The organism is Streptomyces aureus, from assembly GCF_000725495.1.
Classification (GTDB): domain Bacteria; phylum Actinomycetota; class Actinomycetes; order Streptomycetales; family Streptomycetaceae; genus Streptomyces; species Streptomyces aureus_B.
Window position 1 is genome coordinate 1 of sequence record NZ_JNZD01000023.1, and the last position, 56,489, is coordinate 56,489.

52 protein-coding genes, 1 pseudogene and 1 riboswitch (1 of these 54 running past the window's edge) are annotated in these 56,489 nt (G+C 72.7%); of the genes and pseudogenes, 30 read left to right on the top strand and 23 right to left on the bottom strand.

Features of this window, described 5'->3' with window-relative positions; translation table 11 throughout:
* From IO36_RS25320 to IO36_RS25330, 3 genes are all read left to right on the top strand, one after another.
* Positions 1 to 511: C40 family peptidase (locus tag IO36_RS25320; protein WP_037623248.1), on the top strand; the 511-nt coding region annotated here is incomplete at its 5' end.
* Between the two features lie 240 nt (positions 512 to 751).
* Entirely contained in the window at positions 752 to 1,774 is a 1,023-nt protein-coding gene (locus IO36_RS25325) for a C40 family peptidase (protein WP_037623249.1), read from the top strand.
* A 77-nt stretch (positions 1,775 to 1,851) separates the two neighbouring features.
* On the top strand, positions 1,852 to 3,048 hold the full coding sequence (locus IO36_RS25330; protein ID WP_051900945.1) for a hypothetical protein: 1,197 nt from the start codon (positions 1,852 to 1,854) through the stop codon (positions 3,046 to 3,048).
* 13 nt (positions 3,049 to 3,061) lie between these two features.
* On the opposite strand, the gene IO36_RS25335 is transcribed toward IO36_RS25330, so the two are convergent.
* Positions 3,062 to 3,586: a PadR family transcriptional regulator gene (locus IO36_RS25335; RefSeq protein WP_037623253.1), complete on the bottom strand. Its 525-nt coding sequence runs from the start codon at positions 3,584 to 3,586 to the stop codon at positions 3,062 to 3,064.
* A 158-nt stretch (positions 3,587 to 3,744) separates the two neighbouring features.
* On the opposite strand from IO36_RS25335, the gene IO36_RS25340 reads away from it, so the two are divergent.
* Positions 3,745 to 5,073 (top strand): MATE family efflux transporter, encoded by a 1,329-nt coding sequence (locus IO36_RS25340; RefSeq protein WP_037623367.1) that lies wholly within the window; start codon positions 3,745 to 3,747, stop codon positions 5,071 to 5,073.
* On the opposite strand, the gene IO36_RS25345 is transcribed toward IO36_RS25340, so the two are convergent.
* Positions 5,034 to 6,239, bottom strand: coding sequence for a glycosyltransferase 87 family protein (locus IO36_RS25345; RefSeq protein WP_245173487.1), 1,206 nt, complete (start codon positions 6,237 to 6,239; stop codon positions 5,034 to 5,036). The two genes, IO36_RS25340 and IO36_RS25345, sit on opposite strands and share 40 nt — an antisense overlap.
* 178 nt (positions 6,240 to 6,417) lie before the next feature.
* On the opposite strand from IO36_RS25345, the gene IO36_RS25350 reads away from it, so the two are divergent.
* The gene (locus IO36_RS25350) at positions 6,418 to 7,560 is read left to right on the top strand and encodes a glycosyltransferase family 4 protein (protein WP_037623369.1); all 1,143 of its coding nucleotides are present in this window, start codon (positions 6,418 to 6,420) and stop codon (positions 7,558 to 7,560) included.
* A 702-nt stretch (positions 7,561 to 8,262) separates the two neighbouring features.
* Here the strand turns inward: IO36_RS25350 and IO36_RS25355 are convergent.
* Entirely contained in the window at positions 8,263 to 10,059 is a 1,797-nt protein-coding gene (locus IO36_RS25355) for an AMP-dependent synthetase/ligase (protein ID WP_037623255.1), read from the bottom strand.
* 338 nt (positions 10,060 to 10,397) lie between these two features.
* Here IO36_RS25355 and IO36_RS25360 point away from each other — a divergent pair, with 338 nt between their 5' ends.
* From IO36_RS25360 to IO36_RS25385, 6 genes are all read left to right on the top strand, one after another.
* Positions 10,398 to 11,153: a metallophosphoesterase family protein gene (locus tag IO36_RS25360; protein WP_037623257.1), complete on the top strand. Its 756-nt coding sequence runs from the start codon at positions 10,398 to 10,400 to the stop codon at positions 11,151 to 11,153.
* A gap of 124 nt (positions 11,154 to 11,277) precedes the next feature.
* Complete coding sequence (locus IO36_RS25365; RefSeq protein WP_037623259.1) at positions 11,278 to 11,718, top strand: SRPBCC family protein; 441 nt, start codon at positions 11,278 to 11,280, stop codon at positions 11,716 to 11,718.
* 459 nt (positions 11,719 to 12,177) lie between these two features.
* Complete coding sequence (locus tag IO36_RS25370; protein ID WP_037623261.1) at positions 12,178 to 13,347, top strand: ArsA family ATPase; 1,170 nt, start codon at positions 12,178 to 12,180, stop codon at positions 13,345 to 13,347.
* 227 nt (positions 13,348 to 13,574) lie between these two features.
* Positions 13,575 to 14,060, top strand: coding sequence for a DUF5304 domain-containing protein (locus IO36_RS25375; protein ID WP_037623262.1), 486 nt, complete (start codon positions 13,575 to 13,577; stop codon positions 14,058 to 14,060).
* A gap of 54 nt (positions 14,061 to 14,114) precedes the next feature.
* Entirely contained in the window at positions 14,115 to 15,068 is a 954-nt protein-coding gene (locus IO36_RS25380; RefSeq protein ID WP_037623263.1) for an ROK family glucokinase, read from the top strand.
* Between the two features lie 330 nt (positions 15,069 to 15,398).
* Positions 15,399 to 16,163, top strand: a complete 765-nt coding sequence (locus tag IO36_RS25385; RefSeq protein WP_037623264.1) for an endonuclease/exonuclease/phosphatase family protein — start codon at positions 15,399 to 15,401, stop codon at positions 16,161 to 16,163.
* A gap of 149 nt (positions 16,164 to 16,312) precedes the next feature.
* Here the strand turns inward: IO36_RS25385 and IO36_RS25390 are convergent, their stop codons facing one another.
* Together IO36_RS25390 and IO36_RS25395 are read right to left on the bottom strand one after the other, a co-directional pair.
* Positions 16,313 to 17,074 (bottom strand): hypothetical protein, encoded by a 762-nt coding sequence (locus IO36_RS25390; protein ID WP_037623265.1) that lies wholly within the window; start codon positions 17,072 to 17,074, stop codon positions 16,313 to 16,315.
* On the bottom strand, positions 17,067 to 17,876 hold the full coding sequence (locus tag IO36_RS25395) for an alpha/beta hydrolase (RefSeq protein WP_037623266.1): 810 nt from the start codon (positions 17,874 to 17,876) through the stop codon (positions 17,067 to 17,069). The genes IO36_RS25390 and IO36_RS25395 overlap by 8 nt, the downstream gene beginning before the upstream one ends.
* 159 nt (positions 17,877 to 18,035) lie before the next feature.
* On the opposite strand from IO36_RS25395, the pseudogene IO36_RS25400 reads away from it, so the two are divergent.
* The 5 genes and pseudogenes from IO36_RS25400 to IO36_RS25420 all read left to right on the top strand — a co-directional run.
* Positions 18,036 to 18,806 (top strand): annotated as a pseudogene (locus tag IO36_RS25400) (lysophospholipid acyltransferase family protein); the annotation flags it as partial.
* 283 nt (positions 18,807 to 19,089) lie between these two features.
* Positions 19,090 to 20,319 (top strand): MacS family sensor histidine kinase, encoded by a 1,230-nt coding sequence (macS, locus tag IO36_RS25405; RefSeq protein WP_037623267.1) that lies wholly within the window; start codon positions 19,090 to 19,092, stop codon positions 20,317 to 20,319.
* Between the two features lie 19 nt (positions 20,320 to 20,338).
* Entirely contained in the window at positions 20,339 to 21,040 is a 702-nt protein-coding gene (locus IO36_RS25410) for a response regulator (protein WP_078943431.1), read from the top strand.
* A 143-nt stretch (positions 21,041 to 21,183) separates the two neighbouring features.
* Complete coding sequence (locus IO36_RS25415; protein WP_037623268.1) at positions 21,184 to 22,212, top strand: 6-phosphofructokinase; 1,029 nt, start codon at positions 21,184 to 21,186, stop codon at positions 22,210 to 22,212.
* 142 nt (positions 22,213 to 22,354) lie between these two features.
* Positions 22,355 to 23,350, top strand: coding sequence for a 2-hydroxyacid dehydrogenase (locus IO36_RS25420; protein ID WP_037623269.1), 996 nt, complete (start codon positions 22,355 to 22,357; stop codon positions 23,348 to 23,350).
* On the opposite strand, the gene IO36_RS25425 is transcribed toward IO36_RS25420, so the two are convergent.
* Together IO36_RS25425 and IO36_RS49390 are read right to left on the bottom strand one after the other, a co-directional pair.
* Positions 23,302 to 25,203 carry an anthranilate synthase family protein gene (locus IO36_RS25425; protein WP_037623270.1) on the bottom strand — a complete coding sequence of 634 codons (1,902 nt, stop codon included), beginning with the start codon at positions 25,201 to 25,203 and terminating at the stop codon, positions 23,302 to 23,304. The genes IO36_RS25420 and IO36_RS25425 overlap by 49 nt on opposite strands.
* Positions 25,204 to 25,314: 111 nt before the next feature.
* On the bottom strand, positions 25,315 to 25,371 hold the full coding sequence (locus IO36_RS49390; protein ID WP_351867684.1) for a trp operon leader peptide: 57 nt from the start codon (positions 25,369 to 25,371) through the stop codon (positions 25,315 to 25,317).
* A gap of 125 nt (positions 25,372 to 25,496) precedes the next feature.
* Here IO36_RS49390 and IO36_RS25430 point away from each other — a divergent pair, with 125 nt between their 5' ends.
* The 3 genes from IO36_RS25430 (at position 25,497) to IO36_RS25440 (ending at position 28,602) form a co-directional block, all read left to right on the top strand.
* The gene (locus IO36_RS25430) at positions 25,497 to 26,714 is read left to right on the top strand and encodes a glycoside hydrolase domain-containing protein (protein ID WP_078943432.1); all 1,218 of its coding nucleotides are present in this window, start codon (positions 25,497 to 25,499) and stop codon (positions 26,712 to 26,714) included.
* 126 nt (positions 26,715 to 26,840) lie between these two features.
* The gene (locus IO36_RS25435) at positions 26,841 to 28,193 is read left to right on the top strand and encodes a class II 3-deoxy-7-phosphoheptulonate synthase (protein WP_037623271.1); all 1,353 of its coding nucleotides are present in this window, start codon (positions 26,841 to 26,843) and stop codon (positions 28,191 to 28,193) included.
* 160 nt (positions 28,194 to 28,353) lie between these two features.
* On the top strand, positions 28,354 to 28,602 hold the full coding sequence (locus IO36_RS25440; protein WP_078943433.1) for a (2Fe-2S)-binding protein: 249 nt from the start codon (positions 28,354 to 28,356) through the stop codon (positions 28,600 to 28,602).
* Here the strand turns inward: IO36_RS25440 and bfr are convergent.
* Positions 28,599 to 29,078 carry a bacterioferritin gene (gene bfr / locus IO36_RS25445; RefSeq protein ID WP_037623273.1) on the bottom strand — a complete coding sequence of 160 codons (480 nt, stop codon included), beginning with the start codon at positions 29,076 to 29,078 and terminating at the stop codon, positions 28,599 to 28,601. The genes IO36_RS25440 and bfr overlap by 4 nt on opposite strands.
* A gap of 155 nt (positions 29,079 to 29,233) precedes the next feature.
* On the opposite strand from bfr, the gene IO36_RS25450 reads away from it, so the two are divergent.
* Entirely contained in the window at positions 29,234 to 29,866 is a 633-nt protein-coding gene (locus tag IO36_RS25450) for a sulfite oxidase-like oxidoreductase (RefSeq protein WP_037623274.1), read from the top strand.
* A gap of 53 nt (positions 29,867 to 29,919) precedes the next feature.
* On the opposite strand, the gene IO36_RS25455 is transcribed toward IO36_RS25450, so the two are convergent.
* The 6 genes from IO36_RS25455 to thiO form a co-directional block, all read right to left on the bottom strand.
* Positions 29,920 to 30,438 (bottom strand): DUF4396 domain-containing protein, encoded by a 519-nt coding sequence (locus IO36_RS25455; protein ID WP_037623275.1) that lies wholly within the window; start codon positions 30,436 to 30,438, stop codon positions 29,920 to 29,922.
* Between the two features lie 93 nt (positions 30,439 to 30,531).
* Positions 30,532 to 31,401, bottom strand: coding sequence for a deoxyribonuclease IV (locus tag IO36_RS25460; protein WP_051900946.1), 870 nt, complete (start codon positions 31,399 to 31,401; stop codon positions 30,532 to 30,534).
* Positions 31,402 to 31,477: 76 nt separating this feature from the next.
* Positions 31,478 to 33,418 carry a Stk1 family PASTA domain-containing Ser/Thr kinase gene (gene pknB / locus IO36_RS25465; protein WP_037623277.1) on the bottom strand — a complete coding sequence of 647 codons (1,941 nt, stop codon included), beginning with the start codon at positions 33,416 to 33,418 and terminating at the stop codon, positions 31,478 to 31,480.
* 218 nt (positions 33,419 to 33,636) lie between these two features.
* Positions 33,637 to 34,431 carry a thiazole synthase gene (locus tag IO36_RS25470; RefSeq protein WP_037623278.1) on the bottom strand — a complete coding sequence of 265 codons (795 nt, stop codon included), beginning with the start codon at positions 34,429 to 34,431 and terminating at the stop codon, positions 33,637 to 33,639.
* A gap of 3 nt (positions 34,432 to 34,434) precedes the next feature.
* Positions 34,435 to 34,635, bottom strand: a complete 201-nt coding sequence (gene thiS / locus IO36_RS25475; RefSeq protein WP_037623279.1) for a sulfur carrier protein ThiS — start codon at positions 34,633 to 34,635, stop codon at positions 34,435 to 34,437.
* Positions 34,632 to 35,798: a glycine oxidase ThiO gene (gene thiO / locus IO36_RS25480; RefSeq protein ID WP_037623280.1), complete on the bottom strand. Its 1,167-nt coding sequence runs from the start codon at positions 35,796 to 35,798 to the stop codon at positions 34,632 to 34,634. Before thiO ends, thiS begins: the two co-directional genes overlap by 4 nt.
* Positions 35,795 to 35,907: riboswitch (TPP riboswitch) on the bottom strand. (Overlaps the previous gene by 4 nt.)
* Before the next feature lie 52 nt (positions 35,908 to 35,959).
* Between thiO and IO36_RS25485 the strand changes: the two genes are divergently transcribed.
* The 6 genes from IO36_RS25485 to IO36_RS25510 all read left to right on the top strand — a co-directional run bounded on the left by IO36_RS25485 (position 35,960) and on the right by IO36_RS25510 (position 41,089).
* Positions 35,960 to 36,337, top strand: a complete 378-nt coding sequence (locus tag IO36_RS25485; RefSeq protein ID WP_037623281.1) for an avidin-fold protein — start codon at positions 35,960 to 35,962, stop codon at positions 36,335 to 36,337.
* Positions 36,338 to 36,369: 32 nt separating this feature from the next.
* Positions 36,370 to 37,608: an NAD(P)/FAD-dependent oxidoreductase gene (locus IO36_RS25490; RefSeq protein ID WP_037623282.1), complete on the top strand. Its 1,239-nt coding sequence runs from the start codon at positions 36,370 to 36,372 to the stop codon at positions 37,606 to 37,608.
* A gap of 64 nt (positions 37,609 to 37,672) precedes the next feature.
* Positions 37,673 to 38,044 carry an Rv2175c family DNA-binding protein gene (locus IO36_RS25495; RefSeq protein ID WP_037623283.1) on the top strand — a complete coding sequence of 124 codons (372 nt, stop codon included), beginning with the start codon at positions 37,673 to 37,675 and terminating at the stop codon, positions 38,042 to 38,044.
* Between the two features lie 90 nt (positions 38,045 to 38,134).
* Positions 38,135 to 38,794: a thiamine phosphate synthase gene (gene thiE, locus IO36_RS25500; RefSeq protein ID WP_037623284.1), complete on the top strand. Its 660-nt coding sequence runs from the start codon at positions 38,135 to 38,137 to the stop codon at positions 38,792 to 38,794.
* A gap of 289 nt (positions 38,795 to 39,083) precedes the next feature.
* The gene (gene metF, locus IO36_RS25505) at positions 39,084 to 40,007 is read left to right on the top strand and encodes a methylenetetrahydrofolate reductase [NAD(P)H] (protein WP_037623285.1); all 924 of its coding nucleotides are present in this window, start codon (positions 39,084 to 39,086) and stop codon (positions 40,005 to 40,007) included.
* Positions 40,008 to 40,063: 56 nt separating this feature from the next.
* Complete coding sequence (locus IO36_RS25510; protein ID WP_037623286.1) at positions 40,064 to 41,089, top strand: SCO2102 family sporulation regulator; 1,026 nt, start codon at positions 40,064 to 40,066, stop codon at positions 41,087 to 41,089.
* 49 nt (positions 41,090 to 41,138) lie between these two features.
* Here IO36_RS25510 and IO36_RS25515 read toward each other — a convergent pair whose 3' ends face one another.
* The 5 genes from IO36_RS25515 to IO36_RS25535 form a co-directional block, all read right to left on the bottom strand.
* Positions 41,139 to 42,668, bottom strand: a complete 1,530-nt coding sequence (locus tag IO36_RS25515) for a phytoene desaturase family protein (RefSeq protein ID WP_037623287.1) — start codon at positions 42,666 to 42,668, stop codon at positions 41,139 to 41,141.
* A 35-nt stretch (positions 42,669 to 42,703) separates the two neighbouring features.
* The gene (locus IO36_RS25520; RefSeq protein ID WP_051900947.1) at positions 42,704 to 43,345 is read right to left on the bottom strand and encodes a DUF4126 domain-containing protein; all 642 of its coding nucleotides are present in this window, start codon (positions 43,343 to 43,345) and stop codon (positions 42,704 to 42,706) included.
* A 385-nt stretch (positions 43,346 to 43,730) separates the two neighbouring features.
* A complete protein-coding gene (locus IO36_RS25525; protein WP_037623288.1) occupies positions 43,731 to 44,360 on the bottom strand; it encodes a TetR/AcrR family transcriptional regulator in 630 nt (209 codons plus the stop codon).
* A 35-nt stretch (positions 44,361 to 44,395) separates the two neighbouring features.
* Positions 44,396 to 46,480 carry a YhgE/Pip domain-containing protein gene (locus IO36_RS25530; protein ID WP_037623289.1) on the bottom strand — a complete coding sequence of 695 codons (2,085 nt, stop codon included), beginning with the start codon at positions 46,478 to 46,480 and terminating at the stop codon, positions 44,396 to 44,398.
* Entirely contained in the window at positions 46,467 to 47,420 is a 954-nt protein-coding gene (locus tag IO36_RS25535) for an ATP-binding cassette domain-containing protein (RefSeq protein ID WP_037623290.1), read from the bottom strand. Before IO36_RS25535 ends, IO36_RS25530 begins: the two co-directional genes overlap by 14 nt.
* 175 nt (positions 47,421 to 47,595) lie before the next feature.
* Between IO36_RS25535 and IO36_RS25540 the strand changes: the two genes are divergently transcribed.
* The 3 genes from IO36_RS25540 to IO36_RS25550 all read left to right on the top strand — a co-directional run bounded on the left by IO36_RS25540 (position 47,596) and on the right by IO36_RS25550 (position 49,815).
* Positions 47,596 to 48,162 (top strand): SAV_6107 family HEPN domain-containing protein, encoded by a 567-nt coding sequence (locus IO36_RS25540; RefSeq protein ID WP_037623291.1) that lies wholly within the window; start codon positions 47,596 to 47,598, stop codon positions 48,160 to 48,162.
* A 212-nt stretch (positions 48,163 to 48,374) separates the two neighbouring features.
* Positions 48,375 to 49,145, top strand: a complete 771-nt coding sequence (locus IO36_RS25545; RefSeq protein ID WP_037623292.1) for a methyltransferase — start codon at positions 48,375 to 48,377, stop codon at positions 49,143 to 49,145.
* A gap of 274 nt (positions 49,146 to 49,419) precedes the next feature.
* A complete protein-coding gene (locus IO36_RS25550; protein WP_037623293.1) occupies positions 49,420 to 49,815 on the top strand; it encodes a DUF3040 domain-containing protein in 396 nt (131 codons plus the stop codon).
* A gap of 267 nt (positions 49,816 to 50,082) precedes the next feature.
* Here the strand turns inward: IO36_RS25550 and IO36_RS25555 are convergent, their stop codons facing one another.
* From IO36_RS25555 to IO36_RS25570, 4 genes are all read right to left on the bottom strand, one after another.
* Positions 50,083 to 52,470 carry a transglutaminase TgpA family protein gene (locus IO36_RS25555; RefSeq protein ID WP_037623294.1) on the bottom strand — a complete coding sequence of 796 codons (2,388 nt, stop codon included), beginning with the start codon at positions 52,468 to 52,470 and terminating at the stop codon, positions 50,083 to 50,085.
* Positions 52,467 to 53,825, bottom strand: a complete 1,359-nt coding sequence (locus IO36_RS25560; protein WP_037623296.1) for a DUF58 domain-containing protein — start codon at positions 53,823 to 53,825, stop codon at positions 52,467 to 52,469. The genes IO36_RS25555 and IO36_RS25560 overlap by 4 nt, the downstream gene beginning before the upstream one ends.
* A complete protein-coding gene (locus IO36_RS25565; RefSeq protein WP_037623297.1) occupies positions 53,825 to 54,850 on the bottom strand; it encodes an AAA family ATPase in 1,026 nt (341 codons plus the stop codon). Before IO36_RS25565 ends, IO36_RS25560 begins: the two co-directional genes overlap by 1 nt.
* A 264-nt stretch (positions 54,851 to 55,114) precedes the next feature.
* Positions 55,115 to 55,663 (bottom strand): beta-class carbonic anhydrase, encoded by a 549-nt coding sequence (locus IO36_RS25570; protein ID WP_037623298.1) that lies wholly within the window; start codon positions 55,661 to 55,663, stop codon positions 55,115 to 55,117.
* Between the two features lie 425 nt (positions 55,664 to 56,088).
* On the opposite strand from IO36_RS25570, the gene rsmH reads away from it, so the two are divergent.
* Positions 56,089 to 56,489, top strand: partial view of a 16S rRNA (cytosine(1402)-N(4))-methyltransferase RsmH gene (gene rsmH, locus IO36_RS25575; protein WP_078943435.1) — the 5' end (the start) only. Its footprint extends 616 nt past the window's final position; the window shows 401 of its 1,017 coding nt (coding positions 1–401); it begins with the start codon at positions 56,089 to 56,091; the stop codon falls past the right edge of the window.

Consider the following 56,489-nt stretch of genomic DNA (forward strand, 5'->3'; position numbering starts at 1 on the left):
CGAGCTCGCCAAGAAGAAGAAGGAAGTCCAGAGCAAGCTGGGCTCCGCGCAGAAGCTCCTCAACTCGCTGACGGCGCAGGAGAAGGCGGCCCTGGCCACCCAGGAGCAGGAGCGGGCCACCCGCGCCAGCGAGCGCGTCGACCTCGGCAACAGCAAGGGATCGGGCCGCGCCGGTGCCGCGTTCGCGGCCGCCCAGAGCGTGATCGGCTCCCCGTACGTCTACGGCGCCTCCGGCCCCAGCTCGTTCGACTGCTCCGGCCTCACCTCCTGGGCCTACGCCCAGGCCGGCGTGACCATACCCCGGACCTCCGAGGCCCAGGCCAACGCCGGCACGCGCATCTACTCGCAGAGTGACCTCCAGGTCGGCGACCTGGTCATCTTCTACGGCGACCAGCACCACGTCGGCCTCTACGCGGGCAACGGCCAGGTGCTGCACGCCCCGCACACCGGAGCGGTCGTCCGCTACGAGTCGATCGGCAACATGCCCTTCCAGTTCGGCGTCCGGATCTGATCCGCGCGGGCGGACCGGGCTCGGCGCCCACCGCCCGCGGCGCCCTTCCGCCGCACCGCCCAAACGGGCGAATTGCGACAACTCGCGCTGACCCCACGCCCCGTCGGTGACCTGCGTCTCCGGCGGGGCGTCACTGTGCGTGCCCGCGGGGGTCTTTGGTCGCTGCGTGGTGGCGCGGTTACTGTCTGCCGCGATCCCCCGACGGCGGGGGACCGTCAGCGGAAGGGAGTGCGGCCACCCGTGGGGTTCCATCGCCGCCTTGCACCGACAGGCCTCGACCGGGGCGCCGGCGCCTTCGGTGTCGCCGCCTGCGTGATGTCCGCGGCGGCCGCCGCGCTCGGCACCCTGCCCGCCTCGGCGGCGCCCGCCGGCGACACCCGGGCCGAGGTGGACCGCCTCTACACGCAGGCCGAGAAGGCCACCGAGGCCTACAACGAGGCCGGCGAGCGCGGTGACGCGCTGCGCCGGGAGATCGGCACGGCACAGGACGCCATCGCCCGGCAGCAGGACCGGGTCAACACCATGCGGGACGCCCTCGGTTCGCTCGCCGGGGCGCAGTACCGCTCCGGCGGCCTCGACCCCTCGCTCGCCCTGCTGTTCTCCGCCCACCCGGACGACTACCTCGACCAGGCCTCCGTGCTGGACCGGATCAGCACCCGGCAGGCCGGTGAACTCAAGGACCTCCGGCTCGCCCTGCGCGATCTCGCCCAGCAGCGCGAGGAGGCCGACGGGAAACTCGCCGAACTGGAGCGCAGCCGCACCGCGGTCGCCCGGAACAAGCGGGTCATCGAGGGCAAACTGGCCAAGGCGCGACAGCTGCTCGCCGCGCTGCCGTACGCCGAGCGGGCCGCCTACGGACGGGCGTCGCGCTCGGACCGCGACGACCTGCCCGGCCCCGGCGGCACGGTCGCCTCCTCCTCGCGCGCGGCCATCGCCGTCGCCGCCGCCCGTTCGGCGCTCGGCCGCCCCTACGTCTGGGGCGCCAACGGCCCCGGCGGCTTCGACTGTTCGGGTCTCATGCAGTGGTCCTACGCGCACGCCGGAGTCGGTCTGCCGCGCACCTCGCAGGCCCAGCGGTTCGCCGGGCGGCAGATCCCGCTGTCCCAGGCGCGGCCCGGCGACCTGGTCACCTACCGGTCCGACGCCAGCCATGTCGGGATGTACGTGGGCAACGGCCAGGTCATCCACGCGCCCTATCCGGGCGCCCCGGTGCGCTACGACCCGGTCGGGATGATGCCCATCTCGTCCGTCACCCGGGTCTGACGGCGCGCGGTTCCCGGCCCCGCGCGGGCCGGGCCGGCGGTCCTGAGGGCCGGCACGGGCACCGTACGATCGGGAGAATGGCCGGTCGAAGATGTGCGTCGCGAGCGTGGCTCCCGGTGGTGCTGCTGCTCACCGCGCTCGTCGGCTGCGGCGGCCGGACCGCCCCGGACACCGCGAAGGCCGATGTGCAGCGGGTCCTCGACCGGAGGGCTGCCGCCGTCCTGGACCGGGACGAGACGGCGTTCCGAGCGACCGGCGTCGCGGCCGGCGCCGGAGCGGGCCTCGCCAACCTGCGCGCCGTCCCCCTGGCCGCCTGGTCCTACCGCCTGGACGGTCTGAGCCGCTCCGGGGACAGCGCCACCGCCCGCGCCGAACTGAGCTACCGCATCGCGGGCTACGACGCCGCGCCGGTCACCGTGGACCGGGCCCTGAAGCTGGCCCGTACCGGCGGAACCTGGCGCGTCACCTCCGACGAGCCGTCCGGCAAGGGCGGCGACCAGCTCTGGGACGAGGGGACGGTGACCGCCGTACGGAGTGAGCACAGCCTCGTCCTCGGGGTCGGGCAGTCCGGCGCGCGGCTGCGCTCCTTCGCCGCCCTCGCGGACCGTGCCGTGCCCGCCGTGTCCGGCGCCTGGGGCGCGGACTGGTCGCGGCACGTCGTCGTCCTGGTCCCCGCGTCGCTGGAGGGCATGGCGGGGCTGCTCGGGTCCCCGGCCTCCGGATACCGGGGGATCGCGGCGGTCACCACCGGGGAGGCGGGCGGCTCGGCGCAGGCGCCCGCGGACCGGATCATCGTCAACCCGGACGCGTACGGCGTCCTCGGCGACCTCGGCAAGCAGGTCGTCCTCACCCACGAGACCACCCACGTCGCCACCCGCGCCCACACCACGGCCGCCACCCCGCTGTGGCTCTCCGAGGGGTACGCGGACTGGGTCGGCTACCGGGGCAGCGGGCGGACGCCCCGGCAGGTCGCGCCGGAACTGGAGCGGGCGGTGGCCGCCGGGCAGGTGCCGGCCGCGCTGCCCGACGACGGGGACTTCGGGTTCACCGCGGACGCGGGCGCGCTGGCACGGGCCTACGAGGGCGGCTGGATGGCCTGCCGGCTGATCGCGGACCACTGGGGCGAGGTCCGGCTGAACGAGTTCTACCGCGCGGTCGGCGACCACGGGAAGCGCGCGGGGGCCGTCGAGGCCGCGCTGCGGGACGTGCTGCGCACGACGCCGGAGGAGTTCACCCGGTTGTGGCGGCAGTACCTCGTCGGCCAACTCGGCTGACGCACCCGGCCGTTCAGCCCTCCAGCAGGGCGATGGCCTCGGCCAGCCAAGCCCGCTCCTCCCGGCCCGTCGCCCGCGCCACCCGCAGCATCCCCTGCCGGAACAGGTCGTCGGCCTCCTCCGCGCGCACCGGCTCGCCGTCCCGGTAGAAGAAGCTCGCCGGGGTCTCCAGGAACTCCTGCCGGCGGCGCAGCACGGCGGCCTGCTCCCGGGGGTCGCCCAGGTGGCGCAGGAACGCCAGCAGGGTGTTGAAGCGGACCTGGTCGGTGATCTCGGCCGGCTTGGGCCGCCGCAGCCGCTCCAGCAGGTCCTCGCGGCCCCGGTCGGTCAGCGCGAGGATGCGCCGCGGGGCCGCCCCGCTGCCGGGCTCGGTGTGCTGGTCGAGCAGGCCCTTGTCGACCAGCCGGGCGATCGCCGGGTAGAGGGCGCCGTCGCTGACCGGCCGGACGTGGCCGCTGAGGGCCTTGATGCGCTCCTTCAGCTCGTAGCCGTGCAGGGGCTCCTCGTAGAGGAATCCCAGGATCGACAGCTCCAGCATCGGGTCGGCCCTTCCCTCGTGGGCGCCCCGAGCGGTCGGCGCGTCCGGATGGTTGCAGGGTTCACCCACCCATGGTACCTCTTATCGAGCTACCTCGAAACGAGGTAGCTCGTATCGAGGTGACCCGCACCCAGGTGGCCCGTACCGAAGGAGCCGTCGTGAACGCCCACCGCAAGCAGCTCATAGCGCTGGCCCACCCCGTCTACCTCTCGCTGCTCGCCTCCGTCGCCGCCGGAATCATCAACACCGTCTGGGTCTCCCGGCTGGGCGGCGCCGCCGTGGCCGCCGTAGCCGTCGCCACGAACACCGAGAACGTGCTGCTCGGCGTCGCCCTGGTCTTCGCCTCCGGCACCACCGTGCTGGTCGCGCACGCCCGGGGCGCCCGCGACCCGGGAGCGGTCCGGGCCGCCGTACGCGGGGGCTGGGCCCTGTGCGCCGCGGTCACCCCGGTCGTCGCCCTCGGCGGCTTCCTGCTGCGGGAGCCACTGACCCGGCTGGTCCTCGGCGGTGACGGACGTGCCCTGACCCTCGCCGTCCAGTACTTCGCGATCTCCCTGCCCGGCATCGCCGTCTTCTTCGCGCAGAACCTCGTCGACGGCATCCTCAAGGGCACCGGCGACACCCGCACCCCGCTGCGCCTGGCCCTGCTGGCCAACGGCCTGATCCTCGGCCTCGACCCGTTCCTGATCCACGTCTGGGGCGTCCGGGGCGCCGCCCTGTCGACGGTGCTGTGCCGCTCGGCGGCCCTCCTGGCGGGACTGCGCGCCCTGCGCCGCAACAGCCTGCTGGCCGAGGCGGCCGGCGCGGCCCCGTCCGAGGGCACCCACGCGGCCCTGCGCCGCACCCTGGCCACCGGGCTGCCCATGTCCGCCGACTTCACCGTGCGCCAGGGCGGCGCCCTCGTACTCGTCGCGATCGTGGCCCGGCTCGGGACGACGGCGGTCGCGGCCTACGCGATCGCCTACAAGGTCATGTACGTCGCCACCATGGCGTTCTACGCGGTCCGGCAGGCCGCCTCGATCCACACCGCGCACAGCCGCGGCGCCGGCCGTGACGAGCGGGCCGCCATCGGACGGGGGGCCGTCGCCGTCTCGGGGACCGCCGGCCTGCTCGCCGCCGCGCTCCTCGCCGCCCTCGCCCCCTGGATCATGCGGGCCTTCGGCGCCGGACCCGCGGTCGCCCACGACGGCGTGCTGTTCCTGCGCTGCGTCGGCCCCTATCTGCTGCTGATGGCCTGCTTCATCGCCCTCGGCGGGGTCTTCGAGGGCAGCGGGGGAGCGCCGGTGCTGCTGCGGGTGACCCTGGCCGGTACCGCCGTCCAGCTGCCGCTCGCCCTCGCCCTGTCCGGACGGGGGCTGCCGGGCATCTGCCTGGCCCTCGCGCTGTCCATGACCGTGCAGTGCGCGGCCCTGGCGCTGTGGGCCCGGCGGACCGTGCGCGCCGGGCGTCAGGAGGAGGCCAGGGGCTCCTTGGCGCGGGCCGCCTGAGCGGGGAGCTCCGGCGCCGGCCGGGAGACCGTGCCGCGCCACAGCTGCCGGGCCGCCAGCACCGTGGCGAGGACCAGCAGGCCGTTGCGCAGGACCAGCAGCGTGATGCCCAGCGGGGTGCTGCCCACGACGTCCGCGAACCAGGTCGGGAACTCCAGCACCGTCACGAAGCACGCGACCAGCACCAGACAGGCGGGCACCAGCATCCGGCTCGCCCGGAAGCACAGGCACACCGCGGCGATCCCGACCAGCCACACCAGGTACTGGGGGCTGATGACCCGGCTGGTGGTCGTGAACATCAGGACGGCGACGAACGCCGCGTCCGCCATGGTGTGCGACAGGAACCGCTTGGCGCACAGCCGCCACAGCAGCAGCCAGCCGAAGGCGAGCGCGGTCAGCACCAGCGCCGCCGTGCTCACCGTGTCGACGTAGGGGCCGACGAACTCCACCGAGCCGTAGTTGAGCAGCACCCGCCCGTTCCAGCCGTGGTGCCGGGCCACATGGAAGACGAGGGAGCCCAGCGACTCCACCTCGGTGCCGCGGTCGCGCTGGAACGTCAGGAACGCGAACGCGCCCGGCATCACCGTCCAGAACAGCGCCGCGATCCCGGCCGCGGTGGCCGCAGCCCACGCCCACGCCCGGCGGCGCACGGCCCCGAGCAGCAGCAGCACCGGCCACACCTTCACCATCGCGCCGAAGCCCGTGAGCATCCCCATCACCCGGGGGTGCCGGGAACCCGCGAGCAGCGCGGCGACCGCCACGGCCGTCACCATCACGTCGTAGCGGGCGAACACGGTCGGCCCGAGCAGCGGGACGCCGATCATCCACACCCAGGCGCCGCGCAGCGTCCTGCCCGGACGCGAGCCCGCGTACAGCAGCATGCCGAAGACGATCAGGTCCGCGACGAAGGCCAGCACGAAGAAGGCGTGCGGATAGTCGAGGAACGGCAGCAGGCCGGGGGAGAGGATCGCGAGGGAGGCGGCCGGCGGGTACTGCCAGGTCACGTCGTGCAGCGGGAAGCTGCCGTGCCGCAGCACGTCGTACCAGCCGTGGTAGATCACCGCGACGTCGCTGGTCACGTCCGGCCCCGGGAAGACGTACACCTTGGCCACGAACAGGAGCAGCGCCAGCCGGGTCAGACCCCAGGTTCCGAGCAGGACGGCCATGCCGAACGGGAACCTCGTGCTCCGTGCCCCCGTCATGCCCACCTGGCCCTCATCGTCCGGATTCCGTGTGCCTCGCCGCCGCGCTGTGGCGGAACCAGGGTGACGCACCGGTCTGTGTGCGAGCCGTCAAGCGCGGCCGTGCGGAGCTGTGAGTATAGATTCGATAGTGTCGAACACGATGCACAAGACCCTGATCGTGACGAACGATTTCCCGCCCCGCCCCGGCGGTATCCAGGCGTTTCTGCACAACATGGCGCTGCGCCTGGATCCCGAACGGCTCGTCGTCTACGCCTCGACCTGGAAGCGCGGCCGCGAGGGCGCGGAGGCCACCGCGGCCTTCGACGCCGAGCAGCCGTTCACCGTCGTACGGGACCGTACGACCATGATGCTCCCGACGCCGGGCGTCACCAAACGGGCCGTCGGACTGCTGCGCGAACACGGCTGCACGTCCGTGTGGTTCGGCGCGGCGGCACCGCTCGGGCTGATGGCGCCGGCCCTGCGCAGAGCGGGCGCGACCCGCCTTGTCGCGACCACCCACGGCCACGAGGCCGGCTGGGCCCAGCTGCCCGCCGCGCGCACCCTGCTGCGCCGGATCGGCGAGTCCACCGACACCATCACCTACCTCGGCGAGTACACCCGCTCGCGGATCGCCTCCGCGCTGACCCCGCAGGCGGCGGCGCGCATGGTGCAGCTGCCGCCGGGCGTCGACGAGCGGACCTTCCACCCCGGCTCGGGCGGTGAGGAGGTACGGGCCCGGCTCGGCCTGACCGACCGGCCCGTGGTCGTCTGCGTCTCCCGCCTGGTCCCGCGCAAGGGCCAGGACACCCTCGTGCTCGCCATGCCGAGGATCCTCGCCAAGGAACCGGACGCGGTGCTGCTGATCGTCGGCGGCGGGCCCTACGAGGGCGACCTGCGCAAGCTGGCCGCCGAGACCGGGGTGGCCGGCTCGGTCCGCTTCACCGGGGCGGTGCCCTGGGCGGAGCTGCCCGCGCACTACGGGGCCGGGGACGTCTTCGCCATGCCGTGCCGGACCCGCAGGGGCGGGCTCGACGTCGAGGGACTCGGCATCGTCTACCTGGAGGCGTCTGCCACCGGCCTTCCGGTGGTCGCCGGGGACTCGGGAGGCGCGCCGGACGCGGTGCTCGACGGGGAGACGGGGTGGGTCGTCCGCGGCGGCTCCCCCGAGGACGCGGCCGACCGGATCGTCACGCTCCTCGGTGATCCCGAGCTGCGCCGCCGCATGGGCGAGCGGGGCAGGGCCTGGGTGGAACAGACCTGGCGCTGGGACCTGTTGGCCGAGCAACTCCGAGCCCTGCTCTGACCTCGGGCCCCAGCCCCCGTGCCACCACGCCCGCCCGTCGCCCCCGCCCCGCCCGCGCAGTTCCCCGCGCCCCTGAACACCCGCCCGAGGGGCTGCCACACCTGCCCGTCGGCGCCCGCGGCTCGCCGTGGGCCGTTCGCGCAGTTCCCCGCGCCCCTGGAGGGCCGCCTACGGGGCTGCGGCGTCTGCTCCTCGGCGCCCGCGGCTGGTCGTGGGCCGTTCGCGCAGTTCCTCGCGCCCCTGGAGGGCCGCCCGAGGGGCTGCCCCGTCTGCTCCTTGGCGCCGGCGGCTGGTCGTGGGCGGTTCGCGCAGTTCCTCGCGCCCCTGGAGGGCCGCCTACGGGGCTGCGGCGTCTGCCGGTCGGCGTGTGCGGCTGGTCGTGGGTCGCTCGCGCAGTTCCCCGCGCCCCTGGTCGGCCGCCCCGACGGGCGTCCGTCAGGGGCGCGCCCGTCAGGGGCGCGGGGAACTGCGCGAGCAACCACGACGGACCTCCCGCCCGGGACGGCGCCCCATCCCTACGGCGGGACCCGTCCAGGGGCGCGGGGAACTGCGCGAACGGCCACGACGGACCCCTCCCGCCCGGGACGGCGCCCCACCCCCGCGGCGGGGGCGGAGCTATGGCCATGGAAACGGCTCGGCCCCCTCGTCTGGAGGGGGCCGAGCCGTTGTCGTGGGCCGGGGCCGGAGCCGGTCGCTCGGGCGTCAGCCCCGATAAAGTGCCTCGATCTCGTTCGCGTAATCCTTCGCCACCACGTTCCGCTTCAGCTTCAGCGACGGCGTCAGATGCCCCGACTCCTCCGTGAACTGGTGGGCGAGGATACGGAACTTGCGGACCGACTCGGCCTTGGACACCGCCGCGTTGCCGTCGTCGATCGCGTCCTGGATCGCGGAGACCAGATCCGCGTCCTCGCGCAGCGACTCCGCCGTCGAACCCGCCGGCTTCCCGTGCTCCGCGGCCCACCGGCCCAGGAACTCCTCGTCGACCGTGACCAGCGCGCCGACGAACGGACGTCCGTCGCCGACCACCATGCACTCCGCGACCAGCGCGTGCGCCCGGATGCGGTCCTCTATGACGGCCGGGGCGACGTTCTTGCCGCCCGCGGTGACGATGATCTCCTTCTTGCGGCCGGTGATCCGGAGATACCCGTCCTCGTCGAGGGTGCCGATGTCACCGGTGTGGAACCAGCCGTCGGCGAGCGCCTCGGCGGTCGCGGCCTCGTTGTTCCAGTACTCCTTGAACAGGTGCTCGCCGTGCAGCAGCACCTCGCCGTCGTCGGCGATGCGGATCACGGAGCCGGGCAGCGGCTGGCCGACCGTACCGATCTTCGTACGGTCCCACGGGTTGAAGGCCGTGGCCGCACAGGACTCGGTGAGGCCGTAGCCCTCCAGGACGGTGAAGCCGATGCCACGGAAGAAGTGACCGAGCCGCTCGCCGAGCGGGGCACCGCCCGAGATCGCGTACTCGCCACGACCGCCGAGCACCGCGCGCAGCTTGCTGTAGACGAGCTTGTCGAACGTCTTGTACTTGATCTTCAGACCGAGGGACGGCCCCGAGGGGGTGTCCAGCGCGCGGCTGTACGCGATCGCCGTGTCCGCCGCCTTGTCGAAGATCTTGCCCTTGCCGTCGGCCTGGGCCTTGGCGCGCGCCGAGTTGTAGACCTTCTCGAAGACGCGCGGCACACCGAGGATCAGCGTCGGCCGGAAGGCGGCCAGCTCGTCGGTGAGGTTCTTGATGTCCGGGACGCAGCCCAGCTTGATCGGCGCCATCATCGGCGCGATCTGCACGAGCCGCCCGAAGACGTGCGCGAGCGGGAGGAAGAGCAGGACGGAACACTCACCGGTGCGGAACAGCGGGCGCAGCCGCTCCACGATGTTGCCGCACTCCGCGAAGAAGGCGCGGTGGGTCAGCACGCAGCCCTTGGGGCGGCCGGTGGTCCCGGAGGTGTAGACGATGGTCGCCGGGTCGTCGGCCTTGGCGAGCGAGCCGCGCTCCTCGACGGTGGCGTCGCTGACGTCCGCGCCGAGCCGCCCCAGCTCCTCGACACCGCCGGCCTCGATCTGCCAGACGTGCTCGAGGGCGGGCAGCCGGTCGCGCACCGACTCCACGGAGGCGGCGTGCGCGGGCAGCTCCACGATGCAGGCCCGGGCGCCCGAGTCGCCGAGGATCCACTGCACCTGCTCGGGAGAGCTGGTCTCGTACACCGGGACGGTGACGGCGCCGGCGCTCCAGATCGCGAAGTCGAGCAGCGTCCACTCGTAACGGGTACGGGACATCAGCGCGACCCGGTCACCGGGCCGCACGCCCGAGGCGATCAGACCCTTCGCCGCCGCCTGCACCTCGGCGAGGAAGGTGGTGGCGCTGACGTCCGTCCAGGTACCGCCCACCTTGCGGGCGATCACGGCTACGTCGGGATGCTGCGCGGCGTTTCGGCGGACGATGTCGGTGAGATTTCCGTCCGCGGGGACCTCGTACAAAGCCGGAAGGCTGAACTCGCGCAAGACTGCTGCTCCTCATAGGGCGCCGACGCCACGACTCTGTGTGATGCGACGGTGCGGTCCAAGGCTCGGGCAAGTACTCAAGAGATCACATGTTGAAATCCCGAGTACGACTGGACTGCCCGGACGTTACCCGCCGGTATGGCCTCTTCGACAGGGGGTCCCGGCGAGATGTTCCATGCGTCACACGTGGTGGCGTTCCTGCGCGCACAGTAGTCCAAGCGCTTCCGGGGGTGCCAGTAACCGCAGGTCCGGCCCCCTCTGTTCACGTTTGCCGCACCGGCCTACGCTTGATCGTCATGGCATCCACACCGGTCGGCCGTCCGAGAACGCGCATTCACGTGGTCAGCGACGTGCACGGCAACGCCCGCGACCTGGCCCGGGCCGGCGACGGCGCCGACGCCCTGATCTGCCTCGGTGACCTGGTCCTCTTCCTCGACTACGCCGATCACGCGCGCGGCATCTTCCCCGACCTCTTCGGCGTCGAGAACGCCGACCGCATCGTCGAGCTGCGCACCGCCCGCCGCTTCGAGGAGGCGCGCGCCTTCGGTGCCCGGCTGTGGGCGGGCGTCGGCTCCGACCGTGCCGCGGTGATCGAGAAGGCGGTGCGCAAGCAGTACGCCGAGATGTTCGCCGCGTTCCCGACACCGACGTACGCGACCTACGGCAATGTCGACATGCCGACCCTGTGGCCGGAGTTCGCCGGACCGGGCACCACGGTCCTCGACGGCGAGCGGGTCGAGATCGGCGGGCGCGTCTTCGGGTTCGTCGGCGGAGGGCTGCGCACGCCGATGCGGACGCCGTATGAGATCAGCGACGAGGAGTACGCGGCCAAGATCGAGGCGGTCGGCGAGGTCGACGTGCTGTGCACCCACATTCCGCCGGAGGTCCCGGAGCTCGTCTACGACACGGTGGCGCGCCGTTTCGAGCGGGGCTCACGCGCCCTGCTGGACGCGATCCGGCGCACGCGCCCCCGGTATGCGCTCTTCGGCCACGTCCATCAGCCGCTCGCCCGGCGGATGCGCGTCGGGGCGACGGAATGCGTCAATGTGGGGCACTTCGCGGGGTCGGGACGCCCGTGGGTGCTGGAGTGGTGACACGGCGACGGCGCTGAAGGCCAGGTGGGGTGACGGTGCCCGGGGCCGTGCGCGGTAGCCTTCACGCTGCACACACGTGCGCACCACCCTCCCTCACCGGACCGCATCTCGAGGAGCCACCGCGATGGCGGAACACACCAGTTCGAGCATCACGATCGAGGCGGCACCGGCTGACGTCATGGCGGTGATCGCCGACTTCGCCCGGTACCCGGACTGGACGGGTGAGGTGAAGGAGGCCGAGGTCCTCAAGACGGACGAGCAGGGCCGGGCCGAGCAGGTCCGTCTCGTCATGGACGCCGGTGCCATCAAGGACGACCAGACCCTCGGCTACACCTGGACCGGGGACCACGAGGTCTCCTGGACCCTGGTCAAGTCGCAGATGCTGCGCTCGCTGGACGGCTCGTACCTCTTGAAGCCCGCGGGCAAGGGGGCCACCGAGGTCACCTACCGGCTGACCGTCGACGTCAAGATCCCCATGCTCGGCATGATCAAGCGCAAGGCCGAGAAGGTCATCATCGACCGAGCCCTGGCCGGCCTGAAGAAGCGCGTAGAGGAAACGGCCTAGCCCCCGAAGGGGGCCGCACCGACAACCCGGCCCGATCTGCCCGGCGTCTCATCCCGCCGCAGGTCCGGTGGCCCCACAACCAGGTCTTCGCCCCCTCCGCCCCTACCCGTCCCACCCCGGGGCTCCGCCCCGGACCCCGCTCCTCAAACGCCGGAGGGGCTGAATACTCGCCCGGCCGGGCTGAATGCTTGCCCGGAGGGGCTGAATGCTCGCCCGGCCGGGTTGAATGCTTGCCCGGCCGGGTTGAATGCTTGCCCGGCCGGGTTGAATGCTTGCCCGGCCGGGTTGAATGCTTGTGAGGGACTGCGCCCGGGCCACCGCACACCCGCAGCCGGGATTCGGCGTGAGGGGCCGTGCCGGTACATCGATGCCCGTCGCCACTAACGTCCACATCTCTGTCCAACGGCGACGGGCTGATGCACCGGCACGGCCCCGACCCACCCAGTAGCGTTCACCCCCATGCGCACCATCCTGATCACAGGCCAAGGCGGCACAGGCCGTACCACCGTCGCCGCCGCCACCGCGCTGAACGCGGCGAGGGAAGGCACCCGCACCCTCCTGCTCACCGCCGACCGCACCGACACCCTCGGTGCCGTCCTCGGGGTCCCCACCGGCCCCGACCCCGTGGAAGCCGAGAACGGCCTCACCGTCTGGCGCCCCGACGCCGCCGCCCGCTTCCGCGACGATCTCACCGCCTTCCAGAAGCGGGCCACCACCGCCCTCGACCTCCTCGGCGCCTCCCGCCTGGACGCCGAGGAGGTCACCCCGCTGCCCGGAGCCGAGGAACTCGCCCTGCTCCGCGCCCTGCGCGACGCCGCGCTCTCGGAGGCGTACGGCCTGCTCGTCGTGGACCTGCCCCCGACCCCGCAGGCCCTCGCCCTCCTCGCACTGCCCGAGGAACTCCGCCGCTACCTGCGCCGCCTGCTCCCGCCGGAGCGCCAGGCGGCCCGCGCCCTGCGCCCGGTCCTCGGACGACTCGCGGGCGTGCCGATGCCCGCCGACTGGCTGTACGAGACCGCGGGACGCTGGGACGTCGAGCTGGCCGCCGTGCAGGCCGTCGTCGAGGACCGCTCCACGACCGTACGGCTGGTCGCCGAGCCCGGACCCGCCGGCACGGACGCCGTCCGCACCGCCACCACCGCGCTGGCCCTGCGCGGCCTGGCCGTGGAGGGCCTGGTCGCGAACCGGGTGCTGCCCGGCGCCCCGCACGACGCCTGGCTCGGCGCCCTCGCGGCCCAGCAGCGCAAGGCCCTGGAGGAGTGGCGGGAGACGTACACGGTCCACGAGGTCCCGCACCGCGGCCACGACCCGCGCGGCACCGACGACCTCGCCTCGCTCGCCGTGCCCGGCGTCAACACCGCGCCCACCCCCGTCGAGTGGCCCGTCACCGACCACCTCGCCGAGGACGGGGTGCTCGTCTGGCACATCCCGCTGCCCGGCGCGATACGCGACGAACTCGACCTCATCCGGCGGGGGGACGAACTCGTCGTCTCCGTGGGCCAGTTGCGCAGGATCGTCCCGCTCCCGTCGGCGCTGCGCCGCTGCACGGTGGCCGGAGCGGCCCTGCGCGAGGGCGAGCTGCGCGTCCGCTTCACCCCCGACCCGGGCCTGTGGCCGCGCGAGAAGTGACAGCGCTGTGGCCGCGCGAGAAGTGACGGCGAGAACCGACAGCGCGAGAACCGACAGACCGAGAACCGACAGACCGAGAACCGACAGACCGAGAACCGACAGACCGAGAACCGCGAAGTGCCCGGGGAGGAGTGACCACGCCCTCGCCCGGGGCACCCGTGACGGTGAACCGGGTACCCCCGTTCGGGTAACGTCGAAGGCACGAAAACGTAGGCAGGAGTCCCGCCATGAGCGAAGAGCGCCCACCCACCGACGCCGCTCAGGAGGAGACGGCCGACGAGGTCCGCTTCGAGGAAGCGCGCGTCACCGACGACGACGCCTGGGCGACGGCCTGCGCGGAGGACCTCGCCGAGGAGAAGGCCCGCCGCCGCGCCCAGCACGGCCCGCCGCCCGGCTCCGCCGCCGAGGAACTGCGCAAACTGATGGACGCCGTCGCCGACAAGCTCTCCGGGCTCCAGTCCCCGCTGCTCGGCGCGGTCGCCTCCGGCACGGCCCAGCAGATGGTGAACCAGGTCGTGCAGCAGGCCAAGGCCGCCGTGGAACCGGTCATCGAGCGCAATCCCGAGGTCTTCGACCACCTCGCGGCCGCGGGCTCCGAGCTGCTCGCCGCGTACCGCTCGGCCGTCGAGAACCAGGAGCGCCGCTGGACCGCTCGGGGCACGGGTTCCGGCGAAGAGGACCCGGGTCCGGGCGAACACATCGACTTGGACTAATCGCCCCTCGGGTACGGTTGGCCGTAGCGGGGCTTTACCGAAACTGAGGGATTCATGGGACTCACCATCGGCGTCGACATCGGCGGCACGAAGATCGCGGCCGGTGTGGTCGACGAGGAAGGCAACATCCTCTCGACGCACAAGGTGCCGACCCCCACCACGCCGCAGGCCATCGTGGACGCCATCGCCTCGGCCGTGGAGGGAGCGCGCGCCGGCCACGACATCGTCGGTGTCGGCATCGGTGCCGCCGGATACGTGAACCGCCAGCGCTCGACGGTGTACTTCGCGCCGAACATCGACTGGCGCAACGAACCGCTCAAGGCCGAGGTCGAGCGGCGTGTGGGCCTGCCCGTCGTCGTGGAGAACGACGCGAACGCGGCGGCCTGGGGCGAGTACAAGTTCGGCGCGGGCAAGGGCCACCGCAACGTCATCTGCATCACCCTGGGCACGGGCCTCGGCGGCGGCATCATCATCGGCAACAAGCTGCGCCGCGGTCACTTCGGGGTCGCGGCCGAGTTCGGCCACATCCGCATGGTGCCGGACGGTCTGCTGTGCGGCTGCGGCTCGCAGGGCTGCTGGGAGCAGTACGCCTCCGGACGCGCCCTCGTCCGCTACGCGAAGCAGCGCGCCAACGCCACCCCGGAGGCGGCGGAGGTCCTGCTGGGCCTCGGCGACGGCACCCCCGACGGCATCGAGGGCAAGCACATCTCCATGGCCGCCCGCCAGGGCGACCACGTGGCGGTGGACTCCTACCGCGAGCTGGCCCGCTGGGCCGGCGCGGGCCTGGCCGACCTCGCCTCCCTGTTCGACCCGTCCGCCTTCATCGTCGGCGGCGGTCTCTCGGACGAGGGCGAGCTCGTCCTCGACCCGATCCGCAAGTCGTACAAGCGCTGGCTGGTCGGCGGCAACTGGCGTCCGGTCGCGGATGTGATCGCCGCCCAGCTGGGCAACAAGGCGGGTCTCGTCGGCGCGGCGGACCTCGCCCGGGAGCCCGACCCGATCATGTAGTACCCGCACACGGCACGACAGCGCCCGCCGCCCCCGCACAGGCCGGCGGGCGCAGCCATGTTTTCCCATGCCCCGCCCCCGCACAGGCCGGCGGGCGCAGCCATGTTTTCCCACGCCCCGCCCCCGCACAGGCCGGCGGGCGCAGCCATGTTTTCCCACGCCCCGCCCCCGCCGAGGCCGGCGCACCTCCACCTGCGGATCACCCACCCAAGGGGGCGCACACCCCCACGCCCCGAGCGCCCGCAAAGACCGCGCGCCCCGCCGACTCCGGCGCACCCCATGTGGTCCTTCGGCCGGTGCGGCAGCACTCCTGCGCGTATCTTGATCGCCATGCCGACCAGCTTCTCCGCCAGTCCGCTGCCCGCGTCCCGCACCGAGTCCGACGGTTCGGCCGTCATCCGCGTGCTCAGTTACAACATCCGCTCGATGCGCGACGACACCGACGCCCTCGCCCGGGTGATCACCGCCTGCGCACCGGACCTCGTCCTGGTCCAGGAGGCGCCGCGGTTCTTCCGTTGGCGCAAGAAGCTCGCGCGCCTGGCCGCCGCCTCCGACCTGGTCATGCTCTCCGGGGGCGCCACCGCCGCCGGACCCGCGCTGCTGTGCTCCCTGCGGGCCACCGTGGAGCGCACCGAGGACGTACTGCTCCCGCTCACCCCGGGCGAGCACCGGCGCGGCTTCGCCACCGCGGTCGTCCGCTTCGGGGGAGCACGGCTCGGCGTGCTGAGCTGCCACCTCTCGCTCCGGAACGACGAGCGCCTGGAGCAGAGCGGCATGCTCCTCGACCGGGTCGCCGGTCTCGGCACCGTGCACGCCGTCGCCGGAGGCGACCTCAACGAACGCCCGACGGGACCGGCCTTCCGCCGGCTAGCGGACGCGCTCCAGGACGGCTGGGCGACCCGCCCCTGGGGCGGGGAGCACACCTGGACCTTCGACGGGCCCGACCGCCGCATCGACGCCGTCTTCGCCACGCCCGGCGTAGAGGTCCTCGGCTGCGGGGTGCCGCTCGGCCTTCCCGGGGTGAGCGAGCGGGACCTGAGGGCGGCCACGGACCATCTGCCCGTGCTGGCCGCCCTCAGAGTGCCCGCGACGTAACTGCGCAGGCCCGGACCGCCCCGGTCCGGGCCGGCCTCCGCCTGTCCCCGTCAGCCCGCGCCGGCCTCCGCCGGTCCCCGTCCCGTCAGCCCCCCCGCCGGTCCCCGTCACGTCAGCCGAGCCGGCCTCCGCCGGTTCGGGCCGGACGGTCAGACCACCGCGCCGCTGCCCGGGTCCCGGTCGTCCTCGTCGTCGTCCTTCATACGCGTCACCAGCGTGGCGAAGCCGCCGAGGAAGCCGCCGATGCCCAGGGTGGTGAGCCACCAGGTCATGTCCCAGCCGAGCAGCACGGCCAGCAGCAGCAGGGCGGGGCCGCCGAGCACGCCGAGCCAGGCGAACTTCGCGGTCGTGTCCGCGTCGGGCAGCGGAGGCGGCTCCGGCGGAACGAAGTGGCCCTCGTCGTCCTCGTCGAAGTCGTCCTCGGACGGCTCGGACACGCGGTAGTCCCGCGGGCCGCCGACACCGGGCGCGAAGCGGACGGAGCTGCCGAGCGGCTTGGCGGCGGAGGGCAGGTCTCCGGAGGAGGCATCCGGCTCGGACCCGGCGTCCGGAGCCGGGGTGTCACCGTCCTCGCCGTCCCCGGTGCTCCCGGTCCCCGAGCCGGTGTCCTCCCCGGGCTCGGGCAGGGCCAGGTCCTCGATGGGCCGGAACGGCCGCGAACCCGGCGGGTCCGGCGGCTCCTCCCCGTAGCCCTCGATGATCGACTTCCAGGCGGCCTCCTCGTCGAAGGGCACGCCCTGCGCGTCACCGGCCGGCCCCCCGAGGGCGTCACCGCTCGACTCCTTGGGCTGCTCCCCGGCGGACTCGGTGAGCGCGTCGCCGAGTCCCTCGCCGCGCGCGCCGTCGAGCGGCTCGCCGACGGGTACGCCCTTCTCCTCGGATTCGCCGCGGTCGGCGTCGTGCTCAGCCACCGGCTGCCGTCCCTTCCTTGCGTCCCGCCCGACCGGCGTCGGCCTCCGTGCCGGCACCGGGCGCGAGCCGGGTGACGAAGGAGTGGCTCTCCTCGAAGATCCGGTCCGCGTCGTGGTCCAACGTCGCGACGTGGTAGCTCTGTTCCAGCACGATCTCCGTGACGTCCGTGGAGGACACCCGGCCGAGGATGCGGGCCGAGTCGGCGGGGGAGACCACGTGGTCCTGCAGGCTGTGCAGCAGCAGGAGCGGCTGGGTGACCTGCGGCAGGTCCGCGTCCACGACCGCGCACAGCCGGCGCATCGAATGCGCGGCGTGCAGCGGCACCCGGTCGTACCCCAGCTCCTCGGAACCCTCCTTCGCGATGTCGCTCGCGATGCCCTTCACGGAGGGAACGAGGTGACGGAGCACGGGCAGGGCGTGCGCGGACAGTCCCTGCACCTTGTTGAGCGGATTGACGAGGACGACGCCGCTGATCCCGTCCCCGTGCCGGGCCGCGAGCCGCAGGGCCAGCGCGCCCCCCATCGAGAGCCCCATCACGAACACCCGCGAGCAGCGCGCGCGCAGGGAGCGCAGCTCGCGGTCGACCTCCGCGTACCAGTCCTGCCAGCCGGTGACCTGCATGTCCTGCCAGCGCGTGCCGTGTCCCGGCAGCAGCGGCAGGGACACGGTCAGACCGCGCTCGGCGAGGTACTCCGCCCACGGGCGCAGCGACTGCGGTGAGCCCGTGAAACCGTGGCAGAGGAGGACGCCGACCTCTCCGCCCTCGTGGCGGAACGGCTCGGCTCCAGGAAGGACCGGCACCTCGGTCTCCTGTTCATGAGTTGGGCGGAAAACGACTCCGGATGTGCTTCACCGTACGCGACCGTACTGACACCGACCAGGGTCGTCGGGTCCTTTGACGGTGCTCCGGGTTAAGGTCTGATCTACGACACAGGAGGCACGCGGGTGATCTACGGCGCAATGAAGTTTTCCATCGGAGGGCCGCTGAAGCTCGCCTTCAGACCCTGGGTGGAAGGCCTCGAGAACATCCCCGCCGAGGGCCCGGCCATTCTGGCGAGCAATCACCTCTCGTTCTCGGACTCGTTCTTCCTCCCGGCGGTCCTCGAACGCAAGGTGACCTTCATCGCGAAGGCGGAGTACTTCACCACCCCGGGCATCAAGGGCCGGATGACGGCGGCCTTCTTCAAGGGGGTCGGCCAGCTCCCGGTGGACCGCTCCGGCGGGCGCGGCGCGGGCGAGGCGGCCATCAAGAGCGGCATCGACGTGATCGAGCGCGGTGAGCTGTTCGGCATCTATCCCGAGGGCACGCGTTCGCCCGACGGCCGTCTCTACCGCGGCAAGCCCGGCGGTCTCGCGCGCGTGGCCCTCGCCACCGGCGCGCCCGTCATCCCGGTCGCGATGATCGACACGGAGAAGATCCAGCCGCCCGGCAAGCTGATGCCCAAGCTGATGCGTCCGGGCATCCGCATCGGTGAGCCGCTGGACTTCAGCCGCTACAGCGGCATGGAGCACGACCGGTTCGTGCTCCGCGCGGTGACCGACGAGGTCATGTACGAGATCATGAAGCTGTCCGGCCAGGAGTACGTCGACATGTACGCGACGGCCGCCAAGCGGCAGATCGCGGAGGCGGCGAAGGCCGAGAAGGACGCCGAGAAGGCGGCGAAGGCGGCGCTCGCCCAGGCGGAGAAGCAGGCGGCCAGGGAACAGGCCGAGGAGCAGGCGTCCGACAGGACGGCTTCCGACAAGGCCGCCTCCGAGGTCCGGGCTTCCGAGGAGCAGGCGTCCGACAAGACGGCTTCCGACAAGGCCGCCTCCGAGGCCGAGGCCCCCGAGGAGCAGGCCCCGGAGGCGAAGGACCCCGAAAAGCAGGCCCCCGAGGGCCGGTCCGGGGAACAGGCCGGTCCGGCGGCCGGTTAGCGGTTGGGGGGCGGAGGGGACAGCCGGACGGGCCGAGAGGCAACGTTCCGGCTCCCCGGAGCGTCCGTAGGGACGTCGGCGGCACGGGGTGGGGGGCATGGCCAAGCGCGAGAGAGTCATGAGGATGTCGGTCGAGCAGCCGCTGTGGCGTGCGCTGACCGGGTACCGGGTGCTGACGGTGCTGTACGCGATCGGCCTGTTCGCCACCACGTACGGCAAGTTCGCCCGCCCGTGGGTGGCCGTCGCGTTCTTCGCGTTCTTGCTCGTCTGGACGCTGGCCACGCTCCCGAAGGTCGCGGGCGCGGCCGCCTGCACCAAGAGGTTCCTCGCCGCCGACCTCACCGTCGCGCTGACCGGCATCCTGCTCACCCGCGTCGCCGACTCCGCCGCGCGCATCGACGCCGGCGGTCCGACCCTGCCCTCGATCTGGACGGCCGGTGCCGTCCTGGCCTTCGCGATCAAGGGCGGCTGGCGGTGGGCGGCCTTCGCCTCCACGCTCGTCGCCGTGGCCAACCTCGTCGAGCGCGGCGCCCCGACCCGGGACACCGTGCACAACGTGATCCTCGTCTGGGTCGCCTCCATCGCCATCGGCTACGTCGTCGAGGTGGCCCGCGCCTCCGAGCGCACCCTCGCCCGCGCCCTGGAGATCGAGGCCGCCACCCGGGAACGCGAGCGCCTCGCCCGGGACATCCACGACGGAGTGCTCCAGGTCCTCGCCATGGTGCAGCGGCGGGGCAGCGCGCTCGGCGGCGAGGCGGCGGAGCTCGGCCGGATGGCCGGGGAGCAGGAGGCCGCGCTGCGCACGCTGGTGTCCGGCGGTCTGGTCCCCGTCTCCCGGGTGTCGGAGGACGCGGCGCTCGGCGCGCTGGTGCGCGCAGTCGACGAACCCGACGACGAGGACGCCGGCCCCCTCGACCTGCGCGCCCTGCTCGCCCCGTACGCCACGGCCCGGGTGAGCCTCTCCGAGCCCGGGGCGCCGGTGCCGCTGGACGCGCCCGCCGCCCGGGAGCTGGCCGCGGCCGTGGGCGCGGCCCTGGACAATGTCCGCGTGCACGTCGGCGCGGACGCACGCGCCTGGATCCTGGTCGAGGACGAACCCGACGCCGTGATCGTGACGGTCCGCGACGACGGCCCCGGCATCCCCGAGGGACGGCTCGCCCAGGCCGAGGGCGAGGGCCGGCTCGGCGTGGCCCTCTCGATCCGCGGCAGGCTGCGCGACCTGGGCGGCACGGCGGAACTGGTCTCGGTGCCCGGGCAGGGCACCGAGGTCGAGCTGAAGGTACCGAAGGGCGCGAAAGGCGCGCGGGGGAAGGCGGAGAGACGATGACGAAGGCGGCGGCAGGGCGATGACGGGCGGGAACGCGGCGCAGCCGCGGACGGGGGAGAGCCCCATCAAGGTCATGGTCGTGGACGACCACCCCATGTGGCGGGACGCCGTGGCCCGTGACCTGGAGGCCGCCGGGTTCGACGTGGTCGCGACCGCGGGCGACGGCGAACAGGCCGTGCGCCGGGCGCCGGCGGCGGCACCCGACGTCCTCGTCCTCGACCTGAACCTGCCGGCCAAGCCCGGTGTCCAGGTCTGCAAGGAACTGGTCGGCGCCCACCCGGCCCTGCGCGTCCTGGTGCTGTCGGCCAGTGGCGAGCACGCCGACGTGCTGGAGGCGGTGAAGTCGGGCGCGACCGGCTACCTGCTGAAGTCGGCCTCCGCGGAGGAGCTGACCGACGCGGTGCGCCGGACGGCCGCGGGAGACCCGGTGTTCACCCCGGGCCTCGCGGGCCTGGTGCTCGGCGAGTACCGCCGGCTGGCCTCGGAACCCGTCCCCGCGACGGGCGCCGACGAGCCGAGGGCCCCGCAGCTGACCGACCGTGAGACGGAGGTGCTGCGCCTGGTGGCCAAGGGTCTGAGCTACAAGCAGATCGCCGAACGTCTGGTCATCTCGCACCGCACCGTCCAGAACCATGTGCAGAACACCCTGGGCAAGCTCCAGTTGCACAACCGCGTCGAGCTGGTCCGTTACGCCATAGAGCGGGGTCTGGACGAGGCGTGACCCGCGCGGATGCCGTCCTTCGGGTGATCGGTACCGGTCAACTCTCCGATATTTCACCGGAACAGCCCGTACGCGCCATGCCGAAGTGACCTGGATCACTATTAGCGTGAGTCCGACAGCCAACCGTGGCGAAGGGACTTTCCATGCGGGTCGGAGTACTGACCGGAGGCGGCGACTGCCCCGGGCTCAACGCCGTCATCCGGGGCATCGTCCGCAAGGGCGTGCAGGAGTACGGCTATGACTTCGTCGGGTACCGGGACGGCTGGCGGGGGCCGCTCGAGGGCGACACCGTCCGGCTCGACATCCCCGCCGTGCGCGGGATCCTGCCGCGCGGCGGCACGATCCTCGGATCCTCGCGCACCAACCCCCTCAAGCAGGAGAACGGCATCCGCCGGATCAAGGACAACCTCGCCAAGCAGGAGGTCGGGGCGCTCATCGCGATCGGCGGCGAGGACACCCTGGGCGTGGCCGCGCGGCTCGGCGACGAGTACGGCATCAACGTCGTCGGCGTGCCGAAGACCATCGACAACGACCTGTCCGCCACCGACTACACCTTCGGCTTCGACACGGCGGTCAACATCGCGACCGAGGCCATCGACCGTCTCCACACCACCGCCGAATCGCACATGCGCGTCCTCGTCTGCGAGGTGATGGGCCGCCACGCGGGCTGGATCGCCCTCCACTCGGGCCTGGCCGGCGGCGCGAACGTCGTCCTCATCCCCGAGCAGCGCTTCGACGTCGACCAGGTCTGCGCCTGGGTGACCTCGCGCTTCAAGGCGTCGTACGCGCCGATCGTCGTCGTCGCCGAGGGCGCCATGCCCAAGGACGGCGACATGGTCCTCAAGGACGGCAGCCTGGACTCCTTCGGTCACGTCCGGCTCTCCGGGGTCGGCGAGTGGCTGGCCAAGGAGATCGAGCGGCGTACCGGCAAGGAGGCCCGCACCACGGTGCTCGGGCACGTCCAGCGCGGCGGGTCGCCCAGCGCCTTCGACCGCTGGCTCGCCACCCGCTTCGGGCTGCACGCCATCGAGGCCGTCCGTGAGGGCGACTTCGGCAAGATGGTGGCGCTGCGCGGCACCGACATCGTCCGCGTGCCCATCGCGGAGGCCACCGCCAGGCTGAAGACGGTGGACCCCGCCCTGTACGCGGAGGCCGGCGTCTTCTTCGGCTGATCGCCGGGACCGGCGGCCTTCGGCGGGCAGCACTCAGCCGGTGGCCGGGACGCGCGCCGGCCGCGTGCGTCCCGGCCGCGTCGCGGCGGCCCGTGGGTACGGGCCGTAATATTCGGCCCGTACCCGAGCACGGGAGAGACCGGTGGAGATTCTGGCGTTCGGCGTCCAGGCCGACGAGAAGCCCCTGATCGAGAAGGCCTTCGAGGGACGTCACGAGGTCCGCTGCCTGGACGTCTTCCTCACCGAGGACACCGCCCCCATCGCCTCCGGCTACGAGCTGGTGTCCACCAGCGTCAACTGCGCCCTGGGGAACCGGGTGCTGCAGACCCTGGCGGCCGGCGGCACCCAGCTCGTCGCCCAGCGCTCCACCGGGTTCAACAACATCGACCTGGAGGTCGCCGAGCGCCTCGGCATGACCGTCGCCCGGGTCTCGTCCTACTCGCCGTACTCGGTCGCCGAGTTCGCCTGGACCCTCGGCATGGCCGTCAACCGCCGGATCGTGCGCGCCGCCAACCGCACCCGCGACTTCGACTTCCGCCTCGAAGGGCTGATGGGCCGGGACATGCACGGCCGCACCGCGGGTGTCGTCGGCACCGGGAAGATCGGCGAGGCCTTCACCCGCATCGCCCACGGCTTCGGCATGAAGCTGCTCGGCTGGGACGTCGCCGAGAACCCGGCGTGCGTCGCGCTAGGCATGGAGTACGTCTCCAAGGAGCATCTGCTCGCCGAGTCCGACCTCGTCACCCTGCACGTCCCGCTGATGCCGGAGACCCAGCACCTCATCGACGCCGAGGCGCTGCGGCTGATGAAGGACGACGCGATCCTGGTGAACTCCAGCCGCGGCGGCCTCCTCGACAGCCGGGCCCTCGTCGCCGCGTTGCGCGAGGGCCGCTTCACCGGCGTCGGCCTCGACGTGTACGAGGCGGAGGCCGGGCTCTTCTTCCTAGACAAGTCCCTGGAGACCGTCGAGGACGACACCCTTGCCCGTCTGGTCACCTTCCCGAACGTCCTGGTCACCTCCCACCAGGCGTACTACACCCGGGAGGCCGTCGGCCAGATCGTCGACGCCACCGCCGCCAACGTCCTCGACTACACCGAGGGCCGCCGCTCGCAGAACGTGCTCGTGCCCCGCAGCTGACCCGTCAGCTCCCGCACCACGTCCGCCCCGTTCAGCGTCAGCACCGACTCCGGGTGGAACTGGACGCCCGCGAACCCGGGACCGCGCAGCGCGTGCACCTCCCCGTTCGCGGCCCGGCTGACCTCGACGCCGTGCGCGGACAGCTCCGCCAGCGCCTCGTCGTCGCAGGCCGCCACGAAGCTGTTGTAGAAGCCGACGGTCTCGGGCCGCCCGAAGAGGTCGATACGGGTCTGCGCGCCCTGGTACGGCACGTCCTTGCGCACGATCTCCAGGCCCAGCTCGGCCGCGATCAGCTCGTGCCCGAGGCAGACGCCGAGGACGCCGTGCCGGTGCTCCCGGAGCACCTCCGCGGTCAGGGCGCGCAGGAAACGCATCTTGGGGTCCGCCGCGTCCGAGGGATCGCCGGGACCGGGGCCGAGGACGACGGGACCCTCGTGCGCGCGGACCGCCTCGCGCAGCCCCGGCTCGTCGTAGCGGCGTACCGTCACCTCCAGGCCACAGGAGCGCAGCACGTGCGCGAGCATCGCGGTGAAGGTGTCCTCGGCGTCCACGACCAGCGCGTGTCCGGTGAGTTCCCGGGACCGCTCCTGCATCCGCAGCCAGAACGGCGCGAGCGAGGCACGCCGCCCGTCCAGCGACGCCCGCACCCGGGGATCGTCGCCGAGCCCCGGCCGGGCGCGGTCCGGACGCGGCCGGCCGGGCCGCACCCCCAGCGCCGCCAGCACCCCGGCCGCCTTGGCGTGCGTCTCGGCGACCTCGCCCGCCGGGTCCGAGCCCCGCACCAGGGTGGCGCCGACGGGCACCCGCAGCCGGCCGTCCGCGTCGATGTCGGCGGTGCGGATGAGGATGGGGGAGTCGAGGGTCTGTGCCCCCGGCCCGCCGTCCGGCCCCTCCTCCGACTGCCGCCCGACGAGCGCCAGCGCGCCCGCGTAGTAGCCGCGCCCGCCGACCTCGTGACGCTCGATGACCCGGCAGGCGTTCTGCACCGGGGAGCCGGTGACGGTCGCCGCGAACATGGTCTCCCGCAGCACGTCGCGCACGTCCAGCGAGGAACGGCCCCGCAACTCGTACTCGGTGTGCGCGAGATGGGCCATCTCCTTGAGCCGCGGCCCGATCACCACCCCGCCCATGTCACCGACCGTGCACATCATCTTGAGCTCCTCGTCGACGACCATCGAGAGCTCCTCGATCTCCTTGCCGTCGGCGAGGAACGCGAGCAGGTCCTCGGGCGTCGGCCCGCCGGCCGGGTAGCGGTACGTCCCGCTGATCGGGTTCATCACGACCGTCCCGGCGGACATCCGCACATGCACCTCGGGGCTCGCCCCGACCAGGGTTCGCTCCCCGGTGTGCACGACGAACGTCCAGTACGCGCCCCGCTCGCCGACCAGCAGCCGCCGGAACAGCGCCAGCGCGTCGGCCCGTCCGAACCCCGGGATCCGGCCCTCGTACGTCCGCCGGATCACGAAGTTGGCGCCCTCGCCGCGTCCGATCTCCTCGCGCAGCACCCGCTCGACGATCCCGGAGTACTCCTCGTCGCCGACGTCGAAGCCGCCCCCCTCGACCCGGACGTCGTGGGCCGGCAGCTCCTCCAGCGCCCGGGCGAGCGGCACTTCGACGCGTTCCTCGGGGACGAGCACCGTCAGCGGGGTGCCGTCGTCGCGGACGTCGAAGCCGCGTTCGCGGATCTGCCGGAACGGGATCAGGGCGAGGGCCTCGTCGGGGATGTCGGCGAGGCTTTCCACCTCGCGCACCGGGCCCCGCAGCACCTCGACCACGTCGTGGTCGCGGCCCGGGGTGCGGCGGCGCAGCAGGGCGAAGGGAAGGGGATCGTCCAGCAGGTCGAGCAGGTTCATCGGGTGCGGTCCTTCTCTCGAAGCGTGCAGTTCGGAGAGGAACGACCCGGGTCCGCAAACACCGAAGGCCGCCCCTCGGGCGGCCTTCGCGAAGTTTTCGTCTACGCGCAGTCAGCGGGCCGCCGGATGAGCGGTCCACCACCAGTTCTGGTTCGAGTGCGCGAACATGCGCCGCACCTTACCCGACGGTGAGGGGCGCGCAACAGCGTGAAACGGTCCCGCGGGGCGTTCCGACGGTCCGGTCACCGGCCATGGATGGCCAGACAGACCGAACGCACCGAGAAACGAGAACCATGCACGCAGTCCGTTCGTCCCAGCCCCGCCGGACCGGCGCCCGCGCCCTGACCGTGCTCGTCGCGGCGGCCGCCCTCGCCGCCGGGCCGCTCGTCCCCGCGAGCTCCGCCCCGCGCCAGAGCGGCTCCGAGGACCAGACCCAGGTCTCCTACCGCGGCTACATCTTCACCGTGCCCGACTCCTGGCGGATCGTGGACCTGAAGAAGCACCCCGACACCTGTGTCCGCTTCGACCGTCACGCCGTCTACCTCGGCACACCGGGCAACGACCAGAACTGCCCGGCCCGGGCCAGCGGCCGTACCGAGGCGCTGCTCGTCCAGCCCGCCCCCGTGGCCCCCCGCGCCGTCACCGAGAACCCGACGGCCCGCACCTACCGGGCCACCGCCGACCGCATCGCCGTCACCGCCGCCTACGGGTACGACCGGGCGCGGATCCAGGCGGTCCTGCGCAGCGCCGGACTCCCGGTGGCCTCCGCCCGCCGGGAGGGCGACGCGGACGCGGCCGCGGTGACCGCGCTGCCCGCCGACGCGACCTCCTTCCGCGGCGAGGGCTTCGACGCCTGCACCGCCCCGAGCCAGTCGGCGATGGACGCCTGGCGCGACGACTCCCCGTACGGGGCCATCGGGGTCTACATCGGCGGCATCAACCGCGCCTGCGCCCAGCAGCACCTGACCGCCGGCTGGGTGCGCACCCAGTACACGCGAGGCTGGCGCTTCTTCCCGCTGTACGTCGGCCGGCAGCCGTCCTCCGACGGCGGCAGCTGCGGCGGCGGCTGCTCGGCGATCACCAGCCCGGTCTCGCAGGGCACCGCAGGCGCCGACGACGCCGTCAAGCAGGCGGCCGCGCTGGGCTTCGGCAAGGGCTCGGTGCTCTATCTCGACCTTGAGCACTACGAGCCCGGAGGCAAGGTCACCGACTCGGTGCTCTCCTACCTCCAGGCGTACACCGCGCGCCTGCACGCGCTCGGCTACCGCTCCGGCGCGTACGGCAACACCTCGTCCCTGGTGTCCGACCTGATCGCCAACAAGAGCCGGGTCACCCTGCCCGACGTGATCCACTTCGCCCGCTGGAACGGGGTGTCGAGCACGTCCGACTCCTCGATCCCCACGTCCCTGTGGTCCAAGCACCAGCGCGTCCACCAGTACGTGGGCGACACCACCGAGACCCACGGCGGGGTGCGGATCTCCATCGACCGCGACCGTCTGGACGTCGACTAGCAACCGGCCACTCCGTCTCCCGGGCGGCCGTCGCGGCCGCCCGGGGAGGCACCGATCGAGCGGGGTTCGTCTCACTTGATGAGCATGTGGACAAGACGCCCGACACGACCCCGTAATGTTGTCCGGGTGACCGTGAACGCTAAGTCCAGCGCGAGCGCTGGCAACACCTGGCGAAACCTGCCCGCGGCGCAGCAGCCCGAGTACCCCGATGCCGAGGCTCTGCGCGATGTGATCGCGGACCTCGAGTCGTATCCGCCGCTCGTCTTCGCGGGCGAGTGCGACCAGCTGCGCGCCCGGATGGCGTCCGTCGCCAAGGGAGAGGCGTTCCTTCTCCAGGGCGGCGACTGCGCCGAGGCCTTCGACGCCGTGTCGGCCGACCACATCCGCAACAAGCTCAAGACGCTGCTCCAGATGGGCGCCGTCCTCACGTACGCCGCCTCGGTCCCCGTGGTGAAGGTCGGCCGGATCGCCGGCCAGTACTCCAAGCCGCGCTCCAAGGGCACCGAGACCCGCGACGGCGTGACCCTGCCGACCTACCGGGGCGACTCGGTCAACGGCTTCGACTTCAACGAGAAGGCCCGTATCCCGGACCCCGAGCGCCTGAAGCGGATGTACAACGCCTCCGCCTCGACGCTGAACCTGGTGCGCGCCTTCACCACCGGCGGTTACGCCGACCTGCGCCAGGTGCACGCCTGGAACCAGGACTTCGTGAAGTCGTCCCCGTCCGGCCAGCGCTACGAGCAGCTCGCGCGTGAGATCGACAACGCGATGAACTTCATGCGGGCCTGCGGCACCGACCCGGAGGAGTTCAAGACCGTCGAGTTCTTCTCCTCGCACGAGGCGCTGCTCCTCGACTACGAGTCGGCGCTGACCCGCGTCGACTCGCGCACCGGGAACCTGTACGACGTCTCGGGCCACATGGTGTGGATCGGCGAGCGCACCCGCCAGCTGGACGGGGCGCACATCGAGTTCGCGTCGAAGATCCGCAACCCCGTGGGGATCAAGCTCGGCCCGACGACGACGGCCGAGGAGGCGCTGCAGTACATCGAGCGCCTCGACCCGGACCGCGAGCCGGGCCGGCTCACCTTCATCGTGCGCATGGGCGCGGACAAGGTCCGCGACAAGCTGCCCGAGCTGGTCGAGAAGGTCACCGCCTCCGGCGCGACCGTGGCCTGGGTGACCGACCCGATGCACGGCAACACCTTCGAGGCGGCCTCGGGCCACAAGACCCGCCGCTTCGACGACGTGCTCGACGAGGTCAAGGGCTTCTTCGAGGTCCACAAGGGTCTCGGCACGCACCCGGGCGGCATCCACGTCGAGCTCACCGGTGACGACGTCACCGAGTGCGTGGGCGGCGGCGACGAGATCTTCGTCGACGATCTGCACCAGCGCTACGAGACGGCCTGCGACCCCCGTCTGAACCGCAGCCAGTCCCTTGACCTGGCGTTCCTCGTCGCCGAGATGTACCGCGACCAGTAGCAGATCAACAGGCGGAACGCCTGTTACGGGCGCCTGAAGTGGGGCGCGGATCACATACGATCCGCGCCCCACGGCACTTTTGCGGTTCCTGTGTCACGGGTAAGGTTAGGTTAGCCTCACCGATCATCGGGACGGCACGACCCAGCGATTCCGGCGGGAGGTGAACCGCGTGTACGTCTGCAGTTGTTTCGGGATCACCGAGCAGCAGGTGAAGAAGCATGCGGAGGACGGCGCCTGCACTCCGCGGCAGATAGCCTCGGCCTCCAAGGCGGGCACGGACTGCGGTTCGTGCGTACGCCGGATCCAGGCACTGCTGGGCAGGGGCTCGTGCCCCCGCCGCGACCTGGCCGACCGGGGCATGCCGGTGCTCTCCGAGGTCCTCGGCGCCGACCGGCAAGAGGCCGCCTAGCTCTCCGGCTGCTCGATCAGCTGCGCGATGTAGAGCGCCTCGCCGAGCTTCTCGACCAGTTCGAGCTGGGTGTCCAGGTAGTCGATGTGGTGCTCCTCGTCCTCGAGGATCGACTCGAAGATGTTGGCCGACGTGATGTCGCCCTTCGCGCGCATCACCTCGATCCCGCGCTTGAGGCGGTCGATCGCCTCGACCTCCACCTGCCGGTCGGCCTGGAACATCTCCGTGACCGTCTGCCCCACCCGGACGTGGAAGAGCCGCTGGTAGTTCGGCAGTCCGTCCAGGAACAGGATGCGGTCGGTGAGCACCTCCGCGTGCTTCATCTCGTCGAACGACTCGTGCCGCGTGTACTTCGCGAGCTTCGTCCAGCCGAAGTTCTCCTGCATCTTCGCGTGCAGGAAGTACTGGTTGATCGCGGTCAGCTCGGCGGTCAGCTGCTCGTTGAGGAATTCGATGACCTCGGGGTCGCCCTGCATCGCAGAGGCTCCTTCCAAGCGGATCAATGGCCTGATTGCGCCGCATCTTTTCACCGGTGTCCGGGAGCGTCCAGTAAGTGCATGCTTACTCCGGGTTGCCCCCATCCGGCCGGTGCTGGTCATGGGCACTGCCGCGGGTCTGTCAGGATGGAGTCATGGGTCAGCCGGTGGAGCACGAATCTGGAGAAACGGCACAGTCGGAGCTTCCGCCGGGACAGCGACTCCAGCGCGGCTGGCCGGTCACGCACTACGGACCGGTGCCCAAGTTCCGCCCCGAACGCTGGGAGTTCCGGGTGTTCGGCGCCACCGCCGACGGCGGGAAGCAGTGCTGGACCCACGACGAGTTCACCGCCCTGCCGTACGCGTCCGTCGTCGCCGATCTGCACTGCGTCACGAAGTTCAGCATGCTCGGGGCCGAATGGGGTGGTGTCCCCGCCCGGACGATCCTGGAGATAGCCCCGCCCGCGCCCGCCGTCACCCATGTGATGGTCTGGGCCGAGTACGGGTTCAGCTCGAACCTGCGGCTCGCGGACTTCGCCTCCGAGCGCACCATCTTCGCCACCCACAAGGACGGCGAGCTGCTGACGGCGGAACACGGCTTCCCGCTGCGTCTGGTCGTCCCGCACCTCTACGCCTGGAAGGGCCCCAAGTGGGTGCGCGGCGTCGAGTACATGACCGCCGACCGCCGCGGCTTCTGGGAGGAGCGCGGCTATCACAACCTCGGTGACCCCTGGCGCGAGCAGCGCTACTCCTACCAGGAGGAACCCGGGGACGGCCCCGAACTCTGAGCCCCGGGCCCGAGTGCCGGCGCCGCCGTCCCGGGTGTCCCCGGGCGTGCGGGTCAGTGGTGGTACCGGTGCACCACGGCGTGGCCCTTGCCCCGGCCGATCGTCCACTTGTTGACGGGTGTGGTGACCACGAAGGCCACCGCGAGCGAGATCAGCAGCGAGCCCCAGAACAGTGGGTCCTTGAGCGTCGCGTCCATCGCGTCCGGCCACAGCACGATGACGCCGTTGTCGATCAGCTCCATCACCGCGATGGACAGGGTGTCCGCCGCCAGCGCCACCCGGACCGCGGTGCGCAGGTCGACACCCGCCTTCAGCACTCCGCGCAGGGTGAGCGAGTAGCCGAAGAAGAACGCCAGCACGATCGCGAGGATCGTCGTCGCGAGGTTTCCCCACCCGAGCGCCGTGCCCACGACCATGCCGAGGACCTCGCCGACGGCACAGCCGGTGAGGCAGTGCAGGGTGGCCAGGGCGGCCATGGACCACCCGGCCGGTGCCGTGTGGCCCGCGTGCGCGTGCGGCTCGTGCGCGGTGTGCGCCGAGTGCGTCTCGTGGGTGTGTGTCTCGTGCTCCATGAGGTCCCCCAATGTCGAGTCACGGTTCCTTCGCACAGAAGGAACCGTATACCCCCCTGGGGTATTCCCGAGCTCGCCAGAACGAGTTCGGGACTAACCGTCGCGCAGCTTCTTCAGCCGCTCCACGTCCGCCGCGTGCCCCTCCTTCCCGCCGGGCGTCTCGATGATCAGCGGCACGCCCTCGGTGGCCGGGTGCGTCATCAGGGCCCGGAACGGGTCCTCGCCTATGTGGCCGGAGCCGATGTTCTCGTGGCGGTCCTTGTGCGCGCCGACCACGTCCTTGGAGTCGTTGGCGTGGATCAGCTTCAGCCGCCCCTCACCGACGGTGTCGACCAGCAGGTCCAGGGTCTGGTGCATCCCGGTCGGCCCGGTCAGGTCGTGGCCCGCCGCGAAGATGTGGCACGTGTCGAGGCAGACCCCCAGCTTGGGGTGGGCGTCCAGGGCCTCGAAGTAGGGGCCGAAGTCCCAGGTGCGCGAGCACAGGGAGGAGCCCTGGCCGGCGGTCGACTCCAGCAGCAGGAACGGGTCGTCCTCGTGGGTCAGCTCGTCCAGCAGCGGCAGCAGCCGCTCGCGCACCTGCCGCAGGGCCACGGACCGTTCCCGGCCGCCGGTGGCGCTCCCGGTGTGCACGACGACCCCGAGGGCGCCGATCTCCCGTCCGCGGCGCAGCGAGTGCCGCAGCGACTCCACCGACTTCTCGACCGTCGCCTCGGTGTGCGAGCCGAAGTTGATCAGATACGGGGCGTGGACGTACGCGGGGATCGACCCTGCGGCGCACGCGGCGCGGAAGTCCTCGTCCTGCTTCGGGTTCCCGGCGGGCGTCGCCCAGCCGCGCGGATTGGCGACGAAGACCTGGACGGTCTCGGCCGCGAGGTCGCGGGCGTAGGAAAGGCCGACGGAGTTGAGGCCGCCGGCCACCGGGACATGGCCGCCGACGGGGTTGCGGAGGTGCTTGCTGGTCACGCCCGCCAGGGTGTCACGCGCCGCCGGACGCCCCGCGGGCGGACCCTCGCGAGCCCGCCCCGTCCCGCGGCTCCGCTCAGCGGATCTGGATCGTGATCGTCGATCCCTTGGGCGCGGTGTCGCCGCCGTGCACCGACTGCTTCTTGACGGTGTCGCCGAAGAGCCCGAGCAGCCCGCGGTCCTCGTCGACCTTGAACCCGGCGTCCTCCAGCGCCTTCTTGGCGTCGTCCACGCTGTCGCCGACGACGTCCGGGACCTCCACCATCTCGGGGCCCTTGGAGAGCGTCAGCGTCACCGTGTCGCCCGTGGCGGCCTCGCGGCCCGCGTCCGGCGACTGCTGGGCGACCTGCCCCTTGTCGAACTCCGAGGTGACCCGCTCCGGGGCGATCTTCACCTTCAGGCCCGCGCCCTCCAGCTGCGCGGTGGCGTCCTCCACCGACGAGCCGGTCACGTCCGGCAGTTCCACCGGGGCGCCCTTGCTCACCACGATCGCGATCGCCGAACCCGAGTGCCGCTGCGTGCCCGCGGCCGGATCGGTGCCGATCACGAAGCCCTTGGTGACATCCTCGCTGAACTCGCGGGTGACCATGCCCGGGGCGAGCCCGTCCCCCTTGAGCACCTCCCTCGCCTTGAACAGGGCGAGGCCCTTCAGGTCCGGCACCTTCACCGTCTGGGGGCCGTCGGAGATGGTCAGCGTCACGGAGTCGTTGTCACGGATCCGCCGGCCCACACCGGGGTCGGTGCTGATGACCGTGCCGCGCTTCACCGTGTCGCTGTAGGCGTGCTTGACCCGCTTGACGTCGAGTCCGGCGTGCTGGAGCTGCGTCCTGGCCTGCTGCTCGGTCTTCGCGAGGACCGGCGGGACCTTGGTGAACTGGCCCGAGTTGATGTACCAGACACCGGCGCCGAGGCCGAGGGCCAGCACGATCGCGGCGACCACCAGGAGCATCCCGCGCCGCGGCCGGGTGCCCGGAGGCCCCGCGGTCACGACCGGCGCGGTGGTGAACGGGCTGCTCTGCTCGAACCGGCTGGTCCGGCCGAGGTCGCCGTCGTCCTCGTTCACCGGCAGGAGACGGGGGACGGACAGCGAGCGCGGGATCACGCTCGTACGGTCGTCGGCGTTGTCGTGGCCCACGGACAGGGCGCCCGGCGGGATCGCGTCGAGCTGCTCGGCGGTCAGACCCGCCCGCGCCTCGAGGACCCGGCCCAGCAGCGCCACCGCGTCGGCGGGGCGGACCTCGGGGTTGCGGGCCGTTGCCGCGGTGACCAGCTCGTCCAGCGCGTACGCCAGGCCCGGCACGGCGGCCGACGGGGGCGGCACGTCCTCGTGGAGGTGCTGGTACAGGACCTGCGCGGCGGATTCCGCGCTGTGCGGCTTGGCCCCGGTGAGCATCTCGTACAGGACGACACCGCAGGCGTAGACGTCGACGCGGGTGTCGGCTGTCCCGTGCTCGATCTGCTCGGGGGCGAGGTACGACACGGTGCCGAGGACGGTGCCCGTCGTGCTGGTCACCGTGTCCACGGCGCGCACGAGGCCGAAGTCGGCGACCTTGACCCGGCCGTCGTCCCCTATCAGGACGTTCTCCGGCTTCATGTCGCGGTGCACGAACCCGGCGCGGTGGGCCGCGCCGAGCGCGGCGAGCACCGGCTCCAGGATGTCGAGCGCGGCCCGCGGCTGCAGGGCGCCCCGCTCGCGGAGCACGTCGCGCAGGGTGCACCCGGCGATGTACTCCATGGCCAGATAGACGTACGACCCGTCCGCCCCCTGGTCGAAGACCTGCACCACGTTCGGGTGGGCCAGCCGGGCGACCGACTTGGCCTCGCGGATGAACCGTTCGACGAACGAGGCGTCGGCGGCCAGCGTCGGATGCATCACCTTGAGCGCGAGCACGCGGTCGAGGCGGGTGTCCAGGGCCCTGTAGACCGTGGCCATGCCGCCGACCGCGATCCGTGCCTCGACGCGATAGCGGCCGTCGAGCACGTGCCCGACAAGCGGGTCCTGAAGGGTCGTATCCACGCAGGTGAGTCTACGAGCCGTCACCGTCACGGCGCCCCGTTCGGCCGATACGCGGGCCCGACTGCAGCCGACCTGTGACGCGCGCCGTTCGTACGAAGACGTGTTCGTCGCACAGATGTCCGATCACGTCCCGGCTGTCGCCGCAAGACCACAACGCGACAACCTGGGACGGGACGAGAGGCAGGAGCCGGCGGGCCCGGCCGGCGGCGGACCCGTGGTCAGAACGCCGGGCGCTCGGGGTCCAGCACCGCCCTGCCCTCCACGGGCGAGGACGCCGTGGCGAAATGCCGCCGGGGGATACGCCCCGCCCGCCGCGCCAGGCGCCCCGCCTCCACCGCGTGCCGCATCGCCTCCGCCATCAGGACCGGCTCCTGCGCACGGGTCACCGCCGAGGCCAGCATGACCCCCGCGCACCCCAGTTCCATCGCGAGCGCGGCGTCCGACGCCGTGCCCGCCCCCGCGTCCAGGATCACCGGCACCCGCGCCTGCTCGACGATCAGCTCGAAGTTGTGCGGGTTGCGGATCCCGAGCCCGGAGCCGATGGGCGAACCGAGCGGCATGACCGCCGCACAGCCGACGTCCTCCAGCTTCCGCGCCAGCACCGGGTCGTCGTTGGTGTACGGCAGCACCGTGAAGCCGTCGTCGACCAGTGTCTCCGCCGCGTCGAGCAGCTCGACCGGGTCGGGCAGCAGGGTGCGCTCGTCGGCGATGACCTCCAGCTTGACCAGGTCGGTGCCCAGCGCCTCGCGCGCCAGACGGGCCGTCAGCACGGCCTCTCCCGCGGTGTAGCAGCCGGCCGTGTTCGGCAGGACCCGGACGCCCAGCCGGTTCAGCACCGACAGGACCGAGCCGTGCACGGACGCGTCAACACGCCGCATCGCGACCGTCGTCAGCTCCGTGCCGGAGGCCACCAGGGCCCGCTCCAGCACGTCGAGGCTGGGGGCGCCGCCCGTTCCCATGATCAGCCGGGAACCGTAGGCCGTGCCGCCGAGGACGAGGGGATCGTCTGCCATGGGTCAGCCTCCTTGGACGGCGGTGAGGACTTCGACGCGGTCGCCCTCGGCGAGCGGGGTGGACGCCCACTGCGCCCGCGGCACGACGGTCTCGTTCAGGGCGGCGGCCACCCCCGACGACGACGCGGTCAGGGTCGCGACGAGCGCCTCCAGAGCGGTTCCCGCGGCGATCAGCCGGCGTTCCCCGTTCACGACGATGTTCATACGGGCAGCTCCGTGCGGGCCGGGGCGCCGAAGCGCAGGGGGGTGAAGGGGCGTGCCTCGGCGGGGAGTTCGCCGGTCGCGAGGACATGGGCCATCACGTCACCGGTCACGGGCGTCAGGAGCACACCGTTGCGGTGGTGGCCGGTGGCCAGCAGCAGCCCGTCCAGCGCGCTCGGGCCGAGCAGCGGAGCGTTGTCGGGCGAACCGGGGCGCAGTCCCGCCCGGGTCTCGGTGAGCGGCAGTTCGGTGATCCCGGGGACCAGTTCGTGGGCGTCGCGCAGCAGTTCGTAGACGCCGCCCGCCGTGACGGTGGTGTCGAAGCCCAGCTCCTCGGTGGTCGCGCCGACCACGAGCTCGCCGTTCTCGCGCGGCACCAGGTAGACGTGGCTGCCGCGCACCACGGCCCGCACGGTGCGGTTCAGGAAGGGCGCGTACCGCCGCGGCACGGTCAGCCGCAGCACCTGCCCCTTGACCGGGCGCACCGGCGGCACGGCCTCCTCGGGGACGCCCTCCAGGCGCCCGCTGAGGCTGCCCCCGGCGAGCACGACCCGCTCCGCGCCGAGTTCGGTGCCCTCCGTGGTGACCACCCCGGTGGCCCGCTCCCGGGCGACGGCCAGCCGCTTCGCCCAGGTCCGGTGCATCACCACCCCGGCCCGCTCGCACGCCGTGACCAGGGCCGCGGCGAGGCGCCGCGGGTCGATCTGGTGGTCGCCGTCCACCCGCAGGCCCCCACGTACGCCGGGCGCGAGCATCGGCTCAAGCCGACGGCACTCACGGCCGCTCAGCCACTGCGACTCCAGCCCCGAACGGACCTGGAGCGCGTGCAGTTCCCGCAGATGGGCGCGGTCGTCGGCGTCCAGCGCGACGGCCAGCGTGCCGCTGCGGCGGTAGCCGAGGTCCTGTCCGGTGGCCTCGGTGAGCTCGGCGGCGAAGTCCGGATAGCGGCGCGCCGAGGCGAGGTTGAGGCCGAGCAGGGTCTCCTCGCCGAAGTGCAGCTCGGTGACGGCGGCCAGCATCCCGGCCGCGACCTGGGCGGCCCCGCCGCCCGGCTCCGGGTCCACCAGCGCCGTGGCGAGCCCGCGCTGCGCGGCCCGCCAGGCCGTCACCAGACCGATGATCCCGCCCCCGACGACGAGGACGTCCGACGAACGTGCAGACGGCATGGGCCTCAGCCCCTCCCTTCGCCGGCATGACCCGGATCAGGTTCGTACGGTCGGAGGCCGCCCAGCCTCCCTCTCAGCCCGGTGCGTCCGGGCTCCCGCGAGTGCTTTACGTTGGCCACCCTAGCCCGCCCCCGTCCGTCTCAGTAAGGGAGCCTCCGCCCATGGCGCGACCGCTCGACGGCCTCGTCCTCGCCCCCGTCGCCGACCAGGCCCCGGGCCAGGTCGGCACCCGCACCCGGTTCGCGTACCACGAGCGGGACGGTGTGGTCTGGGCCGACTACGCGGGCGGCGACGTCGTCCGCGGACACCTCGTGGGCACCCGCGAGGGCGACCGTCTCGACTTCCGGTACGTGCAGCTCAAGACCGACGGGACCACCGCGTCGGGCCACTGCGTGTCCCAGGTCGTGGACCTGCCCGACGGGCGGGTGCGGCTGGAGGAGACCTGGACCTGGGAGTCGCAGCCGGGCGCGGGGACGAGCCTGGTCGAGGAACTGTCCGGGACCGCTGGTGTGGAACAGGTCACCGAGCACATCCGCTGACTGACGGATTGTCACGTGTCTATGGTGATCAGGTGAGCGATCAGACGCAGGCACAGTCCCCGTCGTACCGGCCGCTGCCGGACCGGGTCGTCGTGGTGGGCGCGGGCATGGCCGGGGTGCAGACCGCGGTGGCCCTGCGCGAACAGGGCTTCCCGGGCACCGTCGTCCTGATCGGCGCGGAGCCGCACCAGCCCTACGACCGGCCGCCGCTGTCCAAGGCCGTCCTGCTGGGCAAGGCCGAGGGCTCGGCCTTCGACGTCGACTTCGAGGCCCTGGACATCGATCTCAGACTGGGCAGCGAGGCGCTCGGCGTCCGCCCCGGCGACCATGAGCTGGACACGGCCGCGGGACCCGTCCCGTACGACGTCCTGGTCGTCGCCACCGGCGCCGAGCCGATCCGGCTCCCCGGCGCCGAGGGGGTGCCCGGGGTGCATCTGCTGCGCACCCTGGACGACGCCGAGCGGCTGCGTCCCGTCCTCGCCCGCCAGCACGACATCGTGGTGGTCGGCGCCGGCTGGATCGGCGCCGAGTTCGCCACGGCCGCGCGCGAGGCGGGCTGCGCGGTCACCGTCGTCGAGGCCGCGGACCGGCCGCTCGCCGGGGCGCTGCCGGCCGAGGTCGCCGCCCCGATGGCCGCCTGGTACGCGGACAGCGGGGCCACGCTGCGCACCGGCGCGCGCGTGGAGCGCATCGAGCCCGGCGCGGTGGTCCTGGACGACGGCTCCCGGGTGCCCGCGGACGCCGTCGTGGTCGGGATCGGCGCACGGCCCGCGACCGCCTGGATCGCCGGCTCCGGCATCGAGCTCGGCGCCCACCGCGAGATCCTCGCCGACGACCACCTGCGCACCTCCCTGCCGGACGTCTACGCGGTCGGCGACTGCGCCTCCTTCCCGTCCGGCCGCTACGAGGAGCGCCTGCTCGTCCACCACTGGGACAACGCGCTCCAGGGCCCGCGCACGGTCGCCCTGAACATCGTCGGCCAGACCCCGGCCGCCTACGACCCCGTGCCGTACTTCTGGTCCGAGCAGTTCGGCCGGTTCGTGCAGTACGTCGGCCACCACGCCCCCGGCGACACCCTGCTGTGGCGCGGTGACCCCGCGGGCGCCTCCTGGTCGGTGTGCTGGCTGCGGGAGGGCCGGCTCGTCGCCCTCCTGGCGGTGGGCCGCCCCAGGGACCTCGCCCAGGGCCGCCGGCTGATCGAGGCGGGCGCGGCCATGGATCCGGAGCTGCTCGCGGACCCGTCGAGGCCGCTGAAGGGCGCCACGGCCTGATCCGTCCCCCCGGGACGGACGCCCTCGGCTTCCGACTGTCGGTCCGGGATGGCACGCTTGTCCCGTGACCGAGATTGACGCAAAGATCGATGCTCTCGTCCCCGCCTGGCTCACCCTGCCCGACATCGCCGAACAGATCGGTGTCGAGGTGACGCGCGTGCGGCAGCTGGTCAAGGAGGGCCAGCTGATCGCCGTACGCCGTGGTGAGAACCGGGCGCTGCACGTCCCCGCCGACTTCATCGACGTGGCCGAGCAGAAGGTCGTCAAGGGCCTGGCCGGCACCCTGACGCTCCTGCGGGACGACGGCTTCTCCGACGAAGAGGCCCTGGAGTGGCTCTTCACCCCCGACCCGACCCTGCCCGGCACCCCCGCGCAGGCCCTGAGCGAGAATCGCGGCACGGAGGTGAAGCGCCGCGCCCAGGCGCTCGCCGTCTGATCCGATTCGAGACCGTCCGGCGCGGGAGCGCGGCGGCCCGGGTGTTCCGGCCGCCGCGCTTCGCGCGCACCGACAACGGGGGATTCACGCATGCCCGAGACCGCCGCCCCGACCGCGCGGGAGCGCCTCGCCGACGCCCGTGTCTATCTGTGCACGGACGCCCGCAGACGCCAGGGCGACCTCCCCGAGTTCCTCGACGCCGTCCTGGCGGGCGGCGTCGACATCGTGCAGCTGCGTGACAAGGGCATGGAGGCGGGGGAGGAGCTGGAGCACCTCCGGGTCCTCGCCGACGCCTGCGCCCGGCACGGCAAGCTCCTCGCGGTCAACGACCGCGCGGACGTGGCGCACGCCGTCCGCGCCGTCGTCCTGCACCTGGGCCAGGGAGACCTCCCGGTTCCCGCGGCCCGCGCGATCCTCGGCGACGAGGTGATCATCGGCCGTTCCACGCACGCCGAGGCGGAGGCCGGGGCCGCCGCCGTCCAGGAGGGCGTGGACTACTTCTGCACCGGCCCGTGCTGGCCCACCCCCACCAAGCCCGGCCGCCACGCGCCCGGGCTCGGACTCGTCCGCAGCACGGCCGCCCTCGGCACCTCCCGCCCCTGGTTCGCGATCGGCGGCATCGACCTCGCGCGGCTGGACGAGGTGCTGGAGGCGGGCGCCCGCCGTGTCGTCGTCGTACGGGCGATCACCGAGGCGGACGACCCGGGCGCGGCGGCGGCGGAGTTCGCGAAGCGGCTGCGCACGGTGTAGCGGGTCCGCCGCGCGGGCGCCGGCGCTGACGGCCCGCGCGGAGCTATCCGGCGGGCCCCTGTCCGGGGATCTTGCGGGCCCCTGTTCGGGGATCCGGCGGGCCGCTGCCCACGCGTCCGGCAGGGCCGCTGCCCACGCGTCCGGCAGGGCCGCTGCCCACGCGTCCGGCAGGGCCGCCGTCCGGGGGTCCGGCGGGGCCGCTGTCCGAGGGGTGGACAAGAAATCGACAGATCGGACAAAAACCAGCGGTTCGGTTGGGGGAGCGGCCCCCGCTGGCTAACCTGCCGATATGGCCCTCGGATCCGCTTCCACCAGGACTGATCGCGCTCGCACCGTCCGCGACATGCTCGCGACCGGCAAACAGACCTTTTCCTTCGAGTTCTCGGCGCCGAAGACCCCCAAGGGCGAGCGCAACCTGTGGAACGCCCTGCGGCGGGTCGAGGCCGTGGCTCCCGACTTCGTCTCCGTGACCTACGGAGCCGGCGGCTCCACGCGGGCCGGCACGGTCAAGGAGACCGAGCAGATCGTGCTCGACACGACGCTCACCCCGGTCGCCCACCTCACGGCGGTCAACCACTCCGTCGCGGAGCTGCGCAACATCATCGGGCAGTACGCGGACGCGGGTATCCGCAACATGCTCGCGGTGCGCGGCGACCCGCCCGGCGACCCCATGGGCGAGTGGGTCTCCCACCCCCAGGGGCTGACCTACGCGGCCGAACTGGTGCGTCTCATCAAGGAGTCCGGCGACTTCTGCGTCGGCGTCGCGGCCTTCCCCGAGATGCACCCCCGGTCCGAGGAGTGGGACGCGGACGTCTCGCACTTCGTCGACAAGTGCCGGGCCGGCGCCGACTACGCGATCACGCAGATGTTCTTCCAGCCGGAGTCCTACCTCCGTCTGCGTGACCGGGTGGACGCGGCGGGTTGTGCGACCCCGGTCATCCCCGAAGTCATGCCCGTGACAAGTGTGAAGATGTTGGAACGGCTGCCCAAACTCTCGAATGCTTCGTTCCCGGACGTCCTGAAAGAGCGGATCCTCACAGTCAAAGACGATGCGGCGGCTGTACGCTCGATCGGGATCGAGTTCGCGACGGAGTTCTGCGCGAGGCTGCTGGCCGAGGGAGTACCCGGACTGCACTTCATCACGCTCAACAATTCCACGGCGACGCTGGAAATCTACGAGAATCTGGGCCTGCATCACCCGCAGCAGGCCTAGACCGGTCGCACCCGCGTACGACACACTGCGTAGCGGCCACTGGGAGAGGGGCGTACATGGGCTTGACGGTCCTCTATCTGGCATTCGGCATCGTCGCGTTGTGGCTGCTCGGCGAGGTGCTGCTGCAGTACAAGGCGCGGCTGCGCTTCAGGCTGCTCGCTTTCGTCGGCTTCCTCGGCGTGGTCCTCGGCGTCCTGATGCACTCGGTCGTGGTCATCGGCCTGGGCGCGGCCGCCTTCACGGTCGGCCAGACGTACGTGACGCTGTCGTTCCGCCAGGGCTTCGCGCAGGGCTGGGCCATCAACGGTCCCGGTGTCGAGGGCAAGCCCGGCAAGCCCAGCAAGCGCCGCCGCGGCGAGAGCGAGGACGCCGAGGAGCCGGAGGAGGAGACCCCCGGCCTCGAAGAGGTCGAGGTGGCCGCCTACCGCCGCGAGGACCCGTACGCCGCCGACGAGGACGACGTCTTCACGCCCGCCCAGTCCGACCGCTTCGCGCCCCCGGAGCCGGCCGAGCCCACGGCCGCCGAGACGACCTCGGTGTACGAGCCGCAGCCGCTGCCCGAGGACACCGGCTCGTACGGCGTGTACGACTCCGGCGCCTACGCGGCCGCCACCGACCAGTCCTACGCCGGCGCGTCCGCGTCCCAGGACCAGGCGTACTCCACCGGCCAGAACCAGCAGGCGTACGCGACCGGACAGAACCAGCAGGCCTACGCCTACGACGGCTCCGGCTACACGGGCTACGACCAGCAGCAGCAGTACGGCTACGGCACCGGCCAGCAGCAGTACGCCGGCTACACGGACCCCTACACGGGCCAGCAGACGTACACCGGCGGCACGTACGACCAGAGCGCCTACAACGGCGGCGACCAGGGCTACGCGCAGCAGCAGGGGGGCTACGGCCAGGACCAGTACGCCACCGGCACGTACGGCGGCGAGACCCCGGCCGGCGGCGTCTGGGTGCCGCAGCAGCGCACCGACGAGTACGGCGGCGAACTCCCGCCCGAGCAGCAGCAGTACCCGTACCAGGGCAACGCCAACGGCAACGGCAACGCCGGATACGACGAGCAGTACCGCTACTGACCGGCCGGGCGGCGGGACGCGTCCCGAACCGCGCCGCCCGCAGGACTCGTCACTGCGAGCCCTGGAAGTCCGGTCCTTCCACGATCAGCCCGGCCACCAGCGCGCCCGACATGCCCGCGTGCGGCAGCCCGCCGCCCGGGTGCGCCCAGCCCCCGGCCGCGAAGAGCCCCGGCAGCTGTGTGGTGTTCGCGGGGTGCAGCAGCCGGCCGTCCGCCGCGGCGAGGGCCGGGGCGGGAACCACGCCGCCCTCCACACCGGTCGCCTCCGCGATGTCCGCCGGGGTGCGGACCTCGTGCCACAGGAGCCGCTCGCGCAGCCCCGGCAGGGCCCGCTCCGCCGCGTCAAGCACCCGCTCCACGTCCGGTCCCGACACCTCGGTGCCGCGGGGCACGGTGACGGTCAGCGTGACGGCCTCGTGCTCCGCGTCCGGCACGAGCGCCGGGTCGTCGGGGCGTGCCACCACGAGGGTCGGCGCCGCGGGCACCCCGGGGCGCTCGCCGAAGAGCCGTTCCAGTTCGCCGTCGCGGTCGGCCGAGTGGACCACTGTCCGGTGCGCCGTCCCGGCGGGCCTGGCGCCGCGCAGCGCGAGCAGCAGCGTGAGCCGGCTGGACCCGCCTGCCGACTGCGGCGGCACCTCGTCGGGGCCCCGCAGCGGGCCCCCGGCGACGAGGCCGTCCAGGACGCCGGGCGCCACGCCCGCGATCACATGGTCCGCCTCCTCGAAGAGGCCCGCACCGGATTCCGGGGCTACCGCGTCCCCGCCCGGGGCGAGCTCCACACCGACGGCCCGGCCGTCCTTCTCGACGATCCGCTCGACCGTCGTACCGAAACGGAACTCGACCCGGCGCTCCAGGCACCGCTCGTACACGGCGCGGGCCAGCTCCCGGATGCCACCGCGTACGTACCAGGTGCCGAAGGCGTGGTCCATGTAAGGCAGCACGGAGGCGCTCGCCGGGGCGGTGCGCGGGTCCAGCCCGTACGCCAGGGCGTGGCTCTCCAGGAGGGCCGTCAGCCGGGGGTCGCGCAGCTCCCAGGCGGCCATCTCGGCGAGGGTGCCTGCCCTGCGGGTGCGCAGGAGCTTGCGGTGCGGCACCGAGGGATAGGGCTCGCGTCCGGCCAGGACCGTCCAGTTGGGCCACAGCGGCTCCTCCAGGAGCGGCCGGCGCGCCCGGTCCCAGGCCTCCCGGGCCCGCACCAGGAAATCGCCCCACCGCGCGCCCGCGCCGTCGCCGAGCGCCTCGTCCAGCGCGGCGAGCACTCCCGCGCGCGAGGCGTTCGGCAGCGAGACCCGGGTGCCGTCGGCGAAGACGTGGTCCGCCGACGGGTCGACCTGGACCAGCTCGATGCACTCCTCCAGCGGCCGCTTGCCGGTCTTGACGAACAGGTCGCGGTAGACCGCGGGCAGCGGGAGCAGCCCCGGGCCCGTGTCGAACACGAAGCCGTCCCGCTCGAAGCGGCGCACCGCGCCGCCGTACGTCTCCGTCCGCTCGAACACCACCACCCGGTGGCCCGCGACGGCCAGCCGGGCGGCGGTCGCCATCGCGCCCATCCCGGCGCCGATCACCGCAATCCGTCCCATGGCGGCGACTTTATCGGCCCCCGCGGGACGTCCCGTCAGTCGCGGTCCGGCCAGGGCGGCGCCCCGGCGACCCGGCGGGGCATCGCCCCGGCCGCCCTGCGTTCCTCCCGGCGCTGCGCCCGGCGGCGCAGGAACCGTCTGATCCGCGAGACGAGGAAGCAGAGCACCGCGAGCCCGGTGAGCAGCAGCGCGCCGGCGATGCTCGCCGCGGCCCAGGGATGGAAGATCGCCAGCGTGACGATGCCCGCCACCCCGAGGTCCTCGGCGGTGCTCAGGACGAAGTTGCTGAACGGCTCCGGCGAGGAGTTGACGGCCATCCGCGTCCCGGCCTTGACCGTGTGGCTGGCCAGCGCCGTGGAGCCGCCGATCACGGCCGCCGCCAGATCGGAGACCGAGCCGCTGTGCCCGGCGAGCATCGCCCCGACCCAGGCTCCCGTGGCGGGCCGGATCACGGTGTGCACGGAGTCCCACACCGAATCGACGTACGGGATCTTGTCGGCGACCGCTTCGCACAGGAAGAGGACGCCCACTGTGATCAGGATCTCAGGGCGTTGCAGGGTCGCCGGGACCTCGTCGCTCAGGCCGGTGGCGCCGAAGAGGCCGAGGAGCAGCACCACCGCGTAGGCGTTGACGCCGCTGGCCCAGCCGCTGGTGAAGACCAGGGGGAGTACGGACACGGAGGGGATCGTAACCAGGAGGCGGCGGGGGTGTCCTGGGTCTGAGCACGCAGGCCTGAGTATCCGTACCTACCCGGTGAGATGAGTAGCCGCACGGATGGGCCCGACCTGCGGGAACGGGAGAGTGGAGGCACGGAGAGGGGCGCGGTTCCGGCACCGCCGACACGGGGCGGCGGAACGGGACCCGCGCCCTTGGCCGCTCCTTCCGCCGGCCCGCTCGGCGGGAGCGAGACACGGGGGGACCCGGGGGACGACCGAACGGGGGCCCACGGGGGGTACGGGGGAGCACGACGAAGCGCCGGTACGGACGGCCCGCGGGGGACGCGGCCGCACGTACCGGCGCTCTCGTACGCCCGGAACACCGGTGCGTGCGAAGGGCCCGGCCTCAGCCGTGGCCGCTCACACGCCCCTGGAGGAGCCGGGACAGCGCCGCGTGGACGTCGTCCAGGGAGCGCTCCGGCTGGAAGGCCTGCCAGTCCAGGGCGGCCACCAGGACCATCCCGACCAGCGCCGCCGCCGTGAGCGGGATGTCGATCTCCTCGCTCAGCTCCCCGCCCGCCACGGCGTCGCGCAGAACGCCCTCGACGACCGCCACCGCCTGCTGCCGCACCACCATGAGCGTGGACTGCCAGGCCCGGTTGGTGCGCCACAGCTCCGCCACGTAGAGCTGGGTGAACGCCGGATAGCGGTTGATGAAGACGAGCCCGGCCCGGATCATCGCGTCCAGCGCGTCGACCTTGCTGCCGCCGTCCCGCTCGGTCCGCTCCGCCGCGTCCCGCAGCGAGGCCGTCAGCAGTCCCACGCCGTGGCGCAGGAGCTCTTCGAAGAGGACGGACTTGCTCGCGAAGTTGTAGTAGACCGTGCCCTTCGCGACCCCGGCCCGCTCGGCGATCTCGTCCACCGTGGTGGCGGAGAACCCCTGTTCGGCGATCAGGGTGACGGCCGCCTCGTAGAGCTTCTGCCGGGTCGCCTCGCGGCGGCTGCCACCGCCCGCCGTGGTGCTGCTGCTTTCCATGGCTCCGATTGTCACAGGACCCTCCGGGCGCGTGGTCACAGGCTCAGCTCCGGATGCAGCCGGTCGAGGGTCCACACCTGCCGGCGGCGGGCCGTGAGCGCGGTGAGCGCGAGCGCGCCCGCGGTGAAGGCCGCGAGGACGAGACAGGCCGTCCGCACGGGCTCCAGTCCGCCGCCGGTGATGAGCCTGCGGAGGGCCTCGACGATGTAACTCATCGGCAGGTAGGGGTGGATCGCGTTGAAGAAGCCCGGACTGGTCTGGACGGGGTACGTGCCGCCCGCCGAGGTCAGCTGGAGCATCAGCAGGGCCAGGACGAGGATCCGGCCCGCCGCCCCGAAGCGCGCGTTCATCCACTGCACGATCGCCGCGAAGCAGGCCGTCACCAGGAACAGGAAGCCCACCGTTCCCGCCGCCCGGGCCATCTGGAGCCCGATCGCCCAGTGCAGCACCGCCATCAGGGCGGCCGTCTGCAGGACGCCCACGACCGCGACCGGCAGCCACCCCGCCAGCGCGATGCGCCAGGCCGAGGCGCCCGCGGCCAGCGCCCGCCGGTTCAGCGGCTGGATGAGCATGTACGCCACCATCGCGCCGACCCACAGGGACAGCGGGATGAAGTAGGGGGCGAAACCGGTGCCGTAGTTGGGCGCCTTGTGCAGGTCCCGGGAGGCCATGCGCACCGGATCGGCCATGACCTCGGTGCGCAGGTCGCGGTCGGGCTTGTCGTAGTCGGGGATCCGCCCGGCGCCGTCGTGCAGACCGCCCGCGAGTTTCCCGGAGCCGCCGACGAGCTTGTAGAGACCGCCGTCGAGACCGTTCGCGCCCGTCCGCAGTCGGCCGACGCCCTTGTCCAGGTCGGCCGCGCCGGTCCGGGCGGTGCCGAGGCCGGAGTGCAGCCGCTTGGCCCCGCGGGCCACGGCGGTGGCGCCTTCGTTCAGCTTGTCGATCTTGGAGACCGCGTCGTCGAGGTCCTCGGACAGATGCGGCGAGCGGGCGGCGAGCGCGCGGGCCTGCTTCTCCAGGGTCGCGAGGTTCTTGTCCAGGGCGTCGAGATCGCCGTCCTGGTCGTCGACCAGCGCGTTCACGTCGTCGGTCACCTTGACGACGTCCTCGGCGGCGTCGGCGGCCTTCTTCAGCTCGGGGCACGCCGGGTCGGGGACGGGCAGGGTCTCGCAGCGCGAGCGGTGGACGGCGTTCAGCGCGTCGGAGGCGGTGCGTGCGCCCTTGGCCGCGGCCGGGGCCGTCTTCACCAGGGTGCCGAGGTTGTGGCGGATCCCGGCGGCCGAGTCGGCGACCAGCCGGGCCGTGTCGCCGATCGACTTCTCGTTGTCCTCGAGGAAGGGGCCCACCTCGCCCGCGAACCCGTCGACCTTGTCGGCCAGCGCCCGGGTGCCGTCGGCGACCTGGCGGGAGCCGTCCTCCAGGTCGCCCGCGCCCGAGTTCAGCCTGCGCAGGCCCCCGGAGAGCTTTCCGCTGCCCTTCTTGGCCGCCTCCAGGCCGTCCGCGAGGTCCTTGGAGCCCTTCTTCGCCCTGCCCAGGCCGTCGTTGAGCCGGTCGGCACCCTCGGCCGCCTTCACGGTCTTGCCGTGGATGTCCGAGAACGAGATGAAGATCCTGTCCAGGAACGAACGCGAGGCCTTCGTGGAGGCGGCCGTCCGGACCTCGCTGAACACCGTGCGGGAGATCTGCCCGACGATGTAGTTGTTGGCGTCGTTCGTCCGCACCTGGAGCGCGCTGGTCTCGGGTGAACTCCCGGAACTGGACGCGATCCTGCGGCTGAAGTCGCCCGGCATGGTGAGGGACAGGTAGTACGTGCCGTCCTCCACGCCCTTGCGGGCCTCGGCCGAACTCACCTCGTGCCACTCGAAGGTGTCGCTGTCGCGCAGCCCCTCGGTGATGGTGTCCCCGACGGTGACCCTGCGACCGCCGGCCGTCGCGCCCTCGTCGTCGTTCACCAGCGCCACGGGGATGCGGTCGAGACGGCCGTACGGGTCCCAGAACGACCAGAGATAGAGCGCGCCGTACAGCAGGGGCAGCAGCAGGAGCGCGACCAGGGCGGCGCGGGGGAGCTTGCCCCGGCCGAAGCGGCGGAGTTCGAGAAAGGCCAGTTCAGGCGAGCGCATCGGCCGTCTCCCGGTCTTGGTTGTCGCTGTCGCTGTCGCTGTCGCTGTCGCTGTCGCTGTCGCTGTCGCTGTCGGCGGTGGCGGCGGTGTCGTTGTCCGGGCCGGCGTCCGATTCGGGGGCGTCGGCGGGGGCCTTGGCCTCGGTGGGGGCCTCGGCACCGGAGGCGGTCCCGGCGGGGGTGTCCACGCCGGGCTCCCGCTCTTCGGCGGTCGTGGCCGTCTCCCCGGCGGTCGTCTCCGTGGCGGCCGGCGCGGTGGACACGACGAGGGCGCCCTCGGGGGCCTCGCTGCACACCGCCACGACCGTCGTGCCGGACGCGGCCAGGGACGCCAACAGAGCCCAGACGTCCGCCCGTTCGGCGTCCGAGAGCTTGAGGTCGGTGTCGTCGACGCCGAGCAGTCGGGGGCGGCCGATCAGCGCGAGCGCGAGCGACAGCCGCAGCGTCTCGGTCCGTTCCAGATCGCGCACCGCGGTCCTCGGGCCCTTGGGCAGGGTGTCCAGGTCGAGTCCTGCGGCGGCCAGCGCGGCGCCGATGCGGGTCTCGACATCACCCGTCCGCTCGCCGCGGGGCCGCAGCAGGTCGCGCAGCGAACCCCCGAACCGCCGCTGCAGCAGGGCCCGTTCCCGCAGGTGCTCGCCGACGGTCAGGGCGGGGTCGAGGTCGGTGACCCCCGGGACGTGGGCGAGCGCGCTCACCCGGCGCACCGCCGCCATCTGCTTCGGCAGCCTCCACGCGCCGACGGCCGCCGTTCCCCCGGTGGCCTTCATCCGGCCCGTCAGGGCGAGCAGCAGACAGGTGCGTCCGGAACCCGAGGGCCCCTCGATCGCGACGAGCGATCCTGGCTCCGCGTCGATCCGGACCCCGCGGAACACCCGTCCGCGGGGTCCGTCGAGTCCGAAGTCCTCGGCCGTGACACGCAGTCCGTGCGGACCGTCCACAGCTCCCCCATCCCCGGGAACACATCGAACCCTTTTTGAACTGACTGGTCAGTGCAAAAACTAACCCGAACTTTCGATCGAAGCAAAACCGCAGGTCAGAACGGATTGTCAGTGGCATACCGCACGATGGGCACATACGGCCACAGTGCCGTCACACGACGACAGGAGGTTCGTCATGGCCAGCTCGTCCGCAGCCGCCGCCCGTCGGCGCCGCGCCACCGGCCCTGCCCCCTCACTGACCGGACCGGCGGGCGACGTGCACCCCGTGCTCCGCCGGGCCACGGCCCCGCCCGCCGCCCTCGACCTGCTCTCCCAGGCCCGCGCCGGACTCGACGAGGCGGCGGCGCTGGAGACGTCCAACGAGCGTTATGCGACGGCCCACTTGGCCGCGCTCCGCACAGCCGCCGCGGTCCTCGCCGCGCGCGCCCGCCCCGAGCCCGCCTCCCGGCGCCGGGTCAGGATCCGCAGCGCCTGGGAGGTCCTTCCCGAGATCGCGCCCGAACTGACCGAATGGAGCGCGCTGTTCGCCTCCGGGGCCACCCGCCGTGCCCGCGCCGAGGCCGGAATCCAGGGGGCGGCCACCACCCGCGACGCCGACGACCTGATCCGCGACGTCGCCATGTTCCTGCGCCTCGTCGAACGGATGCTGGTGCTCCAGCCGGTGCTGCCCCAGCCCCGCCCCGACGGGGACGGGGAGCGGGACCGGGGCGGCAGGGACAGGGGGATGCCGGACGCGGGCTGACCGGCGCGGGACCCGGCGGAGCGGGGGCCACGGCGCACGGGCGCGGCCGGCCGTCCTCCGTGTGCTGCTCGCGCTGTTCGGCGCGCGTGGGACGGGGGCCCGGTCGCGGTGGCGGAGGCAATAGGGTGGAGACGCCTGCTGCCTCCCCGCCGGGAGGCTCGAAGATCGCTCCGCCGTTCGAACGGCGGTGCCGCGCCGAGGAGTCAACTGCCGTGTCGGACCCGATGCGCCCCCGCGCTTCTCTCCGTACCGCCGTCGTCTGGGAGGTCCTCAAGGACGCCCTGGACCGTCAGGTCAAGGCCTCCGGACGGGAGTCGCTCGACGTGCTCGACACCGGCGGCGGCAGCGGCAACTTCGCCGTGCCCGTGGCCCGCCTCGGACACCGCGTCACGGTCGTGGACCCCAGCCCCAACGCGCTGTTCGCGCTGGAGCGCCGGGCCGCCGAGGCCGGAGTCGCCGACCGGGTGCAGGGCGTCCAGGGCGACGCCCACGGTCTCTTCGACGTGGTCGAGCGCGGCCGCTACGACGCGGTGCTGTGCCACGGCGTCCTGGAGTACGTCGACGACCCCGCCGAGGGCGTCCGCAACGTGGTGGACGCGCTGCGCCCCGAGGGCGTCCTCAGCCTGCTCGCCGCGGGCCTGGGCGGAGCCGTGCTGGCCCGCGCCCTCGCCGGGCACTTCAAGGAGGCCCGGCACGCGCTCGACGACCCGGACGGACGATGGGGCGCGAGTGATCCCGTTCCGCACCGGTTCACCGCCGAGCAGCTCACCTCCCTGGTCGCGGGCGCCGGCCTGCACGTGGCCGCCGTGCACGGTGTCCGGGTCTTCGCGGACCTCGTGCCGGGAGTCCTGGTGGACACCGAGCCGGGCGCACTGGACGCCCTGCTGAAGCTGGAGGCCGCGGCGGCCGAGCTCACCGCGTTCCACTCGGTGGCCACGCAGCTCCATGTTCTCGGTGAGGCCCGCGGGGCCGCCGAGGCCTGAGCGGCTCCCGTGGCGCGCCGCTGATCAGGGGCTCGGCGGCAGATGGAGTACGCCACAGACCACCCGATCGAGTGCTCGGCGCCGTATGATCGGGGGAGACCGTCCGGCATGACGGGCCGTTCGCTGGGGAATGCACGCCTCAGCGCATCGGGGCGCCGTGTTTGGGTTCCGGTCGGTGAATTGGCGTAGAGGGCGGGTTTCACGGGGCCGATTCCCTGCCTATCCTGAAGGGGACCCCCGGTCGCCCCGGCGACTGCACGATGAGGAGGACTCCGTGCCGCTCTCGGAGCACGAGCAGCGAATGCTCGAGCAGATGGAGCGAGCGCTGTACGCCGAAGATCCCAAGTTCGCGACAGCGCTTGAGGGAAGCGGGCTGCGTACGTACACCCGGCGACGGGTCTACCAGGCGGTCGCGGGCTTCCTGGTGGGTATCGCGCTCCTCATGGCTGGAATGGTCGCGGTTCAGATCTGGCTGAGCGTGGTGGGCTTCCTCGTCATGCTGGGCTGTGCGGTGCTCGCCGTCACCGGTTGGCGCAAGGCTCCCAAGCCGGGTGAGCAGCCGGGCGTTCCCGGTTCGTCCGCCGCCCGCCGTCAGAGCCGACCCCGCCGTTCCATGATGGACCGGATCGAACAACGCTGGCAGCGTCGTCGCGACGAGCAGGGCGGCTGAGCCTCCCGCGCCGCGGACACAGACCTTTGTGAGGGGGCGTCCACCCGGATCCGGGTGGACGCCCCCTCACGCGTAGGTACGAACCCCCTCCGAAACGCACCCCGCCCGGCGGCTCCGGTGCACCGGCTGTGGCCCGTCACCGCCCTGGTGCACGGCCCGGCACGGCCCCCTCGGCGGTCCCGGGCCCTGCCCGCGTCGCTCCTCCCGGACGCCTCGGCCCCCGCCGCGCACGGTCTTGGTGCGGGACGGGGGCCGAGGCCGGTGACGTCAGCCGTTCTGGCTCGACGGGCGCTGGAACAGGGCCCGCCGGCGGGCGGCCAGCCGGGTTCGCAGGCGCGTCCGGAAGTCCGAGAACCTCCAGATCACCCGGACGGCCGAACGAGGCGCGAGCAGAGCGCGCAGCCGCGCGGGACGGCTCGCACCGGCGCCGAAGGACTTCCCGACCAGGCGCGCGTCGTTCGCGAGACCCGCCACCGGACGGGGGCGCGGGGCGTAGAGAACCTGCTCAACGGCCTCGGCCAGCCGGTGCACCGCGGCCGCGGCGTCCGGCTCCAGCTTGCCCAGCCTGATGATCCGCTCGGCCGTCCTCCTCGGGGTCCCCGACTCCTCCGGCGCGATCCCGTGGTCCCACGCCGTGTCGGTCACCTCCGCCCAGGCGCCCAGCGTGTGGGCCGCCACCTCCGCCTCGGAGCGGCCGTGACCGCCGAGCCGGACCGCCCGCACCCGCGTCCGCCACATCAGCGGCAGCAGCAGCACTCCCAGGACCAGGAGAGCGCCCAGCGTGCCGAGGACCAGCCCGGTCCAGTGCCCGTCGTCCTCCCGGGGACCGATCGCCGCCGCCGAGGACTGGTCCGGGCAGGCCGCCAGCTTCCGCAGCTTCGGCGAGCAGCTCTCGCTCGCCGACGGCTCGGCCGAGGGCGCCGCGGACGACGAGAACGTCGGCTTCGGGGCCGCGGACTCGGCGCTTCCCGGCGTGAACTGCTGGGTGTACGACGGCACCGAACCCCGGCTCGGGGTCGGCTCGAAGCGGGTCCAGCCCACGCCCTCGAAGTACAGCTCGGGCCAGGCGTGCGCGTCCCGCAGCCCCACCGACATCGAACCGTCCGCCTGCGGAGTGCCCGACGTGAAGCCCACCGCCACCCGGGCGGGAATCCCGAGCGTCCGCGCCATCGACGCCATCGCGAAGGAGAAGTGGACGCAGAAGCCCTCCTTCTCCTTCAGGAAGTTGGCGATCGCCCGGGCCCCGGTGCCGGCCTGCACCTGGGTGTTGTAGCGGAAGTCGCCGCTGACGGCGAAGTAGTCCTGGAGCTTGACCGCCTGCTCGTAGTGGTTGGCCGACCCCGCGGTCACCTTCCGGGCCGTCTTCGCCACCACCTCGGGCAGCGACGCCGGAACCCTGGTGTACTCGCGCTTCATCGCGGGCGAGGGCTCCGGGGCGGTCGCCAGCTGGTGCGCGGTCGGCTCCACCATCAGGCTCGTGACCTCGTACTGCACGCCACGGGTGTTCTGCCCGTGGTCGCCGTTGAGGGTGCGCCCGACGGGTTCGTAGCGCCAGCTGCCGCTGATGTCCACCTTGCTGGCCGGGTACGGCATCGGCAGCCAGTCCTGCGCGTACCAGTCGGCCGCCGCTATCCGCGTCCGGACGGTGGCCCGCTTGACCTCTCCGGAGAGTCCGGCCGGGGCCGGGAACGTCCCCGGCACGTCCTCGGTGTGGCGCCGGGTCGGTTTCCACGCGGTGCCGTCGAAGTCGTCCAGCGAGACGATCCGCAGATACATGTTCTGGGTGTCGGAGGTGTCCGTGCGGTACGTCATGACCGTGCGGTCCACGTCGACGTTCAGGTTGTCGCGGAGCGCGACCAGCGCGTTCACCGAGGAGATCGGCCCGTTCCCGGCGCCGTTGCCGTAACCGCGCCCCGCGGCGTCCAGCAGACCGCCGTCGAAGGTGGGCAGGGCGAGCGGCACGAACAGGGCGACGCCGAGCGCGACCGCGCCGATCCGCCGCCCGGTGCGCACGGGCGCGACCGCACCGCTCGCGGGTGCCGGGCCGGGTGTCCTGGCCGCTCCGCCGAAGACGCGGCCCCACTGGGAGAGCCGGTCCCGGCTCTCGGCGAGCAGCAGCATCAGATAGCCGGCGGCCGCGAGCAGGAACCACAGCCAGGCCGCGCCGCCGCCGGAGAGGCCCGCGGCGACCGAGTACAGGGCGAGCAGCGGAAGACCCGCGGGCGCGGCGCTGCGGTAGGTCACCGCGAGGGTGTCCACCGCGAGCCCGATCACCAGGACACCGCCGACCACCATCAGCCGGATCCCGTCCGACAGCGGGGCCGGGATCGAGTACCTGCCGACGTCGTCCGCGCCCGCCCGCAGCAGCGCCGAGAAGTGCTGGAAGGCCTCGGGTCCGGGGACGATCCCGGCGAGGGCCTGGTGCCGGGCGAAGGCCAGCGTCAGCAGCATCAGCGTCACCAGCGCCTGCACCGCCACGGTCAGCGGCCGGGCCAGCGGGACCCGCCGGGCCAGGGCGCCGACGCCGGTCTGCAGGGCCAGCAGGAACGCCGCCTGGAAGATCCAGGTCGCCGGGCTCACCAGCGGCAGCAGCGCGCACGACGTCAAAAGTGTGGCCGCCGCCGCGCACAGCGCCAGCCGGGCCCGCCCGCTCATACGCCACCCCCCGAGGTAGTCCCCGTCGACGCCACATGGGTGCGCTGACGGTCCGCCTCGCGCCACAGGTCGGCGAGCGAGGCCCCCCGCGGCACCTTCACGGCGGTCCAGCCCGCCTCGCGCAGCATGCGCAGCGGGTCCGTGCTCTCGTCCGACGGGCCGGGCACGTCGGACGGCTCCCGCACCCAGGAGTCGCTGTCCAGCACGAAGGCCACTGCCCCGCCGCTGCGCCGGCGCATCTTGCCGAGCACCGCGGCCTGCTCCTCGTCAAGATCGCCGAGGAAGGCGATCAGCAGTCCTGCGTTGCCGCCGCGCAGCACCTCGTACGCCCGGGAGAGGCCCGTGCCGTCCGAGTGGTCGACGACGGCGAGCGTGTCCATCATCATCCCGGCCGTGTCCGCCGACTCCTGGCTCGAGCCGGCGAACCCGTCGGCGCCCTCGCCGGGCACCGAGCTGCCGGTGTCGGTCAGCAGGCGCACCGAGAAGCCGCGTTCGAGCATGTGCAGCAGCGTGGACGCCGCTCCCGAGACGGCCCATTCGAACGCCGAGTCGGGTCCCGCGCCCTGGTAGGCGATGCCCCGGGTGTCCAGGAGCACCGTGCAGCGCGAACGCTGGGGCTGCTCCTCGCGGCGGACCATCAGCTCGCCGTAGCGGGCGGTGAGCCGCCAGTGCACGCGGCGCAGGTCGTCGCCGTAGCGGTACCCGCGCGGAATGATGTCGTCCTCGCCGGCCAGCGCGAGGGAGCGCTGGCGTCCGTCGCCGTACCCCTGCGCCTCACCGGTCAGCCGCGCCGGCGGCAGCCCCTCGACCCGCGGGATGACGGTCAGGGTGTCGTACGCCGAGAAGGAGCGGGTCAGCTCGCACATGCCGAACGGGTCGGTCAGCCGCAGCTGGAGCGGGCCCAGCGGATAGCGGCCGCGCAGGTCCGAGCGCACGCGGTACGAGACCTCGCGGCGGCCGCCGGCCTCCACCCGGTCCAGCACGAAGCGCGGGCGCGGGCCGAGGACGTAGGGCACCTTGTCCTGGAGCATCAGCAGGCCCGTGGGCAGCCGGGAGATGTTGTCCATGCGCAGGTGCACGCGGGCCTCGGAGCCGGCCGGTACCCGCCCGGGGGAGAGGCTCCGGCTGCCCGCGACCCGGTAGCGGGTGCGGTACAGCACGGTCGCGCAGACCAGCGGCAGCACCGCGAGGAGCAGGCCGACCCGCAGCAGGTCGCTCTGCCCGAGGACGTACGCGCAGATCATGGCGGCCACGCCGGCCGCCAGGAACGAGCGGCCGCGCGTGGTGAGACCGGCGAGCGCGGTGCGCAGCCCGCCCTTGTCCTCGGCGGAGTGTTCCGCGCTCGCCTGCGTCATCACAGCCTCCGGGGCGGCTGCTGACCGTAGGTGGGCGCGCCCCGGCCCGTCGAGGGGCCGGAGTCGGCAGGCACCGGGATGCGCTGCAGGATCTCCTGGACCACCTGCTCCGAGGTGCGGCGGTTCAACTGCGCCTGGGCCGTGGGCAGCAGGCGGTGGGCCAGGACCGCGACCGCGAGTGCCTGCACGTCGTCCGGCAGCGCGTAGTCGCGGCCGCTGAGGGCGGCGGACGCCTTCGCCGCGCGCAGCAGGTGCAGGGTGGCGCGCGGTGAGGCGCCGAGTCTGAGGTCGGGGTGGGTGCGCGTGGCGGCCACCAGGTTCACCGTGTAGCGGCGTATGGCCTCGGCGACGTAGACCGTGCGGACCGCGTCGATCAGTTTCACGATGTCGTGCGCGTGGGCGACCGGCTGCAGGTCGTCCAGCGGGTTCACGCCGCCGTGGATGTCCAGCATCTGCAGTTCGGCGTCGGCGCTGGGGTAGCCGATGGAGACCCGGGCCATGAAGCGGTCGCGCTGGGCCTCGGGCAGCGGGTAGGTGCCCTCCATCTCGACCGGGTTCTGGGTGGCCACCACCATGAACGGGCTCGGCAGTTCGTAGGTCTGCCCGTCGATGGTGACCTGCCGCTCCTCCATCGACTCCAGGAGCGCGGACTGCGTCTTGGGCGAGGCGCGGTTGATCTCGTCGCCGATCACGATCTGCGCGAAGATCGCGCCCGGCTTGAACTCGAAGTCCTGACGCTGCTGGTCCCAGATGGACACCCCGGTGATGTCCGAGGGCAGCAGGTCGGGCGTGAACTGGATGCGCCGCACCGAGCAGTCGATGGAACGCGCCAGCGCCTTGGCCAGCATGGTCTTGCCGACGCCGGGGACATCCTCGATCAGAAGATGTCCCTCGGCGAGCAGCACGGTCAGCGAAAGCCGTACGACCTCAGGCTTGCCCTCGATCACTGCTTCCACCGAACCGCGGACACGCTCCGCAGTGGCGGTCAGATCCGTGAGGCTCGCTCGATCGTCATAGGTCGTCACCCGGCCCTCCTCGGCCCGTTCGGGCCGACGCCCTGTGCGGACCGGCCCACCCCGAAACACGGGCACCACGCGCGAAAGGTTCCGCGTGACGCCACACCCGCATTCTTGTTGCCGTTACCGGTTCGTGTCATCCGCCTGTGGACAAGTGGCCGCGATATGTCAGTTCTTACGGTCCTTTGGCCGGCGGACGGCCGGGGTTTTCGTGCTGAGAAGGGTCCCACGAGCTGCGGAGAGCCGGCGACCGGGGCCTTCGGCGGGACCGGGTCAGGCGGGGTCGATCTCCCGCAGCAGACCCGTCGTGACGTCGAAGACGAAGCCGCGGACGTCGTCGGTGTGCACCAGGAAGGGGGAGGTGCGCACGCGCTGCATCGACTGCCGTACGTCCTGGTCGACGTCCCGGAAGGCCTCGACCGCCCACGCGGGGCGCTGGCCGACCTCCATCTCCAGGTCGTGCCGGAATTCCTCGGTGAGGGACTCCAGACCGCAGCCGGTGTGGTGGATGAGGGCCACGCTGCGGGTGCCGAGGGCCCGCTGGCTGATGGTGAGGGAACGGATCACGTCGTCCGTGACCACGCCGCCCGCGTTGCGGATGGTGTGGCAGTCGCCGAGGCGCAGGCCGAGTGCGGCGTGCAGGTCGAGGCGGGCGTCCATGCACGCGACCACGGCGACCCGCTGTACGGGGCGGGCGTCCATCCCGGGGTCGGCGAAGGCGGCGGCGTACTTACCGTTCGCCTCGACGAGACGGTCGGTGATCGAGTGCTCCCCGCCTATGGCGTCTTCGGGCTCGGCGGGAACGGATGCGGAAGTCGTCATGGCTGCGACGTTACTGGTCACGTGTGGGCGAGGCCTGTTGTGAGAGGGGACAAAGAATGTCATCGCGACTTGTTGTGAGGTAATCCACACGGGCGGTGACGAGGTGCCCGTTCGGGTGATTCTTCCGGATCCGCCGCTTCGGTCCGGGCGCCGTCCGCGACGCGCATGCCGGTTGATTGACCGCGCGACACCGTGGACTAAAGTGACGCGAAGTGGGAGGCGAGGCTCTCCCCGCTGGACTGTTTTCCCTGGAGACCCGGCGACCTTCCGGACTCTCCCCACGTGCGCGGCGCGTACGTACGGCTCGGCCTCCTCCCGCTCCCGGTCGGCCGACGCCACTCATCCGGCGCCGGCGGACCTCCCCTTCCCGAGCGGGTGGGGACCCGGCGGTGCGTATGGCCGCGCCGGACCTGAGAGGGCCCGGAATGCAAGGGCGCGAAGCGCTTCCCGACGAGGGCGACGGGGCCGACGGCGGGCGGCCGGACGGGCAGAGCCGTCACGTCCCGGTCATGCTCGACCGGTGCCTGGACATGCTGGCCCCCGCCCTCACCGAGCCGGGCGCCGTGGTCGTCGACTGCACGCTCGGGCTCGGCGGTCACAGCGAGGCACTGCTCACCCGGTTCCCCGGAGTGCGGCTGGTCGCCCTGGACCGCGACAAGGAGGCGCTGCGCCTCTCCGGAGAGCGGCTCGCCCCCTACGCCGAGCGCGCCTCCCTGGTGCACGCCGTCTACGACGAACTCCCCGAGGTCCTCGACCGCCTGGACATCGACCGCGTCCAGGGCGTCCTGTTCGACCTCGGCGTCTCCTCCATGCAACTCGACGAGGC

What these genes read in the sequence shown, in the direction of transcription:
- IO36_RS25375 (WP_037623262.1), top strand. Translation starts at nt 13,575, where the DNA reads ATGAGCGAAGAGCGCCCACCCACCGACGCCGCTCAGGAGGAGACGGCC.
- IO36_RS25430 (WP_078943432.1), top strand. Translation starts at nt 25,497, where the DNA reads ATGCACGCAGTCCGTTCGTCCCAGCCCCGCCGGACCGGCGCCCGCGCC.
- IO36_RS25410 (WP_078943431.1), top strand. Translation starts at nt 20,339, where the DNA reads ATGACGGGCGGGAACGCGGCGCAGCCGCGGACGGGGGAGAGCCCCATC.
- IO36_RS25570 (WP_037623298.1), bottom strand. Translation starts at nt 55,663, where the DNA reads ATGACGACTTCCGCATCCGTTCCCGCCGAGCCCGAAGACGCCATAGGC.
- IO36_RS25485 (WP_037623281.1), top strand. Translation starts at nt 35,960, where the DNA reads ATGGCGCGACCGCTCGACGGCCTCGTCCTCGCCCCCGTCGCCGACCAG.
- IO36_RS25335 (WP_037623253.1), bottom strand. Translation starts at nt 3,586, where the DNA reads ATGCTGGAGCTGTCGATCCTGGGATTCCTCTACGAGGAGCCCCTGCAC.
- IO36_RS25425 (WP_037623270.1), bottom strand. Translation starts at nt 25,203, where the DNA reads ATGAACCTGCTCGACCTGCTGGACGATCCCCTTCCCTTCGCCCTGCTG.
- IO36_RS25555 (WP_037623294.1), bottom strand. Translation starts at nt 52,470, where the DNA reads ATGAGCGGGCGGGCCCGGCTGGCGCTGTGCGCGGCGGCGGCCACACTT.
- IO36_RS25380 (WP_037623263.1), top strand. Translation starts at nt 14,115, where the DNA reads ATGGGACTCACCATCGGCGTCGACATCGGCGGCACGAAGATCGCGGCC.
- thiO (WP_037623280.1), bottom strand. Translation starts at nt 35,798, where the DNA reads ATGCCGTCTGCACGTTCGTCGGACGTCCTCGTCGTCGGGGGCGGGATC.
- thiS (WP_037623279.1), bottom strand. Translation starts at nt 34,635, where the DNA reads ATGAACATCGTCGTGAACGGGGAACGCCGGCTGATCGCCGCGGGAACC.
- IO36_RS25540 (WP_037623291.1), top strand. Translation starts at nt 47,596, where the DNA reads ATGGCCAGCTCGTCCGCAGCCGCCGCCCGTCGGCGCCGCGCCACCGGC.
- IO36_RS25470 (WP_037623278.1), bottom strand. Translation starts at nt 34,431, where the DNA reads ATGGCAGACGATCCCCTCGTCCTCGGCGGCACGGCCTACGGTTCCCGG.
- metF (WP_037623285.1), top strand. Translation starts at nt 39,084, where the DNA reads ATGGCCCTCGGATCCGCTTCCACCAGGACTGATCGCGCTCGCACCGTC.
- IO36_RS25515 (WP_037623287.1), bottom strand. Translation starts at nt 42,668, where the DNA reads ATGGGACGGATTGCGGTGATCGGCGCCGGGATGGGCGCGATGGCGACC.
- IO36_RS25455 (WP_037623275.1), bottom strand. Translation starts at nt 30,438, where the DNA reads ATGGAGCACGAGACACACACCCACGAGACGCACTCGGCGCACACCGCG.
- IO36_RS25385 (WP_037623264.1), top strand. Translation starts at nt 15,399, where the DNA reads ATGCCGACCAGCTTCTCCGCCAGTCCGCTGCCCGCGTCCCGCACCGAG.
- IO36_RS25350 (WP_037623369.1), top strand. Translation starts at nt 6,418, where the DNA reads ATGCACAAGACCCTGATCGTGACGAACGATTTCCCGCCCCGCCCCGGC.
- IO36_RS25365 (WP_037623259.1), top strand. Translation starts at nt 11,278, where the DNA reads ATGGCGGAACACACCAGTTCGAGCATCACGATCGAGGCGGCACCGGCT.
- IO36_RS25450 (WP_037623274.1), top strand. Translation starts at nt 29,234, where the DNA reads ATGGGTCAGCCGGTGGAGCACGAATCTGGAGAAACGGCACAGTCGGAG.
- bfr (WP_037623273.1), bottom strand. Translation starts at nt 29,078, where the DNA reads ATGCAGGGCGACCCCGAGGTCATCGAATTCCTCAACGAGCAGCTGACC.
- IO36_RS25415 (WP_037623268.1), top strand. Translation starts at nt 21,184, where the DNA reads ATGCGGGTCGGAGTACTGACCGGAGGCGGCGACTGCCCCGGGCTCAAC.
- thiE (WP_037623284.1), top strand. Translation starts at nt 38,135, where the DNA reads ATGCCCGAGACCGCCGCCCCGACCGCGCGGGAGCGCCTCGCCGACGCC.
- IO36_RS25560 (WP_037623296.1), bottom strand. Translation starts at nt 53,825, where the DNA reads ATGACGCAGGCGAGCGCGGAACACTCCGCCGAGGACAAGGGCGGGCTG.
- IO36_RS25345 (WP_245173487.1), bottom strand. Translation starts at nt 6,239, where the DNA reads ATGGCCGTCCTGCTCGGAACCTGGGGTCTGACCCGGCTGGCGCTGCTC.
- IO36_RS25370 (WP_037623261.1), top strand. Translation starts at nt 12,178, where the DNA reads ATGCGCACCATCCTGATCACAGGCCAAGGCGGCACAGGCCGTACCACC.
- macS (WP_037623267.1), top strand. Translation starts at nt 19,090, where the DNA reads ATGGCCAAGCGCGAGAGAGTCATGAGGATGTCGGTCGAGCAGCCGCTG.
- IO36_RS25530 (WP_037623289.1), bottom strand. Translation starts at nt 46,480, where the DNA reads ATGCGCTCGCCTGAACTGGCCTTTCTCGAACTCCGCCGCTTCGGCCGG.
- IO36_RS25510 (WP_037623286.1), top strand. Translation starts at nt 40,064, where the DNA reads ATGGGCTTGACGGTCCTCTATCTGGCATTCGGCATCGTCGCGTTGTGG.
- IO36_RS25525 (WP_037623288.1), bottom strand. Translation starts at nt 44,360, where the DNA reads ATGGAAAGCAGCAGCACCACGGCGGGCGGTGGCAGCCGCCGCGAGGCG.
- IO36_RS25330 (WP_051900945.1), top strand. Translation starts at nt 1,852, where the DNA reads ATGGCCGGTCGAAGATGTGCGTCGCGAGCGTGGCTCCCGGTGGTGCTG.